46 protein-coding genes and 1 tRNA gene (2 of these 47 cut by a window edge) are annotated in these 57,671 nt (G+C 48.0%); 24 read left to right on the top strand and 23 right to left on the bottom strand.

Going from position 1 to position 57,671, the window contains the following annotated elements:
• A protein-coding gene (locus ACO05Z_RS14595; RefSeq protein WP_421902914.1) for an ATP-binding cassette domain-containing protein crosses the window boundary here: on the bottom strand, positions 1–421 show its 5' end (the start). 1,280 nt of this gene lie to the left of the window's left edge; 421 of the gene's 1,701 nt are visible here — the first part of the coding sequence; its start codon is at positions 419–421; its stop codon lies beyond the left edge, outside the window.
• A gap of 112 nt (positions 422–533) precedes the next feature.
• Positions 534–1,877 (bottom strand): TolC family protein, encoded by a 1,344-nt coding sequence (locus tag ACO05Z_RS14600; RefSeq protein WP_421902915.1) that lies wholly within the window; start codon positions 1,875–1,877, stop codon positions 534–536.
• Positions 1,878–2,054: 177 nt separating this feature from the next.
• On the opposite strand from ACO05Z_RS14600, the gene ACO05Z_RS14605 reads away from it, so the two are divergent.
• The gene (locus tag ACO05Z_RS14605; protein WP_421902916.1) at positions 2,055–4,415 is read left to right on the top strand and encodes a CHASE2 domain-containing protein; all 2,361 of its coding nucleotides are present in this window, start codon (positions 2,055–2,057) and stop codon (positions 4,413–4,415) included.
• Here the strand turns inward: ACO05Z_RS14605 and ACO05Z_RS14610 are convergent.
• On the bottom strand, positions 4,405–7,158 hold the full coding sequence (locus ACO05Z_RS14610; protein WP_421902917.1) for a hypothetical protein: 2,754 nt from the start codon (positions 7,156–7,158) through the stop codon (positions 4,405–4,407). The two genes, ACO05Z_RS14605 and ACO05Z_RS14610, sit on opposite strands and share 11 nt — an antisense overlap.
• A 112-nt stretch (positions 7,159–7,270) precedes the next feature.
• Positions 7,271–9,565: a cysteine synthase gene (locus ACO05Z_RS14615; RefSeq protein ID WP_421902918.1), complete on the bottom strand. Its 2,295-nt coding sequence runs from the start codon at positions 9,563–9,565 to the stop codon at positions 7,271–7,273.
• Between the two features lie 177 nt (positions 9,566–9,742).
• On the opposite strand from ACO05Z_RS14615, the gene ACO05Z_RS14620 reads away from it, so the two are divergent.
• The 6 genes from ACO05Z_RS14620 (at position 9,743) to ACO05Z_RS14645 (ending at position 16,211) form a co-directional block, all read left to right on the top strand.
• Positions 9,743–11,506 (top strand): motility associated factor glycosyltransferase family protein, encoded by a 1,764-nt coding sequence (locus tag ACO05Z_RS14620; RefSeq protein WP_421902919.1) that lies wholly within the window; start codon positions 9,743–9,745, stop codon positions 11,504–11,506.
• Between the two features lie 173 nt (positions 11,507–11,679).
• Positions 11,680–12,195, top strand: a complete 516-nt coding sequence (locus ACO05Z_RS14625; protein WP_421902920.1) for a hypothetical protein — start codon at positions 11,680–11,682, stop codon at positions 12,193–12,195.
• Positions 12,196–12,325: 130 nt separating this feature from the next.
• On the top strand, positions 12,326–12,565 hold the full coding sequence (locus tag ACO05Z_RS14630; protein WP_421902921.1) for a hypothetical protein: 240 nt from the start codon (positions 12,326–12,328) through the stop codon (positions 12,563–12,565).
• 4 nt (positions 12,566–12,569) lie between these two features.
• Positions 12,570–13,196 (top strand): phosphatase PAP2 family protein, encoded by a 627-nt coding sequence (locus tag ACO05Z_RS14635; protein WP_421902922.1) that lies wholly within the window; start codon positions 12,570–12,572, stop codon positions 13,194–13,196.
• A 3-nt stretch (positions 13,197–13,199) separates the two neighbouring features.
• Positions 13,200–14,837: an ArnT family glycosyltransferase gene (locus tag ACO05Z_RS14640; protein ID WP_421902923.1), complete on the top strand. Its 1,638-nt coding sequence runs from the start codon at positions 13,200–13,202 to the stop codon at positions 14,835–14,837.
• A 153-nt stretch (positions 14,838–14,990) separates the two neighbouring features.
• Entirely contained in the window at positions 14,991–16,211 is a 1,221-nt protein-coding gene (locus ACO05Z_RS14645; protein WP_421902924.1) for an HDOD domain-containing protein, read from the top strand.
• A 64-nt stretch (positions 16,212–16,275) separates the two neighbouring features.
• Here ACO05Z_RS14645 and ACO05Z_RS14650 read toward each other — a convergent pair whose 3' ends face one another.
• Positions 16,276–17,925 (bottom strand): NAD+ synthase, encoded by a 1,650-nt coding sequence (locus ACO05Z_RS14650; RefSeq protein WP_421902925.1) that lies wholly within the window; start codon positions 17,923–17,925, stop codon positions 16,276–16,278.
• Positions 17,926–18,127: 202 nt separating this feature from the next.
• On the opposite strand from ACO05Z_RS14650, the gene ACO05Z_RS14655 reads away from it, so the two are divergent.
• From ACO05Z_RS14655 to ACO05Z_RS14665, 3 genes are all read left to right on the top strand, one after another.
• A complete protein-coding gene (locus tag ACO05Z_RS14655) occupies positions 18,128–18,808 on the top strand; it encodes a HAMP domain-containing protein (RefSeq protein ID WP_421902926.1) in 681 nt (226 codons plus the stop codon).
• 159 nt (positions 18,809–18,967) lie between these two features.
• Positions 18,968–20,899 carry a response regulator gene (locus ACO05Z_RS14660; RefSeq protein WP_421902927.1) on the top strand — a complete coding sequence of 644 codons (1,932 nt, stop codon included), beginning with the start codon at positions 18,968–18,970 and terminating at the stop codon, positions 20,897–20,899.
• 101 nt (positions 20,900–21,000) lie between these two features.
• Positions 21,001–21,342 carry a hypothetical protein gene (locus ACO05Z_RS14665; protein ID WP_421902928.1) on the top strand — a complete coding sequence of 114 codons (342 nt, stop codon included), beginning with the start codon at positions 21,001–21,003 and terminating at the stop codon, positions 21,340–21,342.
• Positions 21,343–21,373: 31 nt separating this feature from the next.
• Here the strand turns inward: ACO05Z_RS14665 and ACO05Z_RS14670 are convergent, their stop codons facing one another.
• A complete protein-coding gene (locus ACO05Z_RS14670) occupies positions 21,374–23,839 on the bottom strand; it encodes a glycogen/starch/alpha-glucan phosphorylase (protein ID WP_421902929.1) in 2,466 nt (821 codons plus the stop codon).
• Between the two features lie 210 nt (positions 23,840–24,049).
• Here ACO05Z_RS14670 and ACO05Z_RS14675 point away from each other — a divergent pair, with 210 nt between their 5' ends.
• Positions 24,050–25,633 carry a DUF4301 family protein gene (locus ACO05Z_RS14675; RefSeq protein WP_421902930.1) on the top strand — a complete coding sequence of 528 codons (1,584 nt, stop codon included), beginning with the start codon at positions 24,050–24,052 and terminating at the stop codon, positions 25,631–25,633.
• On the opposite strand, the gene ACO05Z_RS14680 is transcribed toward ACO05Z_RS14675, so the two are convergent.
• The 3 genes from ACO05Z_RS14680 to ACO05Z_RS14690 all read right to left on the bottom strand — a co-directional run bounded on the left by ACO05Z_RS14680 (position 25,618) and on the right by ACO05Z_RS14690 (position 27,922).
• Entirely contained in the window at positions 25,618–26,265 is a 648-nt protein-coding gene (locus ACO05Z_RS14680) for an ABC transporter ATP-binding protein (RefSeq protein WP_421902931.1), read from the bottom strand. The genes ACO05Z_RS14675 and ACO05Z_RS14680 overlap by 16 nt on opposite strands.
• Positions 26,265–26,960 carry an ABC transporter permease gene (locus tag ACO05Z_RS14685; protein ID WP_421902932.1) on the bottom strand — a complete coding sequence of 232 codons (696 nt, stop codon included), beginning with the start codon at positions 26,958–26,960 and terminating at the stop codon, positions 26,265–26,267. The genes ACO05Z_RS14680 and ACO05Z_RS14685 overlap by 1 nt, the downstream gene beginning before the upstream one ends.
• A 137-nt stretch (positions 26,961–27,097) precedes the next feature.
• Positions 27,098–27,922: a substrate-binding domain-containing protein gene (locus tag ACO05Z_RS14690; RefSeq protein WP_421902933.1), complete on the bottom strand. Its 825-nt coding sequence runs from the start codon at positions 27,920–27,922 to the stop codon at positions 27,098–27,100.
• A 255-nt stretch (positions 27,923–28,177) separates the two neighbouring features.
• Here ACO05Z_RS14690 and fdhD point away from each other — a divergent pair, with 255 nt between their 5' ends.
• The 5 genes from fdhD (at position 28,178) to ACO05Z_RS14715 (ending at position 33,356) form a co-directional block, all read left to right on the top strand.
• Positions 28,178–28,963, top strand: coding sequence for a formate dehydrogenase accessory sulfurtransferase FdhD (fdhD, locus tag ACO05Z_RS14695; RefSeq protein ID WP_421902934.1), 786 nt, complete (start codon positions 28,178–28,180; stop codon positions 28,961–28,963).
• A gap of 195 nt (positions 28,964–29,158) precedes the next feature.
• The gene (locus ACO05Z_RS14700) at positions 29,159–30,100 is read left to right on the top strand and encodes a formate dehydrogenase accessory protein FdhE (protein WP_421902935.1); all 942 of its coding nucleotides are present in this window, start codon (positions 29,159–29,161) and stop codon (positions 30,098–30,100) included.
• Between the two features lies 1 nt (position 30,101).
• Positions 30,102–31,094 carry a GTP 3',8-cyclase MoaA gene (gene moaA, locus ACO05Z_RS14705; protein WP_421902936.1) on the top strand — a complete coding sequence of 331 codons (993 nt, stop codon included), beginning with the start codon at positions 30,102–30,104 and terminating at the stop codon, positions 31,092–31,094.
• A gap of 11 nt (positions 31,095–31,105) precedes the next feature.
• Positions 31,106–31,990: a transposase gene (locus tag ACO05Z_RS14710; RefSeq protein WP_421904189.1), complete on the top strand. Its 885-nt coding sequence runs from the start codon at positions 31,106–31,108 to the stop codon at positions 31,988–31,990.
• Positions 31,991–32,141: 151 nt separating this feature from the next.
• Complete coding sequence (locus tag ACO05Z_RS14715; RefSeq protein ID WP_421902937.1) at positions 32,142–33,356, top strand: DUF4145 domain-containing protein; 1,215 nt, start codon at positions 32,142–32,144, stop codon at positions 33,354–33,356.
• A gap of 96 nt (positions 33,357–33,452) precedes the next feature.
• Here ACO05Z_RS14715 and ruvB read toward each other — a convergent pair whose 3' ends face one another.
• The 5 genes from ruvB to ACO05Z_RS14740 form a co-directional block, all read right to left on the bottom strand.
• Positions 33,453–34,439, bottom strand: a complete 987-nt coding sequence (gene ruvB, locus ACO05Z_RS14720) for a Holliday junction branch migration DNA helicase RuvB (RefSeq protein ID WP_421902938.1) — start codon at positions 34,437–34,439, stop codon at positions 33,453–33,455.
• Positions 34,440–34,463: 24 nt separating this feature from the next.
• The gene (gene ruvA / locus ACO05Z_RS14725) at positions 34,464–35,075 is read right to left on the bottom strand and encodes a Holliday junction branch migration protein RuvA (RefSeq protein ID WP_421902939.1); all 612 of its coding nucleotides are present in this window, start codon (positions 35,073–35,075) and stop codon (positions 34,464–34,466) included.
• Entirely contained in the window at positions 35,072–35,578 is a 507-nt protein-coding gene (gene ruvC / locus ACO05Z_RS14730) for a crossover junction endodeoxyribonuclease RuvC (RefSeq protein ID WP_421902940.1), read from the bottom strand. Before ruvC ends, ruvA begins: the two co-directional genes overlap by 4 nt.
• Complete coding sequence (locus ACO05Z_RS14735; RefSeq protein WP_421902941.1) at positions 35,579–36,325, bottom strand: YebC/PmpR family DNA-binding transcriptional regulator; 747 nt, start codon at positions 36,323–36,325, stop codon at positions 35,579–35,581. It abuts the gene before it with no gap.
• A gap of 87 nt (positions 36,326–36,412) precedes the next feature.
• Positions 36,413–37,012, bottom strand: a complete 600-nt coding sequence (locus ACO05Z_RS14740; RefSeq protein WP_421902942.1) for an RlmE family RNA methyltransferase — start codon at positions 37,010–37,012, stop codon at positions 36,413–36,415.
• A 108-nt stretch (positions 37,013–37,120) separates the two neighbouring features.
• Between ACO05Z_RS14740 and ACO05Z_RS14745 the strand changes: the two genes are divergently transcribed.
• Together ACO05Z_RS14745 and ACO05Z_RS14750 are read left to right on the top strand one after the other, a co-directional pair.
• Entirely contained in the window at positions 37,121–38,602 is a 1,482-nt protein-coding gene (locus tag ACO05Z_RS14745) for a glycosyltransferase family protein (RefSeq protein WP_421902943.1), read from the top strand.
• 73 nt (positions 38,603–38,675) lie between these two features.
• Positions 38,676–39,335, top strand: coding sequence for a BON domain-containing protein (locus ACO05Z_RS14750; RefSeq protein ID WP_421902944.1), 660 nt, complete (start codon positions 38,676–38,678; stop codon positions 39,333–39,335).
• Positions 39,336–39,355: 20 nt separating this feature from the next.
• Here ACO05Z_RS14750 and ACO05Z_RS14755 read toward each other — a convergent pair whose 3' ends face one another.
• The 3 genes from ACO05Z_RS14755 to ACO05Z_RS14765 all read right to left on the bottom strand — a co-directional run bounded on the left by ACO05Z_RS14755 (position 39,356) and on the right by ACO05Z_RS14765 (position 45,011).
• Positions 39,356–39,985 (bottom strand): GntR family transcriptional regulator, encoded by a 630-nt coding sequence (locus ACO05Z_RS14755; protein ID WP_421902945.1) that lies wholly within the window; start codon positions 39,983–39,985, stop codon positions 39,356–39,358.
• A 450-nt stretch (positions 39,986–40,435) separates the two neighbouring features.
• On the bottom strand, positions 40,436–42,526 hold the full coding sequence (locus tag ACO05Z_RS14760; RefSeq protein WP_421902946.1) for a methyl-accepting chemotaxis protein: 2,091 nt from the start codon (positions 42,524–42,526) through the stop codon (positions 40,436–40,438).
• A gap of 202 nt (positions 42,527–42,728) precedes the next feature.
• Positions 42,729–45,011 carry an ATP-binding protein gene (locus ACO05Z_RS14765; protein WP_421902947.1) on the bottom strand — a complete coding sequence of 761 codons (2,283 nt, stop codon included), beginning with the start codon at positions 45,009–45,011 and terminating at the stop codon, positions 42,729–42,731.
• Between the two features lie 172 nt (positions 45,012–45,183).
• Here ACO05Z_RS14765 and ACO05Z_RS14770 point away from each other — a divergent pair, with 172 nt between their 5' ends.
• A complete protein-coding gene (locus tag ACO05Z_RS14770) occupies positions 45,184–46,290 on the top strand; it encodes a hypothetical protein (protein WP_421902948.1) in 1,107 nt (368 codons plus the stop codon).
• 17 nt (positions 46,291–46,307) lie between these two features.
• On the opposite strand, the gene ACO05Z_RS14775 is transcribed toward ACO05Z_RS14770, so the two are convergent.
• Positions 46,308–46,769 (bottom strand): Lrp/AsnC family transcriptional regulator, encoded by a 462-nt coding sequence (locus tag ACO05Z_RS14775; RefSeq protein ID WP_421902949.1) that lies wholly within the window; start codon positions 46,767–46,769, stop codon positions 46,308–46,310.
• A gap of 231 nt (positions 46,770–47,000) precedes the next feature.
• Here ACO05Z_RS14775 and ACO05Z_RS14780 point away from each other — a divergent pair, with 231 nt between their 5' ends.
• The gene (locus ACO05Z_RS14780; RefSeq protein ID WP_421902950.1) at positions 47,001–48,191 is read left to right on the top strand and encodes a glycine C-acetyltransferase; all 1,191 of its coding nucleotides are present in this window, start codon (positions 47,001–47,003) and stop codon (positions 48,189–48,191) included.
• A 27-nt stretch (positions 48,192–48,218) separates the two neighbouring features.
• Positions 48,219–49,247 (top strand): L-threonine 3-dehydrogenase, encoded by a 1,029-nt coding sequence (gene tdh, locus ACO05Z_RS14785; RefSeq protein ID WP_421904190.1) that lies wholly within the window; start codon positions 48,219–48,221, stop codon positions 49,245–49,247.
• Between the two features lie 54 nt (positions 49,248–49,301).
• On the opposite strand, the gene ACO05Z_RS14790 is transcribed toward tdh, so the two are convergent.
• Together ACO05Z_RS14790 and ACO05Z_RS14795 are read right to left on the bottom strand one after the other, a co-directional pair.
• Positions 49,302–49,571: a hypothetical protein gene (locus ACO05Z_RS14790; protein WP_421902951.1), complete on the bottom strand. Its 270-nt coding sequence runs from the start codon at positions 49,569–49,571 to the stop codon at positions 49,302–49,304.
• Positions 49,572–49,726: 155 nt separating this feature from the next.
• Positions 49,727–51,895, bottom strand: coding sequence for an AsmA family protein (locus tag ACO05Z_RS14795; protein WP_421902952.1), 2,169 nt, complete (start codon positions 51,893–51,895; stop codon positions 49,727–49,729).
• 196 nt (positions 51,896–52,091) lie between these two features.
• Here ACO05Z_RS14795 and ACO05Z_RS14800 point away from each other — a divergent pair, with 196 nt between their 5' ends.
• Positions 52,092–52,886 (top strand): hypothetical protein, encoded by a 795-nt coding sequence (locus ACO05Z_RS14800; protein ID WP_421902954.1) that lies wholly within the window; start codon positions 52,092–52,094, stop codon positions 52,884–52,886.
• 67 nt (positions 52,887–52,953) lie between these two features.
• Here ACO05Z_RS14800 and ACO05Z_RS14805 read toward each other — a convergent pair whose 3' ends face one another.
• Positions 52,954–53,358 carry a MerR family transcriptional regulator gene (locus ACO05Z_RS14805; protein ID WP_421902956.1) on the bottom strand — a complete coding sequence of 135 codons (405 nt, stop codon included), beginning with the start codon at positions 53,356–53,358 and terminating at the stop codon, positions 52,954–52,956.
• Between the two features lie 248 nt (positions 53,359–53,606).
• Between ACO05Z_RS14805 and ACO05Z_RS14810 the strand changes: the two genes are divergently transcribed.
• Positions 53,607–53,681, top strand: a tRNA-Val gene (locus ACO05Z_RS14810).
• Between the two features lie 58 nt (positions 53,682–53,739).
• Here ACO05Z_RS14810 and ACO05Z_RS14815 read toward each other — a convergent pair.
• Both ACO05Z_RS14815 and ACO05Z_RS14820 read right to left on the bottom strand, forming a co-directional pair.
• Positions 53,740–54,618: an EamA family transporter gene (locus ACO05Z_RS14815; protein ID WP_421902957.1), complete on the bottom strand. Its 879-nt coding sequence runs from the start codon at positions 54,616–54,618 to the stop codon at positions 53,740–53,742.
• A 67-nt stretch (positions 54,619–54,685) separates the two neighbouring features.
• Positions 54,686–56,443, bottom strand: a complete 1,758-nt coding sequence (locus ACO05Z_RS14820; protein WP_421902958.1) for an AMP-binding protein — start codon at positions 56,441–56,443, stop codon at positions 54,686–54,688.
• 225 nt (positions 56,444–56,668) lie between these two features.
• Here ACO05Z_RS14820 and ACO05Z_RS14825 point away from each other — a divergent pair, with 225 nt between their 5' ends.
• On the top strand, positions 56,669–57,671 hold the 5' portion of the coding sequence (locus ACO05Z_RS14825; RefSeq protein WP_421902959.1) for an SLC13 family permease. 833 nt of this gene lie beyond the right edge of the window; 1,003 of the gene's 1,836 nt are visible here — the first part of the coding sequence; the start codon lies at positions 56,669–56,671; its stop codon lies beyond the right edge, outside the window.

Raw genomic sequence — 57,671 nt, forward strand, 5'->3', positions numbered from 1 at the left:
TAAAGAAAGGCATATCCAGAACAGAGCAGATAACAGAGGCGTCATAACCGGCCTGCACAACCTGTATACCGCTCATGAGTTCGTGAATACGGGCCGGGGGAATCCTGCCCAGCGTGCTCATTTTGGCCCGGGCAAGACAGCCCAGCACAGTTTCGGAAAGCACACGATCCGGCCCCACATTGACAGCCGAAGCCAAACGGACCCGGACAACAGTAAAAGCATGGTTCAAAACCCCGGCAATGAGCATACCCACGGTCAGGGTAATCAGGGTTCCGTCAAAACCATAGCCCACGTAACGGTTCAAAACCTGAATAACAAAGATCGGTGAGGCAAGGGAAAGAATATTGATAAAAAAAGACGCGAGGCAGATCTCAAAAGCCAAAAACGGATGTAGCGACAATCTCCTCAACAACTCTCTCATGTGACCGATCCCCTGTCCAAAGTAAGAAAATCAACATCTGTCCGGAAAAAGAAAATTCCATGAGCATGCACACATGGAATTTTCAGTAAACTTCGTAAAATACGCTTAAAGCTTATTTGAAAACATCGATATCCATCATGCCCATTTCATAGAGAAGCTTGTAGGCAAAGATAATATTATCAATGTCAGCTGTAACGCTGGCACTGGTTGCAGTGGAATAGTCCCTTTCACCGACGAGAATATCAAGAAGCTCTACCTGTTCACCTGTGGCTCTCTTTTTCTTGATCAACTCAAGGAATTCCGCAGTAATATTAGCCTGAGTCCTGTAGAGTTCAGCGTTTTTACGCAGAGTCATCAACTCAAGCCATGCGTTGCGGACATTTTCCTCTACAGTACGGCGCACATCAAGGGTCTGCTTGCGGATCTCACGCAGATTGGCTCTGGCTGCCTGAGTGGCCTCGTATTCATAAAGGCCGGAGAAACCGGAGTATCCAACCTGAAAGGTAGCCTTGTTCTCGGTTCTTACACCGCTGGCACCCTGATCCTGTTCCCTTCTCTTGCCCTCAAGAACAAATTCAAACTTGGGGTAAAGGGTAGCTTCCTGCACATCAACATCGTGGGAAAGCCTTTCTTTGGAAAATTTAAGCTGCAGCAGCAACGGGTTCTGGGCCTGGGCCTGAATGATTGCATCATCCAGAGATGCAGGCATGTAGCTGGCAGGCATGGAAACCGGAACCATCTTTTCAATTTCATCCATGGCAATGGGGAAACCGTAAACAGCCTTGAAACGGTTGCGTGCAGTCTGCAGGGAGCGCTCTACTGTAACCCTGTAGGAAGTTGCCCCGGCAAGCTGGGCCTTGATCTGGAGTTCCTTGTAGGAAAGACCTGCCCCGCGCTTAACCAAAGTTTCTTCCATACCGGAAAGACGCTTCATGCTTTCTTCGGACTGGATGGCATACTTCAAGGTTTCTCTGGCCCGTATCAAACCGAGATAGGCTTCAACACCCTGAATCATGAGTTCCTGACGGGTCTGTTCAAGAACGGCCTTGTATTCGTTCAGAAGGGCTTTGCTGCTGTCGATATCGCTATTCACACCGCCGAAATCCCAAAGGAGCTGGGTGGCTTCAATACTTTGTTCGTTGCGGCCTTTGTTGGTTCCGCCACCGGGCTTGTCAATTTCTTCGCGTCCGGCCTCTACATTAACATCAAAGGTCGGAGTCCATCCGGACCAGCTCTGAGAGACAAGGTGTTCAGCTGATTCAACACGAGCTTCAGCAGCCTTGATCCGGTCGTGTGTGGATAGAAGATCATTGAGAATTGCTTTGAGGTAGGGCCTGCCGTCTGCCTGTTCGGGGTTCATGGGAGCCATTTCCTGCTGTGCAAAAGCAAGACTGAACGCACCTGCCATCATGCAGAGCGCCAAACCCAGAATTAAAGTCTTAATCGCTTTCACCACACAATCCTCCCCAAAAAACTAAACATATTAAACAGATAAAACAGAATGCTTTCTTAATTTTAACTTTATTGTATCAGATATATATAAATTTAATTGAAAAATCCAGACGATTCATACATATATAAATAGTATTTACCAATATCTATTAACATAAATTCTAGCCCATATCCAAAAAAAATGCTGAGCATACTAAAAAAAATAACCGGTTCCGATTCATTTTTCCTGCTCCTCACCGGGCTGGCCGTATCCATTCTGGTCGCAGCCCTCTATATTTTTCAGCCCCCCATCCTGCAATTCGTGGATTACAAAATTTACGACCAGTTTATGCGTTCCAGCCCCGTGGGCCAGAAAACCAACGTCCCGGTAGTTGTAGATATTGATGACGAAAGCCTTGCCGAGCTTGGGCAGTGGCCTTGGCCCCGCTATCGTATGGCCCTGCTGCTGGCTAAAATCCAACAGGCCGGTGCACTTTCTACCGGGCTTGATATTCTCATCGGGGAACCGGACCGAACTTCCCCGGCAACCATCAAGAAGAGTCTGAGCGAAGAACTGGGCGTAACTGTTAATTTCAAAGGATTGCCTGAAGGGCTCATGGACAATGACTTGGTATTGGCAGATGTTCTTAAGCACGGCAATTATGTACTCGGTTTCTACTTCGACTTTCTTGAAGACAAAGCTGATCCTTCTTTGAAAGAACAACCCTGCTTTGCCAAACCAGTACCCATAGCCCAAATCAGGGCTAAAGGGGCACCTCCAATCAAAGACCTGACCCTGAGTGCACTGGATGCCATCTGCCCGCTTCCGGTACTGGCGGAAGCCTCGCCCCTGTGCGGCTTTTACAACAGCCTCACCGACTATGACGGTGTTGTGCGCCGGGTTCCGTTGATTATCACCATGAACGGCAAACAATACCCGAGTCTCGCACTTGCCACACTCATGAAAGCAATGGGCCGCAAGAACATTCTCGTTAAGAGCAGTTCCATCGGCATCGAATCCATCAGACTGGGCAAAACCACCATACCTGTTGACGCCAAAGGCCAGATGCTGGTCCGCTACCGTGGTGGAATGGAAGAATTTCCTTATTACAGTGCCAAGGATATCCTCAGCGGCAAGGTCGGAGAAAAAGAACTCAAGGGTAAAATAATTTTCATGGGAACCTCGGCTGCAGGACTGCGCGATTTAAGGGTTACCCCCTTTGCTTCGGACTATCCCGGGGTGGAAGTGCATGCCACAATAGTGGATAACATCCTGACCCGCGACTTCATCCTCAAGCCGGACTGGGTGCCCGGTCTTGAACTGGTGCTGGTAATGGTGGCAGGCCTTATTTCCATGGCCCTACTGACATGGTCCCGCTCCATGTGGATGATCCTACCCATCGCAGTTATGGGTACAGGAATCTTTTATGGATCACTTTATGTTTTCCAGACTTACAATGCATACCTCACCCCCATGTATGCACTAATTGCACTGGGTACCAACTTCACCCTGCTGACCCTGATCAAATTCTGGCGCGAAGAAGGCCAGAAAAAATTCCTGCAGGCCACCTTCTCATCCTATCTGGCCCCGGAACTGATCGACGAAATGTTCTCCAACCGCGAAATGCCGGAACTTGGTGGTGAAGCTAGGCAGGTTACCGCTTTCTTTACCGATATCCAGAGCTTCTCCACTTTCTCGGAAAAGCTCACCGCGCCACAGCTTGTTGAGCTGCTTAACGAATATCTATCGGTCATGACCGACATCCTCATCGAGGAAAAAGGAACCCTCGATAAATACGAAGGTGATGCGATTATCGCCTTCTTCGGTGCCCCCATGGATGTACCGGACCATGCCCTGCGCGCCTGCCGGGTAGCGGTGAAAATGCAACGTGCAGGAATTGAATTACGTGAAAAATGGGCCGAAGAAAAACAACTACCCGATGAACCGGACCGCAACACCAAGAATTTCCCCGAAGAACAATGGGCCAATGGCGAAAAGTGGCCCAAGGTAGTTCATAACATGCGCACCAGAATCGGGGTCAACTCCGGTGAAATAGTGGTTGGTAACATGGGATCATCCATGCGCATGAACTACACCATGATGGGTGACGCGGTTAACCTAGCCGCCCGTCTGGAGGAAGGCGCCAAGCAGTTCGGTATCTTCACTGCAGTGTCCCATTTCACACTGGATCAGGAAGTGGAAGTAGACGGAGAAACCCACAAGATTCTTGATCTCGTGGAAGCACGACTTATCGATAACATTCAGGTTGTCGGTAAGAATGAACCAGTCCGAATCTACGAACTGGTAGCCATGAAAGGCAGCCTTACCGAAAACGAAGAAATCCTCTTCGACCTTTTCGCCAAGGCTAGAGAAGAGTACGTTGCCCAGAACTGGGACAAAGCAATTGAGTTGTATCAGGAAGCCAACAAGTACGAACTCTACAACGACACCAAACACACACCCTGCGAGGTCTTCATCAAGCGCGCCGAAGAGCACAAAATCAATCCCCCGGTCCCCGAAGGTGAGGTTTGGGATGGGGTTTATCGGATGACTAAGAAGTAGATTCAAATTCTTTTAAAATTGAAGCAACCTGCTCGGATAGTTCTATAAATTCAGGATTGTCCGAGTATTTTTTACTGATCCCTCTGAATTCAGTAAGATATTTTTCTGCTTCTTCCGGTTGTTCTGGTTGCAAAAGTAATAACCAAAGATTAACAGCCCCTTTAGCCTGCTGCAAAACAATCTCGGATGTGGAGTGCTCAGAAGAGGAAAGCGACCGCAAGTCAGCATAAAGAGACATGGCCTTATCAAATTCCTTAGCCTCGCCGTAATCATTGATCAAATTATACGCACCCTCAGCCTGCTGCAAAACAATCTCGGATGTGGAGTACTCTGAAAAGGAAAGCGACTGCAAGTCTGCGTAAAAAGACTGGGCCTTATCAAATTCCTTAGCCTCGCCGTAATCATTGATCAGGTTAAACGCACCATTGGCCTGACGCAAAACAATCTCAGATGTGGAGTACTCAGAAGAAGCAAGCGACTGCAAATCAGCGTAGAGAGACTGGGCCTTATCAAACTCTCTAGCCTCGCCGTAATCATTAATCAGATTAACAGCAGCCTTGGCCTGTCGCAAAACAATCTCGGATGTGGATAATTCAGAAGAAGCAAGCGATTGCAAATCAGCATAAAGAGACATGGCCTTATCTAACTGCTTTTCAGCACGGTAATCATTGATCAGATTAAACGCACCTTTGGCCTGTCGCAACACAATCTCGGATGTGGAGTACTCAGAAGAAGCAAGCGACTGCAAATCAGTGTAGAGAGACTGGGTTTTATCAAACTCTCTAGCCTCGCCGTAAGAATTGATCATACTAACAGCAGCCCTAGCCTGTTCTAAAACAATCTCAGATGTGGAGTACTCAGAAGAAGCAAGCAACTTCAAATCAACGTAGAGAGACTGGGCCTTATAAAATTCCTTAGCCACGCAGTAGTCAATGATCAGATTAGCAGCACCCATGGCCTGCTGCAAAGCAAACTTGGATGTAGGATACTCAGAAGAAGACAACGATTGTAAGTCAGCGTAGAGAGACTGAGCCTTATTAAATTCTTTAGCATCGCCGTAATCATTAATCAGATTAACAGCCAAGAGCGACCAAGTATATGCTGACAATTCACTAAATTGCTCCGGCTTACCGGTCAGCAGAGAAAAATTAACATGGCTAAAATAATCCTGTCGAACCCTGTCCATAAATTTCACTGAGCCGAAAGCGGAAGCACTCCAAGCAACCTTTAAAATATCTTTACGATATTTATTCACTCCTGTGTCTTCATCATCTTTTAAAAATTCAAGCACAAAAAGCTCACCGACCAAATCCGGTTCCCAAGGCGGAATCTGATGAATCACCTTATCTTTCCCGTGAGCTTCGCAATTCAAAACCTTAAAACGGTCTTTCTCGTAGACCAACTCCCCTAGCGAAGTAACACACTCTGGTAAGTCAAAATCATATTGAGTAGAAATCCCCCCGATAATGGTTGCCAGAACAAGTAAAGCCAAATCCTTTTCAGTTACCCCACAAGGCTTCAGTATATCCTCAAGCTCACGATTGATCACATCCTGAAGCAATGACTCACGATTAAAATGCCTATCTCCATGACCTTTGGCTACAGCACTGCCCAAGTAAGCGGCAAACAAAGGCCGCATATCTTCATCAATATCCTTCAGCCTTTCCAAAAGACTGTCCCATGACTCGGGAATTTTCTCGCTTTCCTTCTCAAAAAAAAATTCAAAAATTGATTTCGCAATTGACGGATCAGGCTCTTTCAACAGGTATGGCTTTTCGAACTGGGAATCTCTGGTATGCCTGTGCTTGGAAAGATTGCTTAACTGATGATCTGAACTGTCCCGATCCAGAATCAGTATGCGAATCTTGCATTCATGCTTGTTCTCACGATTAGTCAACAGTCTTATAATATCATGCAGTTTATCCCGCTCCTTAGCGGTATAATCTACAACCAAAAGCGTTGGCTGGCAGGGCTGCCAATGTTTGAAACTGAAGTCAAAATCATCAAGAACCCCTGAACGAAAACCAACACCATGCTTGAGGCAAAATTCGAGCCCGAGCCTGCTTTTACCGACCCCGCCGGGTCCAATGATAACCTGCCAACTAAACATACGCTCGCTGTTAAGAAAAGATTCCAGAAAAGCAATCTCCTTTTCCCTTCCGGCAAAAGGGATGTACTGAGAGCGATAAACGAATTTGTTTATCTCAGTGCCTGTAGTGTTGGGATTTACAAACTCCGGCTGTTCACTTAGTTGATCTTTTAATGCACCAAGTTCGACACCGATATCGTACAGCCTGTCCAGTTCCTCTAAATGTGCCTGTATATCAAGCGAAAGCGATTCTCTATGCTCAATATTTCCTGAAGCCCTATCGACATTTCCTTTTAAAAGCTCTTTCAGTCCTTCTTGTGCCGCAATTTGCTGGTTAGTCATTTTGCGCAGATCTTCAAGCTTCTCCAGAACAGCTTTTACCCGTTCAGACTTCTTGAGAAAACCCAGAAGTCTTTTCTGCGCCATGTCAGAAAGAGCTGTACCGCCATACTTTCCTATATTCACAACAAATATGGATATAATCTTGACTGCAAGCTTAACTTTCCAACCGGAAAATCCTTCTTCTTTCAGCCAACCGATCACATATTTGGACAAATCAACATCCGAAAGCCACTTAATCAAATCATCCGACTCAGCAAGTGACTTAAGCTGCTTCTCAACATCAAATATTTCAGAATCATTTTTATCAGGCATAATTATTCAATATTCGAACACAATTATCTTTTCAAGTCCCACTATTAAAAAACAAATCCCCCTGCCGCACCAAACGACAGGGGGATTCCTAATTACTAAATCCAAATAAATCCTACCTAACCCGAAAAACCCGCGCCCCCTCGGAACTGTCCTCTACGTTGAAGCCGAGTTCGAGAAGCTTGTCGCGCAGACCATCGGCAGTGGCGAAGTCTTTGTTTGCTCGGGCAAGCTCGCGTTGCTCCAATAAGTCCTTAGCCTCTTCCGGCAGGGAAGTGAACGGCACGGGCATGGCCTCGTGGTCGAGGATGCCTAAGATGTCGTCGACTTCAAGAAGCTGATCGAGGCAGAACTTTGCTTCCTTGGCGGAGAGCTTTCCGCTGCCCAGCTGGGAATTGATGGTCTTGGTGAAGCTGAACAGGATGGGCCAGAAGCGGTGCAACATGAGGTTATCGTTCAGGGCCTGCGAAAGACCGGACTTGAGGGTGAAGACCTCCTGATCGATATCCTCGGAAAGCTGCCCTGAATCCCCGGCATGTGTGCTCAGACCTGCGGCAAGATCCTGCAATTTCTGCTGGTTCTTGACCCACATGGAAATGGACTGTTCGCTGCAAACCAGCGGCTTCTTATAGGATGACGAGAGCATCCACATACGCACAGCGATGGGCTGACCGGACTGCTCAAGGAGTTCATCTACGCAGGGCAATACCGGACCGCCGGGAAGTACCGGCTGGGCCACCATCCATGCCTGTGGAGAGACTCCGGCCCCGGCCCAGATGGCGCGCAGATTTTCCAGATGTGGAAAGCGGTGAATTTCCCCCGCCAGCACAAGGCTCACACCGGGCAATCCTTCAAGGGCGGTTACACCCTGCTGCATGAACCAGCTGGGGCGCACATTGCCCCACTCTGTCTCGATGATGTCACCGAGCTTGAGGTCCTGCAGAGTGGCCCGCTTGAGCAGGGTGAAATCACGCGGATTTTCCTTTACGTAATCATCCATATCCACGGTCTTGCCGAGACTGACTTTATCGATATCCATGTTGGACATCTGGCCGTAGCCCTTGTCGCGGGAAATGTCGAAATATACGGAACGCAACTTCTCATAAGCCAGCCCGTGAGCCAGCAATGCGCGGCAGAGTTCCACGGTACGATCTACGGATTCCGAAGCACGCTCAAATCGCATGGATTTCCGCACGCCCAGCAGAGAAGCAGCCTTGCGTACGGCAGTGGCGATCTCAGTGGAAAATGTCTCCCGATCCACACCACGCTCACGGGAAGCTGCAAGGGTCTGGTCTTCAAGGTCAGCCAAGCCTACCAAAGCGGAAACCTTGGCTCCCTCGCGCTCCAGATGGCGGGCCAGAACATCAAGCAATACTATACGCCTGAACACCTCAGGATCGTAAGGATTATCAAAAGACGGTCCCATGGTAAAAAGACCTGTTTCAGCTTCGGAAATGGAAAGGACCCGGTCCTCTCCGCTACTCTGGTCAAAAAGTTTCGGTCCCTTGAGGGCCTGCGGACGGAACAAAGGAGTGGAAAGATAGCGTTCACCGCCATCAGGGAAAATGGTTACCACCAGCCCGTCTTCAAGCTCAGAGGCGATGGCGGCAGCCCCGGCCATGGCAGCCCCGGAACTCATACCCACAAATACGCCCTCTTCCTTGGCAAGACGGCGACAGGATTCAAAAGCGTCATTGTCCTGCACCCGGATGATACGGTCCAGCTTCTGCTTGTCGTAGATACCGGGAGGATAGGACTCCTGCATATTCTTGAGGCCCTGAATCTTGTGTCCCGGCTCAGGCTCCACAGCGATCATCTGGATATCCTTGTTCAGCTCCTTAAGCCGCTTGGTGATACCCATGACCGTTCCGGTAGTGCCTAGACAGGCTACAACGTGGGTTACTTTACCTTCGGTCTGATCCCAGATTTCCTGTCCGGTTCCTTCATAATGAGCCTCGATGGAGGCTTCATTATTGTACTGATCCATGAGCAGGTATTTCTCCGGTTCCTCACGGTAGAAACGGTAAGCCTGTTCAATGGCCCCGTCCGTGGCAAGGTGTCCGGGTGTAAGCATGATCTCGGCCCCGTAAGCACGCATGATCATCTTACGCTCTTCGGAAGCAGTCTCGGGCATGATCAGCATCAGCTTGTAACCACGCACCGCACAGGCCATGGCCAGCCCGATCCCGGTGTTCCCGGAAGTGGCTTCAATGATGATTTTATCCGGGGTCAGCTCCCCGCTCTTCTCGGCCTTGCGGATCATGGCCCCGGCCGCACGGTCCTTGATGGAACCGCCGGGGTTCATGGCTTCCAGCTTAGCCAGAATCTTGACATTTTTATTGGGATTGAGGCCCCGCATCTCAACAAGGGGGGTTCCGCCGACCAGCTCAAGAATATCACGAGCAAACATTTTATCTAATCCTTTCAGCTAATTATCTTTAAGAAAATGAATTTAAGGCCGCGTCCTTTTTACTTCTGGCAGTCATTTTGCAAACAAGGGGCAGAGGATCATCAGTGTTTGAAATCCGGGGCAAGGAATGAACCCGGCTAAGTACAGCTAATAAACAGTCTGCCAAGGACGGAACAAATGTCAGCCTATCCTTTTCTTAAAGACAACATCGAAGCTCTTGCAACATACAACCCGCCCTTTTATTCCTGGCTGAGCAGTCAGGATATTGACGAAGAGAAACTGCAGGAATCTCTCTTCAAGAATAAGTGGAACATTCTCGACTGGAAAATGGAAAACGGCAGCGGAATGTTCGAATCCGTCCCGCCCAATATGATTTATAAGAGCTGGGAGGCCAAAGACAAGCCCGAAACCAGTGCCACATTCATAGTAGGCTGCAACGTGGGCTACGGTCTCAATCAAGTACTGATGAACACTCCCGACACCCACAAGGTCATTGTCAGCGAACCGAATCCGGAAATGCTGCTCGCCTGTCTGGGCCAGACCGACTACCGCCCTTTCATGAAAGCTGGAAAGCTCCATTTTTGCCCAGTCGATGAAAACAGCCTGATGAGTATCATTAAAGAACTCGACCTTCAATTCGTATACGGCAAAATTTATTTGCGGCTGGATATGCCCAGTCAGCAGTTGGGACCGGAATACGCCCGCTGGTCCTCCACCATCCACAATAAGCTGGAATCCTTTACCGTGGAAATGACCACCCTGCGATTGAAGCAGGATGTCATGGTCGGCAACGAACTGGATAACTTTTCACGCATCCTCGGCGACGGCAGTATTGCCCCGCTCAAGGGAGCAGGACGCGGCATGGGCGCGGTAATTCTCGGCGCTGGCCCTTCTCTGGCTCAGTTCGGCCCTGAACTGGCAAAAAATCCCGGACAAGCCATATTCACAACCTCGCTTCAGGGTCTTCCCGCTGTACAGAAAACCGGAATCAAACCCCACTTCTGCATTGGTATTGACTATAACGCCTCTATGGGCCGGGTATACGACCAGCTGGATCATGAATGGGCAAAAGACATCCCGCTCATCTACTCCACCAAGCTGGACCACAAAGTACTTGCCGCCTACCCCGGACCGACCATCCCCATGTGGACCGTAGGTGGACTGGGAACTTTTGCCCTGACCAACCACGAAGAAATTTTTGACGCAGGTAGTAACGTCAGTATCACCCTGGCAAGATTTCTCGACTGGTGCGGCTTCAGCCAGATTTTAATGGTCGGACAGGACTTCGCATGGAAAGGCAAAGTCTCTCACGCTTCCGGTCACCAGAACTCCGGCGCAAATTACAACCCGGCTATGCTGGTGGAGCTGGAAAACGCGGACGGTGAAAAGCTGACCTCCACCATCCAGTACATAACTTCGAAACGTGAAATGGAAGCCGACATCAAAAAATTGAACACACCGTTTTTCAACCTTTACGGCGGCTGCGCAGTCATCGACGGTGTCCGCAATGTAGATATGAACGAAGTCAACATGGAAGGGTTGCTCTCGGCTGTTCCGGGCAGCATGGACCGTTTCAGGACAGCCATGAACATGACCGCCACCCCGCGCAATATACCTGTATTCGAACCGCGCAGCCCCAAGTGGACCTCATCGCTGAATCACGTAACCAAGAGGCTGGAAAAACTTTTCCGCAAGCATGGCAAGAATCAGGAAGAAATCCACAAGGCGCTCCACGAAGTCTATTTCTTCATCAGGCAGGACATGCTTTACTTGCCCTACCTGTATAATGAGATCCTAGATATGGCAGGGCTGGCCAGAGCCAAGTCACACTACGTGCCCAAGGACCTGCCCCACTACAAAAAGATCATCAAAAAAATCCTGACCAAAGTCCGCCACATGGACCGGGCCATGAATGTGTCCGGCAACCGCAAAGCGGCCTGAAAGGATCAATCTGAGAATAACGTCCAGTAAGTTAATCCATCATAAGAAAGTCCCTTGCAGCACCTGCCCGCTGCAAGGGACTTTCGCATTTTGGATAATATCAAAAAACAGCGTTGACATTTATATCACATAGAACACATTAGTTCAAGAATCATCAGCTTAAGGAGATATTTATGATTCGGTTAATGAAGATTATGGTCATGGTGACTGCTATGGTAATATTTGCTTGCGGAAGTGCGCTGGCGCAATGCAACGATTGCAACTTTAACGCTCAAGGAGGAACAACCGTTCCCGGTTTTCTATATTACTACACAAACTCAAACACATTTAGTCTAGCATATATAACTTTAACAAATACTTCATCGAATACTATTTGCTGCCGCGTCAATACATATGGATCTGATGGTGAAGATTTAACATCGTGGTCCGTAGTAAAAAAGGGTGGAGTTGAATGGACAACAGTACTTACTGGAGCTGGCTCATTTGAAATTCCTCCACATGAAACAAGGTGCTATATTGCCCATCTTCCTTCTTCTCGTTACCACACTTATGCTCATGCAACAGTGCAATGGAAATCATCTGATCCATTGCAAAAAAATGCACTTATTGGAAGCTGTACCCTGCGCAACAGTAACAATGGAGTAATGACCACTTCATACATCCCGGTAAACAACGGTAATCCTTTTTAAAATCTCAAAAAAAACGAAAGTCCCCCCCAGCATCTGCTTGTTGCGGGGGACTTTCGTACTAATCATCACAATCTATTTTCTTACGAAAACATTCCTTGAATCCTCTCCCGTCAGCGTGTAAACCGTGCCCATGAGTGATAATAAGCAAGACATGCCCTATCTCATGGAAGACGGCACACTGGTTGTCCCGTTCTCCTGCCCGGATCACGAATACAAGTACTGGAAAAAAGAAGGAAAAAAACTTTCCGAGGTGCTTGCGGACCTGAATACGGACAAGGAGACATGGTATAAATTCACCACGGACAAGCACCCGGATGATATTCCTGCCAAGGAAGAATCCGCTGAAGAGTCCACGGATGGCGGGGAGTAGGGAATTGAATTCGTTCATTAACAGAAACCTGACCCTCTGCCATTACTTTCTGGGCTCCCTGCCCCTGCTGCTGATCTTCGCTGCTCTCTGTTTCAACTTCGGCAGCGAAGCGGAAGTACTGGCCTTTTTCGAGGCCCATGCGCAGGCCCATCCGGACTTGAAATCTTTTGCCAAAATCGTAACCAACTGGGGAAATACCTGCTTTTACCCCATTTACCTCTGGTTTCTGATCACGGGTATCAAGCAACGCAAAACCGATAAGTCACGATTACGTTTTGCCCTTGTTTTTCTTGGGGTGCAGCTGGCAGTGAGCCTAATCGCCGTGCGCTTTCTAAAAATCGCCATCGGCAAGCCCCGTCCAGGCGAAGGCCCGTTCTTCGAGCCGATGTCAACCAAGGGTGTCTACCATTCCATGCCTTCGGGCCATACATGTGAAGTTTACGGGGCAAGCCTGCCCTTAATTCTACGCTACCGGAACCTGCTGCTGACTCTGGGACTGGGGACTTTCGCCGCAGCCGTTGCCTTCAGCCGCATCTACCTGACATGGCACCACCCCAGTGATGTTTTCTGCGGCTGGATGCTTGGATCAGTAGCCGGATTCGCCATTCACCTTTTTTCCAAAGAGGACTAGCCTATGCGCTATGAAAAAAGACCGTTCATCTGGGACATAATGGAAGCCAATCCATGGCTCAGTGTCCTGTTCATCATCTTCCTGCAGTCCATATTCACCATGGACTACCGTTCCCTCTGGTTTTCCGATGAGGTCCGCTACGCCGACGTCTACACTCAGATGAAGGACGCCGGACACTGGCTGGTCATGTATTTAAACGGAGTTGCCTACCCGGATAAGCCTCCAATATATTTCTGGTTCCTGTCCCTGATCGACACCCTGACCCCGGCGGACGGCATCAGTGTGTTTTTCCTTGGTTCAGCACTTTCCGCAGCATTTTTCCTGCTTTCCACAGTGGCCCTTGCCCGTACCCTTGGTTGCGGACGCAAAACCGCCCTTGCCACCGGACTGGTGCTGCTAAGCAATATTTTCTTCATCGGTATCGCCCACTATTCGCGTATGGACCTGCTCTTCGGCAGTTTCATCCTCTGGGCCAATATCTGTCTGTACAAAGGATTCCAGAATGAAAATTCCGCAAAATACTTCCTCTGGGCTTTCGGATTCATGGGCATTGCAACCCTGACCAAAGGTCCCTTGGGACTGATCTTCCCCCTACTCACCGCAGTCTGTTTCCTGATCTGGAAAGGTAGAATCAAGCTGCTGCGTAACAAGAATCTGCTCAAGGGGCTTGGCATCCTGCTGGCTATACTGCTGGCATGGGTTGTGGGTGCGCTTATCGTGGACGGCTCATCTTTCATCCACAATATCTTTTACAAACAGATTTACCAGCGCGCGGTCAGCTCCTTCCACCATGAAGAGCCTTTCCAGTACTACCTGATCGCCTTCCCTCTGGCTTGGCTGCCGTGGACACTGGCTATTTTCGCAGTACCGCTGAAAAAAATATTCTCCATCGACCATTGGGTGAAGGTAACTTCCCAGCGCAAAGAGTCAAAAAACGAAGGCCGGGACTGGGCATGGATCATGTTCATCAGCGGCTTTGTCATGCTGACCTGCTTGAGCATTAAGGTACTGATTTACATCCTGCCCCTTTTCGCTCCCCTTGCCATGCTCACCGCACGGGGACTTTTCGGCGAAAACGGACAGGAACCGGTCATCAACTCCAAAAGATTGTGGATCGCCATCGCCGGTTTCTACCTGCTGCTCGCTGTTGCTGCACCTTTTGCCGAAGTACTGATTCCCTTTGATATCACTCTGCACGGGTTGTCCTTTACTGTCCTTATCATGGGCCTTGCCGGACTAGCACTGCTTAGACTTAAAGAATCGGGCGCATACAAAGGTTTACTGGTTATGACCGCTGCCATGGTCATCTGGCTGCAACCGCTGGCCCTGATTACCCTGCCCTCACTTGATCCGCTCATGAGCCCCCGCCAGACCGGTGAAATGATGAAGGAATACGTTGCAGAAGGCAGCTATCCCATGGCCCACAAAATCTATTCCGGCATTTTCTCTTACTATGCCGGGACCAATATCCACGAAACCAGCGACCTTGAAGAAATCGAAAAGGTCATCGCGGAAAAAGATAACGTGATTCTGATCATGCAGAAAAAATACTATGAGCGCTGGGAAAACAAGCCCGAAGGAATCACAGTAGTAAACGAGCAGTTCATCTCCGACAGACCTTATTTGCTGCTCAAAAAATAACAGCTACCCCAAAACAGCAAACCACCCCGCCTTGGTATCACCGAAGCGGGGTTTTTTATTTTTCAAAACAAACAGTCCGTGCTATCGTCAAACCATTAGCAACAGGTACAACCGACTATACATCCGATACATTTCATATTTCCGGAGATGATTATGGGCCGCTCAAAAAACATACTTTTCATCGACAACGATAAAGCTCAGCTGGAAATGCTCGATAAACAGCTAAGTGCCTTGAAAAAACGCTGGCAGGTTGATTACGCTTCAAACAAAGATGAGACCATGGCCCTGCTCAGGACGAGACCCTATGATATCATTGCCATGGAACTTCAAGTCGACGGTTTCGAAGGAGATGAACTCCTTGATGAAATCAAGTACCGCCAGCCCGGAAGTATTCGTTTCATTATTTCCGAATCAGTAAATTCAGAGAACTGCCTGAAATTTGTTAAATACGCCCATCAATTCATAACCAAACCATATCCACAGTCGGAATTAATCGGAAAAATCAAAAAAAGCCTGCGTCTAAAGAACGTATTCCTTAATGAGAGAGCGGCAAAGGGAATTGCTTCAATTGAAGAACTCCCCACCATGCCGGAACTCTTTATGAAGCTTGAAAGAGAGCTGAGCAAAGAAGATGTGCTGATAAGCAATATCGGCAAAATGATCGGTGAAGACATGAGTATGACCGCAGGACTGCTCAAGCTGGTAAATTCACCGTTTTTCGGCCTCTACTCCAAAGTGACCAACCCGGAGCAGGCTGTTACCCTGTTGGGTTTGGACAACCTCAAAGGGCTAGTGCTCGGAATCCACCTCTTCAACTCAACTAAAGAAGTCAATATTGATTTTTCCATAGAGGAACTGGGAAAACACTGCCAATACACAGCCTTGATGGCTCGATCCATCATTAAAGCTGAAGGCGGAAGCAATGAACAGGCCGAACACACCTTTCTTTCCGGATTTCTGCATGACATCGGCAAGCTGGTCCTCGCCACATCCTATCCGGAAGAATACTCGACCATCCTGAGCATTGTTCGTGATTCCAATATACCAATACAGGAAGCGGAAAAAGATATCCTGAGCTTCACCCATGCGGAAGTGGGAGCCTACCTACTGGCTATCTGGGGATTCGAAGAGGACATAATTGAAGCCATATACTGCCACCATGATCCGCAGCGACTGGGCAGTGTGGACTTAAGCCCCGCCGTAGCCATCCATGTAGCTAATTCATTTGATCATGAATTGAGGGTTAAAAACAGTGATTATGCCCCGCATCTTCTCTCGGCTGAATGGCTGGAACAAAATAAATTCAGTGCCAAACTTCCGGAATGGCTGCAAATATGCGCTGAAATCATGGAAGAAGAAACAGACGAAACATAAAAGAACAGCCCATCAAATCCACACGGGCTGATGGGCTGTTCATGTAAATTCAAAACAGAAAAGACTATCCGGTAAACCTGCATGCAATGGGCATACGCCATCCGGTACCGAAGGCCCTTGAAGTAATTTTAAGCCCCGGTGCGGCCTGCTTGCGTTTGAATTCTGAAATCCTGATCAAACGCAACACATGCTGCACTGTTTCAACATCAAATCCGGTTTCAGCAATAATCTCACTCTCCGCCTTGTGGCCTTCCACCCGCAATTCAATAATTCGGTCCAACACATCATAAGGCGGCAATGAATCTTCATCCTTCTGCCCCGGACGAAGCTCTGCGGACGGCGGCTTCTCAATAATCGCAACCGGGATTACTTCGCCTTTGCCCTGCTCATTAAGCCAGCGGCAAACCCGAAAAACAAGAGTCTTATAAAGGTCGGAAATAACTGCCAGTCCTCCGGCCATATCACCATATATGGTGCAGTATCCAACAGCCAGTTCACTCTTGTTTCCGGTGGTGACCAGCAAGGCGCCCATCTTGTTTGAAATAGCCATGACAAGATTACCGCGAATACGGGACTGGATATTCTCTTCAGTCACGTTGGCAGGCTGCCCCTCAAAAGTAGGCGCAAGGGACTCCTCAAATTGATCCATAAGCTTGTCGATGGGGATGGTGGTGCAGTTAATGCCTATATTTTTAACCAGATCAAGGGAGTCATCTACACTGCCCTTGCTGGAGTACGGTGAAGGCATAAGCACCCCGGTTACATTCTCAGCACCGAGGGCCTCAGCAGCCACCGCAGCGGTCAGAGCAGAATCAATACCGCCGGAAAGCCCGAGTACAACCTTACTGAATCCGGTCTTGCCGAGGTAATCACGCAGCCCTAGGACCATGGCCTGCCATGCCTCGGCTTCCTCACAAAAATCATCTTCCTCAATACGGCCTGCCGAACAGTCGGATTCAATAATGACCACATCTTCTTCGAAGCCGTGCCCGCGGGCGGCAAGGCTACCGTCGGTGTTGAAGGCGCAACTGCGTCCGTCAAAGACCAGATCATCATTACCGCCCACCTGATTGGCGTAAAAAACCGGCACCTTGTACTTGGAAGCTATATCGCCGAGAAGCTTTTCACGGGTCCGCTGCTTGCCGATGCTGAATGGAGAGGCGGAAAGGTTGACCAGCACATCAGGATTCATGTCCATAATCTGCGGAATGGGGTTGCTTCCGTAACGCCTTCCATTATGGTTTTCGCGGTCATTCCAGACATCCTCACAGATGGTCACCCCGATTTTCAGCCCGTCAAATTCAAAGAAATTTACATTTTCAGCAGGTTCGAAATAGCGCTGCTCATCAAAGACATCATAAGTGGGCAGCAACCATTTGTAGAATACTTTAGGAACTGCTCCATGCTCAATCAACCATGCGGCGTTGCGCAATGGATTGCCGGCTCTCTCATGATTGAGGTCTACTCCCCCGGCCAGAAGAGCCACGCCCTCGGGCATACGCCGGGAAATCTCGGATACTGCCTCACGGCAACGGCAGACAAAATCCGCATTAAGCAACAGGTCTCTCGGAGGATATCCGGTCAGGGCAAGTTCGGAGGTAAGGCAAAGCCTTGCACCGCGTTCAGCGGCCCTTTTAACTCCATCAAGGATGAGTTCCACGTTTCCTTCAAGATCGCCAACTGTCAGGTTGAGCTGTAACAGGGCTATTTTCATTTATTCAAATCCGTCCTTAATCTTTTTGGGATGGGGAGTATCTAACGCCTGAAAGACAGCTTGTCCATTGTCAGGAAGCAAATAATTATCCCCCCGTTCAGACTCTTTGCCTTGCACTGAATATGCTGGAATGCTAAACAGTTGTCTATATCTATAGCAGGATTATGGAAATAAGCCCAACTAATCAAACAACGGATTGAAATTGTTAAAAATAGATAAGGTACAAACCAGAATCGGAGTTCTGATCGTTGTCATATCCCTGATTTCATTCGTTGTTTCAGGGGCATACGACTACAGTTCCATGCGCAGCAACATGCTGGACGAACTCAATCAGAAAGCAGACGGACTTGTTGAAAGACTTTCCGAATCCCTGATTACGCCGCTCTGGAACGTTGACCAGGCAGCCATCAACCGTATCCTGCTTTCCGAAATGAATGACAAACGCATCAAGGCTATTCTGGTAACAGAAGACAACGGCAACAATGTTTTTGCCGGAAAAATACGCAACGAAACATGGAACATAATCAATTTTAAGAACTGGCCCATTGGTAAATTCGTAAAGCGCAAAGCTGAAATTTCAATCATGAATCAACCCATCGGGGCTGTTGAAATTTTCCTTTCCCCCAAATTCATTGATGATGAGCTATATCAGTCGCTGCTCAACTCACTACTGCGCACCATGCTGCTGGTTATCCTGATCAACCTCGCGCTGTTTGTGACCATGCGCAGGATTCTCATTTCTCCCATTACCAAGTTAAGCCAGACCGCCAGACAGATTTCATTGGATAAAAACTACAGTTCCCGGGTGAAAATAGAATGTAAAGGTGAGATGAAAAGCCTCATCAACAACTTTAATAACATGCTGCAACAGATTGAGGAGTAGGACCTGAAGCTCAAACAATACAGTGGACAGCTGCAGGAAAAAATCCACCAGAGTAATAAAAACCTTGAAAAAAGTTACCGTGAACTCAAAATAATCAACCGCGAACTGGAAATAGCCAAGGATGAAGCTGAAGCCGCTTCAAGGTCAAAAAGTGAATTCATGGCCAACGTAAGTCACGAAATACGCACTCCCATGAACGCCATCATCGGTATGGCTGACCTGACCATGGAAACCGACCTTTCCTCCAAGCAACGTGAATTCATAAAGATCATCATCAGTTCGGGTAAAGTCCTGCTGCGGCTGATAAACGACATTCTCGACTTCTCAAAAATCGAAGCCGGGAAACTCAGCCTTGAAGAAGTTAACTTCAACCTGCACCAGCTCATCCACGATATCAGCGATCTTTTTGTTGAGCAGATGGTAGCTTCACAGACAGAGCTGGTAATCGACATCCGGCCCGGTGTACCGCAACGTATAATCGGTGACCCCCTGCGACTGCGCCAGGTTCTGGTCAACATCACAGCCAACGCATTTAAATTTACCAGCAAAGGCGAAATCATCGTCACTGTTTCCGCCGACCAGATAAACGCCAAAAAAACAGAGATTGTATTTGCCATTAAGGATACGGGGATTGGAATCCCTGAAGAAGTGCAACCACATCTTTTTGAAGCTTTTAAGCAGGCAGACGGCTCCACTACGCGCAAATACGGCGGCACAGGACTGGGGCTTTCCATCTCCAAACGCATTGTAAATCTCATGGGTGGAAATATCTGGTTCCGCAGCAGACCGGAGGACGGCAGCACATTTTTCTTCACCATCACTCCTACCGTCGCGGTGGAAACGTCCCTGATGGATTTTGAAATTCCGCAGGAGCTGAAGAATCAGCCGGTTCTGGTGGCCGACGACAACTTTGCGGTCCGCAGCGTGCTGGTACGTTATCTCAAACAGTTCGGTTTCCAGCCCACCAGCGTTGCCAGTGCCGAAGAAGCTATCAAGCTTATTGAAGAAAAGAAGGACAACCAGTTCAAACTGCTTATCATCGACCTCAAACTGCCCGGCATCAACGGGGACGAAGCCAGTATTGAGATCCGCAAAACATACAGCAAAGAAGAGCTCCCCATATTAATGATCACCGCCACAGAGCTTAACACCGCACTGTCCAAGGCCCAAAACGCTCAAATCAACAGGATGATCAGTAAACCGCTCAAACAGTCCACCCTGTTCAATTCCATCATGGAAACCTTCGGTTATGATATTCCCAAAGAATACTCATATGAACCTTCAAAGCCGATCGAAAATGAATTCAAATCCTTCAGAATGCTTCTTGTAGAAGACAACCCCATCAACCAACAGGTGGCTGAACAGATACTGGAGCCCACCGGAATAGAAATAGCTTCAGCCCCCAACGGCGCGGTAGCAGTCAGGATGGTGCAGGAAGCAGGCTATGACATCGTTCTTATGGATATTCAAATGCCGGAAATGGATGGTTACGAGGCTACAACCATAATCCGCAATGACCTGAAAATGAAAGACCTGCCGATCATCGCCATGACAGCCCACGCCATGCGCGGGGACAAGGAAAAATGCATTGCTTCCGGCATGGACGACTATATTCCCAAACCCATTGATAAAGAGCTGATGATCAGCATCATTCGCAATCACCTGAAGCAGGATCAAAAGAATGAACAACCTGCCTTGGCAAATCCGCAGAGACCTGCCCCCACTCCACGGTTGGACGATGAACAATACCGTGAGATAAATATTCCTGAGGTACTCGAACGCATTGGTGGAGACATGGGGATTCTGATCAGTATCCTGCGCAATTTCAGAGATTACAACATCGACTTCAGCACAGATATACAAAAGCTGCTGCAAGCAGATCAACTAAAGGAAGCCGGAGATAAAGCACACACCCTGAAAGGTTCAGCAGCAAATATATCTGCAGGCGAGTTGGCTATGGCCGCCCTTGAGTTAGAGAAAGCCTGTAAATCAGATACGAAGGTTGATGCAGAACTTGCTCTTGAGAAAACCACTGAAAACCTGAACTTACTTTACAAGGAGATTTCTCTCCTTGAAAAAGATTTTGACTAAAACCTCAAGACCAAAGCACGGCACATTCATTCAGTTGAAATAAATTCATATTTGAGGCAGAAATCATCAATCAATATTGACTGCAAAAAAGGATTTTAAATATGGCGTTAATGTTCGGAAGCCCCAACCGCAAAACGAGCAGGACCATTGAAGATGCGAAAAAAGACCAGCGTCTTGATATGGCTCGCAACCTTTATCTGGGCGGAAATGTAAAAATTGTGACCACCGAAGAAGTTCCCAACCGGGAAGTTCTGGGAACATTCGGCCTGATAGTCTGCCGAAGCTATAACTTTGACAATGCATTCTACGGCCTCATTGCCCAGGCAATTGATGCCAATGCCGATGCTATCGTAGGCTACAGGGAATCAGTCTCATTCCACCCTGAAGGAGACAAATTCTATTCCTGCTACGGCACAGCCGTTCGCCTTAAAAAAGTTAAATAAAAAAAGGACCGGAAATCCGGTCCTTTTTTTATTATGACTTCACGGCCTTAATATTCCAGATATCTTTTGCATATTCCTGCATGGTCCGGTCTGTTGAGAATTTACCCATGCGCGCGGTATTCAAAATAGCCTTAGCAGACCAGATTTCCCTTTCAGCGTAATCCTTATCGATCCGCTTCTGGGCTTCGCTGTATGATTTGAAATCAGCCAGATGCATGTACTGTTCGTTATCGGTAAGCAGCTTATCGACCAACCAACGGAACAGGTCCGGCTCATTCGGTGAGAACCTGTTTTCCAGTAAGGCAGTAAAAACCTGCCGGATCTCAGGACTGTGGTTGTAGATTTCTCGGGGATGGTAACTCCCTTCCCGTAAAGCTTTTTCCACTTCTTCCTGCTTCAGTCCGAAAAGATAGAAATTATCTTCTCCCACCTCTTCCAGCATCTCAATATTGGCCCCATCGTAAGTACCGACAGTCAAAGCCCCGTTCATGGCAAATTTCATATTTCCGGTTCCCGAAGCCTCGGTTCCTGCTGTTGAAATCTGCTCGCTTACATCACAGGCGGGAATAATCTTCTCCGCAAGAGAAACTCGGTAGTCTGGCAGGAAGGCCACCTTTATCAAACCTTGAGTTCGCGGATCATTGTTGACCACATCGGCTACGGAATGAATAAGCTTGATTATCTGCTTGGCCTCCCAGTAACCGGGAGCAGCTTTACCAGCAAAAATAAAAGCCCGTGCGCAGGAGGGTTCCACCTCATTGTCGACCAACTCAAGATAGAGATGCATTACGTGCAGGATATTCAGCAATTGCCGCTTGTATTCATGGATACGCTTGGCCTGAATATCAAAAATAGCCTCCGGCGGAATATTTACGTCCAAGGTGGCATTTATGAAATTAGCCAGCTTGATCTTATTATTTCGCTTGGCTTCCATAAACCGGGACCTGAACTCACTGTCATTAACGTGAGCTTCCAGATTACGCAATTCATTCAGATCAGTAATCCAACTGCTTCCTAAAGTATCGGTAAGCAATGCAGAAAGATCTGGATTGGCCTTGAGTATCCAGCGACGCGGAGTCACCCCGTTGGTCTTATTGTTGAACTTGTCCGGGGTAAGCTCATAAAAATCAGGGAACAAACGAGTCTTGACCAGGTCGGAATGAAGTTCAGAGACCCCGTTGACCGAATGGGAACCGACCACCGCGAGATTGGCCATGCGCACCTTCTTGGTCCCATCCTCACAGATCAGGGACATACGCCGCAGTTTTTCATTATCACCGGGATATTTGTCTTCCACCTTTTTCAGGAAACGGCTGTTGATTTCATAGATGATCTGCAAATGACGCGGCAGAACCTTTTCAATCAATGAAACCGACCACAATTCCAAAGCTTCGGGTAACAAAGTATGGTTGGTGTAAGCGCAGGTCGCACGGGTGATCTCCCAAGCTTTCTCCCATTCAATCCGCCTTTCATCCACAAGGTAACGCATCAACTCAACGACAGTCAGGGCCGGGTGGGTGTCATTAAGCTGAATGGCTACGTATTCCGCAAACTCTTCAAAATTCTTGTTCTGGGCAAGGAACCTGCGGGTAATATCCCGCAATCCGCAGGCAACGAGGAAATATTCCTGAACCAACCGTAATTCTTTACCGAACGAGACAGATTCCGTTGGGTAGAGGACCTTAGAAACCATTTCGGATTCAATCTTGCGTTGCACGGCCCTGATGTAATCGCCATGGTTGAAGATAGCCATGTCAAAATTTTCTGAGGCTCTGGCAGCAAACAAACGCAAATAATTTACGGTCTTTCCACCGTAGCCAACAACAGGAATGTCGTAGGGAACCCCGATAATATCATCCCAGTCCACCCACATGGGCAGATACTCACCGCTGGGAGTAACCGCACTTTCCACCCTTCCGTAAAGAGGGACAATAACCGACTGGTCCGGGCGGGCAATCTGCAAGGGCATGCCTTCCTTCATCCAGTAATCAGCAAGCTCCTTTTGATAACCGTTGTGGATGGACTGCCGGAACAAGCCATATTCGTAATGGATTCCATACCCGCAACCGGGAAGATCGAGAGTCGCCAGAGAATCTAGGAAACAGGCCGCCAGCCTGCCTAGTCCACCGTTACCGAGGGCGGGATCACGCTCACTGGCCCGGACTTCGTCCAGATCGTAACCGAGATCCTTGAAAATATCCTCGCAGAGGTCCAGAAGCTCCATATTACACAAGGAATTACCAAGACAGCGCCCCAACAGATACTCGATGGAGAAATAGTACATGCGCTTGGCTTTCACCTTCCGATAGCGGTCACGGGTCTCGATCATCCGTTCCACCAGCCTGTCACGCAAAGCTAAAGCAAGGGCCTTACCAGCATCCCATTCGCTGGCATCCTTAACTTCCTTACTCAGAGAGTAAATTACATGATCCCTAATGTCCGAAGTCAAACTCTTGCGATCATTCTTCTTTTGGACCTTGAAGCTGCTTTTTTTCATGGCTCCTCCTACGGCTACGGGGATTAGGCCTAGGATAACAGCTTGAAGAAGCTAAATCCACTTGAAATCAATACATGTTAGGAATGGATAAATATTTTTCTGGCAATTATGGCGCGCGCTCCCACAAGATGCTATAAGCACATTAATCAAACTAAAACCTGATATATGACATCTATATTTGAACTGATTCCAGTGCAGGAGAAAATAAAAATGAAATCTTCAAACAGGAAAAACAGCAGGGAAGGCTTAGAAATATTACTCAAAGAAGCTGAAAAGGTAATTCAGCAGATTATTGACAGCGGAGTTGCGGAGGAGACCATCGTTGAACAGATCCAAAGATTCCGTTCAGGCTTTCCAAGCACCCCACTGCTCAGGCCCTGCACTCCCGGAGACGGCATAACTATCATTGATGGTACTGAACGCTCGCAACTGCTTGCAAAATATAAACTGGCCGCTCAAAAGGGTCGGATAACAAAATTCGTACCCGCGTCAGGGGCAGCAACACGCATGTTCAAGTCCCTGCTGGCAATCTACAACTCTGCTGAAGACGAAATATCAAATCTTGAAGGTAACGATGAAAATGTCGCATTCTGCCGTACTTTTATCGGGGCACTGCAGAAATTCGCTTTCTATGACGAGTTGAAAATAATTATGACCAAGAATGGAATTGATCTTGATGACGCCTGCCGGGACATGGATTTCAGGACCATCCTGCACTATGTACTCAGCCCGGAAGGCCTGGGGTATGGTAATCTTCCAAAGGGATTGATCCCGTTCCACAGCTACCCTGAACATTCCCGCACTCCCTTTGCAGAACATATTGTTGAATCCATTGAATATGCCAGAGACGCAAACAACAAAGTCCGCGCCCACTTCACAGTATCTCCTGAGCACCGGGAAAGGATCATGGAACACGTTTCCCAGACACTGGAGCGGTACCCGGAAACAGAATTTCATATTTCATACTCAGAACAACGCAAGCAGACCAATACCATTGCAGTGGATCTCAGCGGCGAAGGATTCCGCACGAATGATGACAGATTACTCTTCAGGCCAGCCGGACATGGCGCCCTGCTGGTAAATCTGAATGACCTTGAAGGCGACATTGTCTTCCTGAAAAATATCGACAACGTAGCACCTGACCATTTGAAAAAAGATACCATCGAAAACAAGCAGATTCTCGGCGGACTACTGGTGCAATTACAGGAAGAGATATTTACGCATATCCGTAAGGTCAAACAGGACGCAAGCGAGCTGGGACAAACCGAAAACTTCATGATTGACCGTCTTTCCATCTCACTGCCTGACGATTACGGCACACTGGAAGACAACGAGAAATCCCAATGGCTGCTCTCAAAACTGAACCGCCCGATCAGGGTTTGTGGAATGGTTGAAAACACGGGAGAACCCGGAGGTGGCCCTTTCTGGGTAAACGGACCGGACGGTATCCCGGCACCTCAAATCGTGGAAAAAAGCCAAGTCGACCTGAGCAAACCGGATCAGGCTGCATGCATGGCCAAAGCCACACACTTCAACCCGGTAGATATCATCTGCGGGCTGCGGGATTACGAAGGCAAACCTTTCAATCTGCTTGACAGAATAGACAAGGATTCCGGCTTCATTTCAGTGAAATCAAAAGACGGGAAAGAGCTTAAAGCAATGGAACTGCCCGGACTCTGGAACGGAGCCATGGCCGACTGGACGACAATATTTGTAGAGGTGCCCCTAAGCACCTTTTCTCCGGTAAAAACCGTAAACGATCTGCTGAAGCCGGAGCATCAACCGGCCAGTTGACCGCTGTCGAGCCGATAAATGGTATCGGAGACCTCTTGCAGCCAAAAATGATCGTGACTGACGATAACAAGGGTGGTGCCTTGCTCTTCACGGGCAGAGACCGAAGCCTCATGGATGAGTTTTGTAGATTCCAGGTCTAAGCTGGCTGTGGGTTCATCAAGAAGCAGCACCCGTGGATTCAGAACCAGACGAGCTGCAAGGGCAACCCTCTGCGCTTCCCCGCCGGAAAGCTCAAACCAGTTGCGGTGCATAAATTTATCCGGGTCCAACCCAACTTGAATCAGGGAATCGCAAACCCTGTCGTGAATATTCTTTTCACCGCGCAGTTCAAGGCCGTAGGCAACGTTTGCCTCCACCGATCTCTTAAGCAGATATGGCTCCTGCGTAAGCATGGTAACTTCACGGCGCAGGCGCAATTCCGGTTCCTCGACTTCCCTGCCGTCATAAAAAATTTTACCTGAATCCGGGCTTTCCAAAAATGCAAGCATACGCATAAGTGTACTCTTGCCGCTGCCGTTATGTCCGGCTAAACCGACAATCGCCCCTTCGCCAACTGAAAAATCCTTAAGAGAAAGGACCTGCCGGCCATTATAACGCTGACAGACATTTTCGAGCCTGAATAAATCCTGCATTACTGGCCCGCCCTTTTTCTGATCCCTGACATGGAATAGTTGACCGCAAAAGCAATCATCATGAGCACCAGGCCAAGTGCGATGCCCATGGCAAACTCGCCTTTACCCGTTTCGAGGGCAATGGCTGTGGTAATGGTCCGGGTATGCCACTTGATATTTCCGCCAACCATCATCGAGATACCTATCTCGGAAACAATGCGCCCGTAAGCTGCGGCTGCGGCAAGGATAAGACTGTAACGGGCCTCCCAAAGAGTTGTGCGCAATATCTGCCCATGTGAAGCACCAAGGGTAAGCAGGGTCTGCTTGAGGCGCAAATCAAGATTCTCCACCGCAGTAGCCATCATGGCAATGACGATAGGCAGTCCGAGCAGAGTCTGCCCCACGGCGATACCGGGGATACTGAAAAGGAGCTCCATATCACCCATGGGGCCTCTGCGGGAAAGCATGGCATAAACCAGCAACCCGATAACAACAGTGGGAAAAGAAAGAAGGGTATCGGCAATAAGGCGCAAACACCTCTTACCGGGAAATTCGTGATAGCCGAGCAGAAAGCCCAGCGGCGCACCTATGATCAGGGTCGCGCTGATGGAAATGGTCGTCACGCAGATGGTGGTGTAGATGGCGGAATAGGTTTCCGGGTCAGCGGAAAAGAGCAGTACGAATGCCTGCCAGAAACCGTTTAAAATAAAATCCATGAAGTATTAAGCCCTCCCTTTCGCGGCAATTCTATTAATACCAAACGGGCTTACAGAGAACAAGAACGAAACTTATTATAAAAGGGGGGAATACAAATGAGTGGAACCCCAGAGGAGTTCCACTCATAAATTACAATTTATTTTGCGTTAGGGATGAAGAGCTTTTTACCGAGCAGTTTGAAGTCTGCAATAGCTTTCTGGGTTTTGGGAGAAGCCATCCACTCGGAGAACTTGGTAGCCAGTTCGTACTTGGCATTCTTGCAGTTCACGGGGTTAACTGCCAGAACACTGTACTGGTTGAAGAGAGTCTTGTCGCCTTCCACCAGAACTTTCAGTTCGGGGGACCCGTTCTTGTTGGCAGTGTATTTGATGTAGGTGCCGCGGTCGGTCATGATGTATGCATCGCGCTCTTCAGCAACGGTGATACTTTTGATCATGCCCTGACCGGTCTGGATGTACCATTTTGCTTTATCGGGAACAGCCATGCCAGCTACTTTCCAGAGGGAGATTTCTTTTTTGTTGGTACCGGAGTTGTCGCCACGGCTGACAAAAGGAGCCTTTGCGTCAGCAACGGCTTTCATAGCCTGCACAACCGGAAGACCTTTGATGCCTGCGGGATCGGAAGCGGGGCCAATGATTACGAAGTCGTTGTACATTACTTCGCGGCGGTCTTTGAGTGCGCCCATATCAACATATTTTTTCTCAGCTGCGGGAGCGTGAACCATGAGAACATCTACGTCGCAGTTCTGGCCCATCTTGAGAGCTTTACCGGTACCTACAGCGGTCCATTTCAGCTCAATGCCGGTATCCTTTTCAAACATGGGAGCAAGTTCATCAAGCAGACCGGTGTTATCTGTACTGGTGGTGGTAGCCATCATCAGTGTTTCAGCTTTTACCAGTCCCGGAGCAACGAGCAGGGAAACGAGAGCGAGAGTAAGCAGTAATACTTTAAGTTTTTTCATTTTTCCTCCAAAAAGAACTCTGTTTAAAAAATAGTAAATTCCAGATCATCCGCAAATTAAGACCACGCCAGATAGTAGGCGGGGCTAGTGTAGGGTAGACCAGAAACATGACTCTATGTCAATATGAGCACAATTATACTCTTAGTCTTAACCCATTTTTGCACCAAAAATGTGCAGAAATAGACGCAAAAAAGAAGCACTTGCCCGCAATGCCTGTTCCCCCTATGCTGAATTAAATATATCAGGCGGAGCATGATGAAAGAAAGTTTCAGTTATACAATAAAAGAGTATTCCGGTGGAGAGTTCAAGGAAAAAGAGATCAGCAGCATCCTTGAAGTCCCTTTAACCATCAACCTTAACGGCCGCGAAGTAGTGACCCTGCTAACCACAGCCCGTTACCCGGATTATCTGGCCGTGGGTTTCCTGAAATCAGACGCCTATATTTCCTCACGCGATCAGATCACAGACCTTAAAATCACCGAACATGATGACCGCATCATCGCGGACATCAGTGCCAGCCACGATCCTTGGGAAGGACGGGTTCTCGAATATTCCATCACTTCCGGCTGCGGTAAAGGCACCAACTTCGGGCGCAATGTCTCCACCATTTCAAAGCGGACCATCACCTCGGAACTGACCGTGACCCCGGAACAGATCCTGACCCACGCCAATGAACTGCACTCGCGCTCCTCTCTTTATAACAAAACCCGCGGCTGCCATAACTCCTCCCTGTGTACCCCGAATGAAATGCTCTACTTCCGTGAAGATATCGGCAGGCACAACGCCATCGACATGATTGTCGGCCAGTGCTTTCTTGAAGATGTTCCCACCGACGGCAAAATGATCGTCTCCACCGGACGCGTGGCCTCGGAAATCCTGCTCAAAGCAGTGCGCATCGGTGTTCCCATACTGGCCTCCACTGCCGTGGCAACCAGTTTTTCCGTGGAACTGGCCCGCAAGATCGGCATCACCCTAATCGGCAACATCAGCAAAACCGGATTCTGGGTCTACAACGATCAGGACCGTATCTGCGGGTTGTAATTTTTCCAGCCACTTACAATTATATCATTTCAACCATAATATTTTATTGAAATAATCGATTAGACTTTGTGTCAAAACGGAAGTAATTAACACTCCTATGCAGCTGCTGCCGATACGGCATATGCTTTTTTTAACAGGAATGAAACAAACCCGGCCCACCCTACAGCCTGGTTCTCTTAAGGAGTGTTTTTTATAATGAATTTCGATTACAGCAGTGCCAAAGAACAGCTGGATAAAAAAGTATCCGAGCTGCGTGAAAAGCCTTTCCTTCCGGAAGAGCTTGTAAATTTAATTTCTAATGTTGCCGCAATCCAGCTGGAAGCCCAGCAGCACTCCTCCCCGACCATACCGACGGATCTCGCTCCCGACGATGCAAATCTGCAAGGACGTCCGCTGCTTGCCCGTGAAGATTTCACATACGATTACGAGCAGGCCTGCAAGCTGTTTGATAAACTGGCAGAACTGGTAGGCAAGGAAGAAGGTCCCATTGCCGAGGCTACCGCAATGATCAGCGTAGCCATCAAATCCGGTGATCTGGACCTGAAACAGGCATTCAAGGCTTATCTTGAAACCGATGACGACTTTTTCATGGGCTGGGCGGAAAAGATGCCCGAAGCACCGCGCACCCTGAGCTTTCTGGTTCAGTCCGCACTGACTCCTTCCATTAAGGCTGTTGCAGCCGCACTGGAAGAAAAGCTTCCCCACCAGCAGGCAGACACCTCCGAACGGGCTGACAACGAAGAACTTGATTTCGAACTGGAGCAGCCCGCACCGCGCAACCACGGACACTGTCCCATTTGCGGTTCTGTGCCTTTCATGCACAGCCTGCATCACAAACAGGGTTTCCGTTACGCCAACTGTTCCTTCTGCCACACCGAATACCGTGTACGCCGCATGGCCTGTGCCTACTGCGACAACACCAACGCGGACAGCCTCAAATTTTTCACCGTGGAAGAAGCACCGGGCTACCGTGTGGATGTCTGTGATTCATGCAAGACCTACATGAAAACCACTGACTTCCGGGAAGTGGACAAAGTTTCCGTGCCCGCCCTCAATGACCTCGAATCCCTGCCGCTTGATTTCGTAGCAGTGGAAGAAGGTTACAACCGGGGCACCTTATCCGTCTGGGGGTTCTAGAATGGTACTCACCGACAAGATAGGCCGCACAGTCAGCTATCTACGGCTGAGTGTTACTGACCGCTGCAACCTGCGTTGCATGTATTGCGTAACCAAGGATTTCAAGTACATCCCCCACCCGGACATCCTGCGCTACGAGGAAATGCTCCGCCTGGTGGACCTTGCTGCGTCCATGAATATTTCCAAGCTGCGCTTAACCGGGGGCGAACCCTTTGCCCGCAAAGGATTTATGGATTTCATTTCGCAAGTAATGAACAGCCACCCGGAAATGGACCTGCGCATCACCACCAACGGGACTCTCATAGAACCGCTGGTGCCCGAGCTCAAAAAGATCGGGGTCAACAGGCTGAACATTTCCCTTGATACTCTTGATCGACAGAGCTTCGAAGAGGTTACCGGACGCGACCATCTCAATGATGTGCTGGCAACCATTTCCGCCTGCCTCTCCGCCGGAATCAAGATCAAGGTCAACGCCGTGGCCATGAAAGGCATTAACGATAAGGAGCTTGGTTCTTTCATCGACTTTGCAAAAGAAAATCCCATCGACATGCGTTTTATCGAATTCATGCCCATGGGCGATGACACCAAGTCCGACAGCAGATTCTGGTCCGCTGACGATATCCTTGAGCAGGCCCAGCAATTTGCTGTACTCAAAAAAGAAAAGATAAGGCCCGAAAACCACGGCCCCGCGCGCATGTACTCCATCGAAGGAGGTAAAGGAAGGCTGGGTCTGATTTCCCCGGTCAGCTCCCATTTCTGCGCCACCTGCAACAGGCTGCGCATCACCTCCGACGGTCAGCTGCGCACCTGTCTTTTCTCCGACAAAACCTACGGCCTGCGGGAAATTTTAAGGAACCCCGACATGAACGATGATGATCTGCGCAAGTTAATTGCAGAGGCCACCGTCGACAAACCACTGGGGTACCATCTCTTAGAAAAAAGATCAGGATGTGAAGGTGTATGCGAAACACAGATGTCGGCAATAGGCGGGTAGAAGAATCAGTTATGAGTACTGTTTCTGAAAGCAGAGATGAATTACTGGAACGTCTGACCTCCTCAGAAGAGGAAGCCAGAAAATACCTGCTGCACAAAGCCTTGGGAGACCGCAAGCCCTTCTGCCCCCGCTGCCGGGAGCACAAGCTCTACAATCTCAACGGTGACCGCTACCGCTGTTCTTCCTGCAAGTACACCTTTCAGGATTTCAGCGGCCGCTGGATCAACAACGGCGGCCTCTCCGCCCGAGAATGGGTGCGCCTGATCCAGATGTTCGCCGAAGATCACACCGCGCATGCAATCTCGCTCGATCTGGAACTTTCCTATAACGCAACCTACAAGGCCATCACCGCCCTGCGTTTCGCCATTCTCGCGCAGGCAATCGATGCCCAGCAGTTGCTCAGTCCTGAAACCGGGCTGCATACCCATCTCAAGAACAAGAAGCTGACCGGGGTACCTTCCAAGAAGGTCACCGGAACCATCCCCGTATTCGGAATAATGGAAAAGAACGGTTGGGTGTTCATCGACTTAATGCAGAACATCACTGCGGAATCGGTATTCCACTTCAACCACAACTTCCACCTCAAGCTGGTCCGGCATGGAAGCATTATCCACACCGACCGCTACCAGAAGTACGATTCCCTGATCCTCTGCGGAGATGATTCCCTGCCGCTGGATTACATCCGCAAATACCCGGATATAACCCCGCACATCGAAATCTCCGGCGGTGAGTTCTGGCAATTCGCCCGTCAGCGTTTCAAGCGCTACAAGGGAATTTCCCCGCATCGCTTTCCCTTATATCTGAAGGAACTGGAATTTCGGTTCAATAATCGTTCGAAGGATTTATTTGATTTATTGACTACTTATATTTGCAAGATTGTTCCTGACGTGGATTAGGTTAGGGATTTTTTTGGGTTAGAAATGGAAAACCTCCCCTGCTTTGGTAAGCGGGGGAGGTTTTTATGATTTGCACATATTGTAAAAAGTCAACTAACAGACTACCATTTCAAGATAATTTATTGGAACTAAACAAACATGAAGGACCCACATGCTAGAAGAGAGTTTCAAAACCAAAGTTGGATTTATAATTAGCTTGCTGGCAGTAGTTTTTACAATCAAGCCTTTTGTTGACGCATACTCCAATGTCGGGTTTATTTTTTTAAATTTTGAAATAACTTTAGCATATGCTTATTATTTTTTTGCAGCTTGCCTAGCGTTATCTGTCTATTGCATTTCATTACATTTTCTACTCGAACGATATGAAATCATACGTACTTTAGCCAACAAATTTTATGCCCTAGCACTTAGTACTCCTCCAATTTTTTGTTTTCTCTGGATCATAACGATTACAATCAACTGGATTAGTGGCTTTATAAGCCATGTCCCCACGGAATGGCTACATCTTATCTCTGGATTTATTTCAGGATTGACCGCAGCGATAGCAGGTTTAAAGCTAACGTACAATTTCAACAATAGACTAACAAAAATAGACAGAACTCAAGACAGAAAAGAACGTTTAGAGAAACTGGCTGAAGCACACAAATTATTTAAATCTGAGATGTACGATTTCGCAGTGATAGAAGCATTTAAAGTTGTAGAATTAACAGTACAGCGACTTGCTGAAGCATATGGCATTCCTCCTAGTCGAAACCTTAATCTCCTTTTAAACGAATTTGTTGCAAGAAATATAATCGATTCAAATGATCTTAACTTGCTCAACCAAATTCGTATTAACAGAAACCAATCAGTACACACTGCAAACCCAACAGACAAATCAACGGCTGAACATATCTTAAATATTTCTAAGACACTGATTACAAAACTTGATTCAACACCAAATGCCAAAGCATTCTCATGGCTCATGTACAATAGAGATAAAACAATATCCTTATTTAAAGAAGGTAATTTGGGAAAATGTAAAGAATCACTAGATAAACTAAGTACAGCATGGGAAGAAAAGGACGGTACTGTTGCTAGTGAAATTGCGATTTTCTTTGAAACTGCACTTATAAATTCTCCACACCTTGTAATCAATATTTTTGAAGCAAAAGGACAAGAATTTGATTTCTGGTTAGACAATATTGAATATATGTTTTTTACTGATTTCATAGGAGGTCAAACGACCACCTTACGAAAAAACAAAAATGAAATGATTCAAAGTATTGAAAATTATATTACTCACTGCAACAATGAACACCATATATCCATGGCTCAACGCATTCTAAGCAGTATAAAACAAGCAAACATAAAAGAAATTGTTTAATACAAAGCTCTTCCTCATTCCATCAAAAAGCCCCGCACAACCAAAGTTGTGCGGGGCTTTCCCATAAAATATCAATTCAAAAAACCTAACCAATCCCTAAAACAAACTCCCCTGCCCCCCAGAAGCAACCTTCTGGAGATGCTGGTAAGCCCGCGCAGTAGCAACACGCCCACGGGGTGTACGCTTCATGAAACCGCACTGAATCAGGTAAGGCTCATAAATCTCCTCAATGGTGCGCACTTCTTCGGAACAGGCCACGGCAATGGTCTTTACCCCTACGGGGCCACCACCGAACTGATCTATCAGGATAGAAAGAATCTTGCGGTCCATGTAATCCAAACCTAACGGATCAACATCGAGCTTGTTCAGTGCCATGTCAGCCAGCTCTTCAGTCACTACCCCATCCCCATGCACGGTGGCAAAGTCTCGCACCCTGCGCAGCAGACGGTTAGCGATACGCGGTGTTCCACGGGAACGCTTGCCGATAATGAGCGCGCCTTCTTCAGTAACCTTGAGGTCGAAAATACGGGCGGCACGGATAACAATACGTGCTAATTCCTCGGGAGAGTAAAATTCTAAGCGGAAGATACAGCCGAAACGGTCACGCAGGGGTGAGGTCAGCAGACCTAAGCGGGTTGTGGCCCCAACCAATGTGAACGGCTCAAGATCGATCTTCACGGTGCGGGCGGCAGGTCCCTGACCGATAATCAGGTCCAGGTTGAAATCTTCCATGGCCGGATAGAGAACTTCCTCTACTGCGGCGGGAACACGGTGGATTTCGTCGATGAAAAGGATGTCGTTGCGGGAGAGGTTGGTCAGGATGGCGGCGAGGTCCCCGCTGCGTTCCAAGACCGGACCGGAGGTGGAAATGAGGTTTACCCCCAACTCGGAAGCGATAATCCGCGCAAGGGTTGTCTTGCCCAGACCGGGGTTGCCGTAGAAAAGAGCATGATCCATGGCATTGCCGCGCCCGCGTGCAGCCTGAATGAAGACATCAAGGTTGTCGCGCAGATCGTCCTGGCCGATAAAATCGGCCAGCCGTTGCGGTCTGATGTGATCGTCGGAGCCGTTGTTTTCCATCATATTCCGGTACTGCCTGCTGAAATATTACTTTTTCTGGGAAATCTTTTTCAAAGCTACGCGGATAGCTCCACCAGCGTCAAGATCGGGCTCTTCTTCGAAAATATCTTTGAGGATTTCTCGTACTTCCTCATCCCCGTAGCCGAGGTTGCGCAAGCCGGAAAGAGCATCGAGAAATTCACTGCGTTCGCCTTCCGCGGGGCAGGCACCGCTGCGCACAGTTGCGGACTTGAGATTCTCCATCTTGTCCTTGAGGGACCAAAGAATCTGACGCGCGGACTTGGGTCCGATGCCGGGAACAATGGACAGGGTCTTGGTGTCCTCACGGAAAACAAGATCCTGCAATTCCTTGGGACCGAACTGGGAAAGAATAGCCAGCGCTTTTTTGGGGCCGAGACGGTCAACAGAAATAAGGGTACGGAAGACCTCACGGTCATCAAAGCAGGGGAATCCGTAAAGATCAAAGGCATCTTCACGGATCACGGAATGAACGTAGAAAGTCACATCCGAGCCGGATTCAGGCAGGGTGGAGATAGCGGTGAGGGTCAGAAAAAGTTCATAGCCCACTCCGCCGGGAGTGAGGATGATGCAGGACTTGTCTGTGGCCTCTAAGAGCTTACCGTGGATATAGGCGATCATCTTCCAGCTACCTTTGCGAATCTTCGTTCATTGAGGTGGCAGATCGCAATGCCCAGCGCATCGGTGGTATCGTTGGCCCACTTGGTGTTTTTCACCCCAAGGATGCGCTCCACCATGAAAGCGACCTGCGATTTATCAGCCCGTCCGCTGCCCACTAGGTTACTTTTAACCTTGGTGGGTTCATACCCGGAAACCACAAGTCCGGACACAGCACAGGCAGCCATGGCAGCACCACGGGCCTGTCCCAGTTTAAGGGCCGAAGCCGGATTAGAGGCGACAAACGCATTTTCGATTGCCGCCTCATCCGGTGAATGTTCTTTTATAAGCTCAGCGATGCGGGAGTAGATTTCCCCAAGCCGCGAGCACATGGGCTTTTTGGTATTGGTCCGGATTGTCCCGGCATCCACAAGGGATACCTGCCCGGAAAGTTCTCTGACGATACCGTATCCGGTAACGCGGGTTCCGGGGTCAATGCCGATGATTACAATACCTGATCCGCCCATCTAGTCTTCCATTTCAGCCATGAGCTCATCGGGGAAGTCAGCGTTGACGTGTACATTCTGTACGTCATCGTTGTCTTCCAGCTTTTCCATGAGGTTCATGAGCTTTTTGGCGGTGGGAACGTCTACTTCTACGAGGTTCTTGGGCACGAAAGCGAGGTCGGAGCTTTTTGCGGTGCACTCAGCTTCTTCGAAAGCCTTCTGAACTTCGGTGAAATCTTCGGGCATGCAGTGTACTTCGAGGGATTCATCTTCAGCGATTACGTCCTCGGCACCTGCATCAAGGCCGATTTCCAGCAGCTGGTCTTCGGTGTACTTTTCAGCATCAAAAACCATGACGCCTTTTTTATCGAACATCCAGGCAACGCAGCCTGCTTCACCCATGGAGCCGCCGCCTTTACCCAGAGCGTGACGAACTTCAGCAACAGTACGGTTCTTGTTATCGGTAGCTGCTTCGATGAGAACAGCAACACCGCCGGGACCGTAACCTTCGTACATGACTTCGGAAATGTCACCACCAGCCAGTTCGCCGGTACCTTTTTTGATCGCGGTATCGATCTTATCGTTAGGCATGTTCACGCCCTTGGCCTTGGAGATGGCAAGGCGCAGGGAGGGGTTCATTGCCGGATCGCCTCCGCCCTTGGCTGCAAGGATGATGTCCTTAGCCATTTTGGTGAAAATCTTACCGCGTTTGGCGTCCTGCCTACCTTTTCTGTGCTGGATGTTAGCCCATTTACTATGTCCGGCCATTTTTTCCTCCTGAGAATATCAAAGTCCCGCCTTATATTTTTTTGATGGGACAGTATTTATATATGTATGTATGAAGAACCAGTCTTCTTACTCTTCATTGCCACGAAAGCCAAGTCCGACAATGAAAAATTCCTTGCTTTCCTCTCTGCAACTCTTCGGCTTAAATCTTTTCACCTTGGAAAACATCTTGCGCAGGGAGTCGATGTACTCTTTAACATCAGGTCCATCAAAAATTTTAACGATAAAATGCCCGCCCTTTTTAAGCCTGCTGGGCACGATGTCCCGCGCGCGTTCACAAAGCTCAAGGGAGTTGGCCTGATCGGCAAACTTCACCCCGGTTGTCTTGGGCGCCATGTCACTGATGATCAGGTCGTAGGGCAACTGCTTGTCCATTGCAGCCAGCAGTTCCGGGGAATCCTCGAATACGTCGGCTTGCAGGAAAGTTGCGTTTTCCGGAAAGACGGTATCAGTGGACTGGATATCTACTGCCAGCACACGTCCGTTGTCTCCGACCTTCTTGGCGGCAAAAAGAGTCCATGAACCGGGAGCAGCCCCGAGATCCATAACATTCTGGCCTTTTGCGAAAACCTTGAAACGCTTGTCCAGTTCCTGAAGCTTGTATACGGAACGGGCGGGATAGTTTTCCTTCTTGGCCCTTTTAAAATAATGATCGCGATATTGTTTCATAATCTGAATTAAGTTTCGCAGTGATCCGCAAAAGACTTTTGCAACCGACTGCGTTATAAGGTGACTGGAAATTAACTTATTACGGCCCGCAAGCCAAGTATCCCGAGAATGCAACGCCCCGAAAGAATCCGCATAAAAAACGAATCCGGTTTAGAGCAATCCCTGCCCGAAGGTGAAAGATATTTTCAGGACCTCGGCGGCAAGGGCAAAATCCTGTTCCTCGGCCTAGGTCCGACGCCCGCTCAGGCAGCCGCCCTCTTTCCCGGAGAAGAGAACATACATTATATAGAATGCCCGGCCATGCTAAAACAGATGCGGCCCGGCTACGTAATCCCGGAAAATTTCGTACAGCTGAAAATTGATCAAGCCGGGGACTTATCTGACTTCCGGATAATGCTCTATACGCCCAACAAACGTTTATTCCCATCTTTCTGGGAACCTCTGCTTTCCAAACTGAACATAGGGCGTGCCGGAATCATGCGCAAAACCCGCAGCAAAACCGTCTGGATTCCCGGTGACAAGAATTCCTTACTAGTGCCGGAACTCTGCCGTGCCTTTGCAGCCGAGGGATTCTCTTACAGGGTTATCGAGCCGGACGCAATGCGCAAGAACCTGCTCTCCCTGCTGCACAGCGAACTACCGGAACTTTTTTTAAGCGTAAATTTCAGCGGGCTGGACAATGCAGGCGAAACATTTTTCATGCTCCGTGAAGCCGGGATAAAAGTAGCGGTCTGGATGGTGGACAATCCTTTCCACATCCTGTCCGGCATCAAATCTACATACTGGCGGGAAGTACCGACCATGGTCACCGACCATTGGTTCATCCCCGTCCTTGAAAAACACGGAGCCAAACAGGTCGGACACTTGCCTCTGGCCACTGACCCGCAAATATTCAACCCCGCAGTAAAGCCCTACCCGAATTTGGAAGAGCGGACTGTATTCGTAGGCCGCTCCAGCTTTCCCGCCAAAAACAACTTTTTTGCCGGATGTTCTTTCAGCGTCAGCGACGAACAAAAAACCCTCCAGACCATCAATTGCGCAGAAAAACCGGACTTTGAATGGTGGGCAACTATGGACGGGCTGAAAAGATTCTGGCCCGGACAGCAGGTCCGCAACACCGGATTCAAGACCGAGCAATCAGGACTGCTTTGGCGCATATTATCATTACAGAACGCGGGGAGTGAACTTACGATTTTCGGAGACGAGGGCTGGGAGCAATACCTGCCGGATGCAGACCTGCGCCCCCCGGTTGATTACTTTAGCGAACTGCCGGAAATCTACGCCGGGGGCGGGATCAGCCTGAACATGACCAGCCCGCTCCTGCCCTGCGGCCTGACCCAACGCAATTTTGACGTCTGGGCTGCCGGAGGATTTCTGCTCAGCGACTACACACCGGGATTATCCATTTTCCCGGGAGAACTTCTGGACCATTGTACATTCAAAACGCCAGCTGAATTACCTGCTAAAATTGATTTCATAAAAAGCAATCCAAAACTAAAAATAGAGCTTTCAAAAAATTGGCAGGAGCTTATAATAAAAAAACACACGTACAAAGAAATAATTCATAAGCTATTAAGTTTCATTAACTAAATTCGTTTAAAACAAATCGGCATAGCTTTTGCTTTATCTGCACTCAGAAACTCTAATCAAGGAAGATGAAGAGATGCGGAAACTAATTATTTGCCTTGCCTTATTTGCCCTGACCTGCATGAGCGGTTGTTCCGCTTCAGTGCTCATACCACCGTTACCCGGACCGATGATGATCCCTTCATCTGTCGGGTCCTTCTATAATGCCTACGCGATCAGCACGGACGAACGCGGCTTCCAGACCATCGTTGAAGACGAAATGCTGGAAACCAGCATCCAGTCTGAAATTCTCAACGAGAAGAAGCTCAACATTATGGACCTAAGCACTTATTCCTATAACGGACACGTTTATGTGGTCGGCGAATATGATAACAAGGAAGATTTTCAGCTTATCCGCAAGATTGTCAGAAAAAACAAGAAAGTTAACTCCCTCACCACCTATCTTTTCGCGGAAGATGAGAATGCATGCGCCAAAACAGATGACTACATGATCCAGATGGCGGTAAAAAGCGCACTTCTCAATGACGACTCCGTTTGGGGAGCCAACGTTGCTGTAAAATCAGTACAATGTAATGTGGTACTTATGGGCAGAGTCGCCAGCATAAATGAAGCGGTCAAAGCCAAGCAGATAGCCGCAGGAATTGACGGGGTGAAGGGAGTAAAATCATTTATCCGCTCCACCCGACAGAACAAATATCTAGGGCAACAGCAGAGAATAGCTGCTGCCATGCGTTAAGTTTAAGTTCACTACAGAAATTAAAGTGAGTAATGATTCCTTAAAAGCTCTTTCATGAGCTCAAGATCCCTGGCTTTAACAGCATCAACAATTTCTTTGTGTTCTTGAGCATGTTCACTCATGTCTACACCATCTTCCAAATGCTGCTTAACCAGAGTAAACATCCAATAATCATTAGCTAAAGCCTCCCATGAACGCACAAGGGAACCGTTTCCGGAACACTCAACAATCGTTCTGTGAAAATCAAGATCGGCCTGCCCCAAGGCGGCCATATCCTTGCGCTCTACCCCATCAAACATACTCTCGACAGAGGTCATGAGGCTTTCGACGTCGATTCTGTCCAGCTCATACCCCCAGCTCAAGGCCAAAGGCTCAAGCTCACTCCGCACAGCGAAGTAATCATACAATTCATCGGAAGACAGGACTTTTACACGGGAACCTTTATAGGGCTCAGTTTCAACAAAACCTCTGGCGGTCAAATCCCTGATCGCCTCCCGTACAGCCCCCTGGCTGACCTGAAGCTCCCGTGAAATTCTGGTCTCAATAATTTTATCACCGGGCTTCAGGTGTCCTTTCAAAATGCTGCTTACGATGTGCTCAACAACATCATCACGCAAAACCCGTCTTTTCAGTCCAACACTGGATACCATAGAATTTTTCCCCCTGAAGTAAAGGCCGGATTTATGCATTCCCCCTCAAAACGCACATATCTTTGAGAGCGGAACCTAACTACTTTTTTAAACAATATCAAGAGCTGAAGTACACAGCAAAACAATATATTATATAAAATCTACACCAGCAAAACATGCTAATATCAGCATAAACTAAACCTCTAATTACAAAATAAACAAAGTACAAGCAAACACTACGTATATTTATACAGCATATAATTTAATACAACAGTTCAATCAAACTGATTATCATAAAGCAGAATGCAGCACCTTTTATCAGTTTAGCATGTTACAAACCTGTTCCGTTGTATTTTTTCTACAATCCATAAATCAAAATACATCCAACTAATATCCCACTGCTGTAGTGGACAATAAAAAAGCCGCTCCCCATGCGGAGAGCGGCCCTTGAATCTGATTTGGTCTCTGGTTTTATACTTTTTTCAATTCATCAATGACACTCTTGAGGTCTTCCGAGAGTCGCGACAACTCATGAACAGCTTGCGAAGACTGCTCCATGGCCTGTGAGGTTTCAGACGCAATGCGGTTAACCTCATCAGTATTACGGTTAATCTCTTCAGAGGCGGCAGACTGTTCCTCAGATGCAGTTGCAATAGCCCTGACCTGATCTGCTGTAGACTCTACAATATTCACAATTGATGACAAAGATTCACCAGCCTCTGAAGCATAAGCTGTACTTCTTTCAACCATGCCTGAAGCTCTTTCCATATCACTGATACTGTTGCGGGTTCCGGACTGAATAGCTGAAACAGCGTCCCCGACTTCTTTAGTGGCATCCATGGTTTTTTCGGCCAGCTTGCGAACCTCATCCGCAACAACAGCAAAGCCACGCCCAGCCTCACCGGCACGGGCAGCTTCAATTGCAGCATTAAGAGCCAGCAGGTTGGTCTGGTCTGCAATATCGGTGATCACATTCATAACCTGACCGATCCCTTCTGCTCGCTTGCCTAGGTTTTCAAGTCCGGTAGCCATCTGTCCTGCGGCAGCATCAACTTCACCAATACTGGAAATTACGTTGTCTACAATCCCACCACCGGTATCGGCCTGCTTGCGAGCATCATCAGCACTTTCAGCTGCCTGAGAAGCATTCTGGGCAACTTCAAAAACAGAAGCATTCATCTGCTCCATGGCAGTTGCTGCCTCCGCAGAGCGCTCACGCTGAGTCTCTGCACCGGATCTGGACTGTTCTATCTGGGCGGACAGCTCCTGAGAAGCACTAGTAACCTGATCTACAATCTGTTCCAGCTGTCCGGCGGCCTGCAGCATACCTTCACGCTTGGCATTTTCAGCGGCATTTCGCGCTTCCTCCGCTTCAGCCAAAGCTTCTTTGGCCAGCTTGGTCTGCTCTTCGGCTTCGAGACCTTTCTCTTCAGTTGTCTTGAGCAACTTACCAAGATCGACAACCATATATTTCAAGGCTTGCTGCAAGGTAAGCAATTCACCTGAAAAACGTGACTCATCAGGAATGGCCTCAAAATCACCTTTTGAAACAGCCTGCGCCGCACCGACAAGCATCTGAATAGGATTGGCAATAGACCGGGCAACAAACCAGCCGAAAAGGCAAAGCATTACAGCAATACCAAGCCCCATGAGCAGAGTATCTTTAACGGTATCATAAGCGCCTTCCATGATCTCAGACTTGTCGATCAGCAGAGCCAGCTTCCAGCCAAGAGCAGGAGAGGTAAATACCCGGACAAACTTTTCTTCTCCTCCGAGGTTGACCATTGCAAAGTCGTCTTTCATTGCGGCCAGCTCTTTCATGCCCTGATCATCAAGTTTATCCGCCTGCTTAAAAGCATATTCCTTATTTACAGGGTCGGAAAGGATGGTGTTATCCCCTTCCATTAATATGATATATCCGGTCTTACCGATCTTGATTGCCGAGACAACATCGGTAAGGGTAGACAAATTGATATCAAACCCGACAACACCGATAACCCGGCCATTAGCTCTTATTTTGGAGGTGACGGAGCTTACGGCTACACCTGTTGTAGACTTGTACGCCTTACTTACGGAAGTATCTTTGGGAGCGGCGAGAGCTTCTGTATACCAGGGTCTTGCCCGTGGATCATAGCCGGAAGGCATACTATCCTCCGGATACATGTTGAATCCACCATCTTCCATACCGTAAAAAGCGAAGTCGTAGGCATCATGGCTTTTAACCATCCTCGACATCAGGTCAAAAGCATCCTGTGCTTTTTCAGTCATCAATTCTCTTTTTACAGCATCAAGACTCTTATCCTGAGCCAGATTCAGGTTGCTGCCGAGAGTTCCCGTAACCGCAGGTTCCCCGGCAATAAATTTGGCATTCAGCTCTGCCTCATGCATGAACTCGGATATGAAATTGTCCACCTGCTGCAATTCACTGAGCGAAGACTCTTCAAAAGCAGTCTCAGCCATGTCGGTCATTTTTAAAAACGAAATAGAAGCCATACCGCCTGCACATAGCAATACAGCTGTTAGAATAAGCAGTATCAGCTTATTTTTAATATCCAATCTCATTCAAGCAACCTCCTGACAGGTTCTTTCCAAAATAAATGTAAGCACCATCCATTATATATTAACATATCGTTCCAAACGGGCAATACTTAAGTGAACCGCACACAATTATGAATTATAATTTTAATAAGTAAATATTAAGCTTACGCAAAAAAAGGGCCTTCCGTAAAACAGAAAGCCCTTTTCCAATCATTGCTAATTAATATTATGCGTTTTCAGCGCGCCCCCCGGCTGGCAACCTAATAATGAATTTTGACCCTTTACCCTCTTCAGACTCTACAAGGAATTCACCCTCATGGTTACGGGTGATGATAAAATAAGAGACTGAAAGCCCAAGCCCGGTTCCAAGCCCCACGCGCTTGGTGGTATAAAATGGCTCAAAAACCCTTTTGCGCACATCTTCATCCATTCCCGGACCATTATCTTCTACTTCAACTCGAACAAACTCACCGTCCTTGCGGGTTCTTAGGGTCAAGGTAGGCCGCTCGTCTGCAAAATCTTTATCGGCCATGGCCTGAGCAGCATTTTTGAATATGTTCAAAAAGACCTGTTCAATTTCTGTTTCAGTAATATTTACTGCGGGCAGGTTTTGCTCGTAATCCCTGCGGATTTCAATGACTTTAAAATCATACTTTTTCTTAAGGTCATAATCGTTTTCCGCAAGACTCAAAGCTTTTTCAAGGATGCCTTTCACCTGAATCTGCGTACGGGAAGATTCACTTTTGCGACTGAATTCAAGCATATTGCGAACAATGGAAGCTGCCCTGCGACCGGCATCACTGATGCCACGCAAATAACCGAGAATTCCGCGCCTATCCATATATTGATGGACTTTATTCAAATCCAAGCCCAACTCAGAGGCAACTTCCACATTCTTCTTCAGGGAAGGCGACAGACGTCTTTCAGTTCCCTGCACCCCTGAAAGCACAGCTCCCAGCGGGTTATTAATTTCATGAGCCATTCCAGCTGCAAGACCACCGACGGACATCATCTTCTCAGTCTGAATCATCATGTCCTCAAGACGGGACTTCATGGTCACATCGTCGATAAGCACAACCGCACCACGCCCATCTTCATTTTCGAGCAGCGGGTAGATCTTAATATTTTTATACTGGATGTGGCCTTCTGAATTAAACGGAATCTTATTCTTCTCACGAACCTCAAGTTTCTCAACCGAGTCCATAATCAAATCCCGTTCGTCTTTAAGCTGGGGGAAAACATCCATCAATTGCGTGCCCCAGACCTGTTCATAAGTCAGTCCGGTATCTTCTTCAGCAGACCTGTTCCACTGATTGATACGCAGCGACTCATCAACACCGACCAGCATCGTAGGCATGGAATCAATGGTATTTTTAAGCAGGTTACGTAACCGGGCCAACTCGTTTTCAGCAGCCTTCTTTTCGGTAAAGTCAAAAGCAATGCCCAGATATGAAGTAACATCGCCGGATTCGTCCCTGACAACCACGGTACTGTCGGCAATCCAGTAAACACGGCCTGTGGGATCTATGATCCGGTACTCGTGCCGGTAGTGGTCAACACCGGAATCAATGTATCCTTGTACTTCTTCTTCCACCTTAACCTTATCATCAGGATGAATGACCTCACCATACTTCACCCTGCCGGACATGAAATCATCTGCATTGAAACCCAACTGGCTGACATTCTGCGAAACAAGCTCCACAGGCCAGTCATATTCATTTCTCCATTTAAAGAGAACCATAGGACTTTTTTCAACAATCATATTGGATTGTCGCAATGCCTCTTCGGCTTTCTTACGTTCGGCAATATCCCTGATCAGGTTGAGACGCATCTCATTAAAAGCTTCAGCAACCCGGTCGATCTCATCCTGCTTGGTATGTTTTTTACGCCGCTTAAGCACCAATTCCCGGTCAAGGGTACTGATATCCATTTCCTGGGCGTATTCAGCCATGGTCTGCAAATGTCGGGTGACCATGTAGTGGATAATCATAAGAATAAAAAGAGCGACTAAAAAAGTCTTAACTGCCTGCGTAAGCAGGACCACAAAGACCCTTAGCCGCAACCGCTTGAAAACATTATCAAGGTCAGCCACAGCACGCAGCTGTCCTACTTCAACACTTTTTCCGTCTATGACATGGACCAGTGGAAAATTTTTCTCAATTATATTGCCCCCGTCAGGGACTTTACCAATAAACGCCACCGGATCGACCGACCCAAACGACATTTCAACCACCTCGAGATAACGCATCCCCGGCAGCTTCAAGGCTCCTTCAAGCTGGATTTTAACATGGTCAATATTGATATCCCAAAGGCTTGCGGCGATAGTATTGACGTAGCTGTGCTCAATCTGTCCGAACCCTTTTTGAATCTCACTGACATCGCTACGGTACTCCATATACAGCTGGACGCTAGTACCGAGAATTGTAAAAAAGGAACTGCAAATTAAAATATATACAAGAAGCTTGTATGGAAGGACCTGTCCCTTTCGTATTCTGAAAAACTTGGCCATATTCTCCACCGGAGCAATTGTCGCTAAGGTAATAAATGAAAATTATTTCTAGGTACGAACTCTTTAGAGTATATTGACATAAATCGCTAAAGGATAAAAGATTCTTTTGTAATAAAACAGTTAATTAAAACTAAGGTTCAGCCTGATCAGCAACATATCCCAAGGATGAAGCATGGCCATACGGCACCCCGCACCTAAAACCACAACACTTTGCCAAAAAGCAATCATGGCATCGACATTGGTCTTTGCAATACTGTTTTTGCTGATATCTGCTGTGGAAGCGTCAACATCTTCTGAACACCACAGGGAAAACACTTCCCCGAATGAAAACGGGAGCTTCAACCTGAAATTCAATATTGATGAGAGAAATGAAACCATGGATGCAGACCTTCTGCAGCCGAGACTGACACCTATCCCAAGCAAAGAGGAGGTTTCTCCGCAAAAGGCCGACGAAATAAAACCATCAAAAGAACTACAGGAAATCATCGCAAGGGTTAAAAACGGAACACTGCCAACCTATGCCAATAAAACCGACGCAAAAACTGACTACTCGGTAAGCAAGGAAGATCTTGCCATCATAAAATCTGGCGGAAAAGCAGTAAAAGCAGAAGATGTTCAGCCGTCACCGGCGCTAAAGGCAGTACTTGAAGCATACCGCAGCGGAAATCTTGACTACACCCAACGCGATATCAAAGAAGTTGAAGATGAATTGTTCTACCATCAACCCTATGCGGAAATGAACATGACATCCATCTATGATCTGGTGGTACTGCAAACTGGTCGAGATGTATTCCTATCGCTCGACTACCAGCAGCTTTCAAGAAACGACAAAACAGCAGAGCAATTGAAATCCCGCAGGATAAAAGACCTGCAGCAAACCATTACCGCTATCAAAATCAAGGAAAAGCAAAAAGAAGGCGAAGAAACAGACTCCCCCGGAGAAAAGCTCAAGAAAGCCAATGTAAAAATCAAAATTAAACCTAAAGAAACTTTTGCCCAGAGAATGCTAAACATGCTCGGAATCAGACGTCGGCATGAATCAGTTGATTACGAAAGTCTCAGCAAGACATACAGAGCATACAAACGTTGGGACGAACACGTTAAGAACGTCGAGGACATGCTCCGCCGCAAGCGTAAGATTCAGCTAATCCGGCAACGGGTCTACAGACCATCACAAAGGATAGACTGCAGTGATCCTGCATTTCGTGGAGTCTGCCCGGACGGGCAATTGAAAATTGATCCTTACAAAAACGGCAATATAAGATTTCTTAAACCATAAAAAAGGAGCAGCCTGTGCTACTCCTTATGTTCCGCCCATTTGTTGACGGCTTCAAGAAACATGAAAGTTTCAGTAGACTTTACGCCGCCGACACTGGAAAGGTCATCAACCAGAAACTGGCGAAAAGCATTTCGTGAGGAAACAAAAACTTCAACAAGGAGGTCGAATCTTCCGGAAACGTTCATTACAGACTGAACTCCGGGGACATTGGACATCTTTTCCATGATTTCGGGATTAGCCCTTTCTTCAAGGTTAATACCAACCATGGCAATAAGGCTGTTTTCGAAATAAAGAGGGTTTACGGAAGCAGTAATTCTCAAATAGTCATTTTTGATCATCCGTTCTGTACGCAAGCGCACTGTTCCGTCGGAAACTCCAAGCTTACGGGCGATATTTTTGTACGACTCGCGCCCATTACGCTGCAATTCTTCAATAATCTTACGGTCTACATCATCAAGTACCAAAGGACGCTCTTTCACGCGAAATCTCCTTTACTTAAAATAAATTCACTTTTTATCATTTAATGAAACATACATAGGGGGAAAATAACAATTCCGTCAATATCTGATTTCATTAATGCGATTTCATCAAAACAGACTTATTTTTAGCTTTCGCACAATATTTATTCTGAAAATTTTGCTTGACACAATTTAATATGTTGTTTTTTAAATAACGCGTAGCAACACTATTACTGGACGGGAGAAACGTATATGAAAAATAATTTACTTCAGGCACTTTCAGCCCAGACCGAAGAGCTGAAAGCAAACGGCCTTTACAAAGATGAAAGAATCATAACATCCCAGCAACAAGCCCTTATTTCGGTGAAGGGCGGGCAGGAAGTACTCAATTTCTGCGCCAACAACTATCTGGGACTGGCTAATAACCCCGATCTAATTGAAACGGGTAAAAAGGCTCTGGATAAATACGGATTCGGACTCTCTTCAGTACGTTTCATTTGCGGAACGCAGGATGTCCACAAAGCGCTGGAGCAAAAAATCAGCGAATTTCTCAAAACCGAAGATACAATTCTTTACAGCTCCTGCTTTGACGCAAACGGCGGTCTGTTCGAGACCATTCTCACCAACGAAGATGCGGTTATCAGCGATGCCCTGAACCATGCATCCATCATTGACGGCGTACGCCTCTGCAAAGCCCAGCGTTTTCGTTACAAGAACAATGACATGGCCGACCTTGAGGAACAGCTCAAGGCTGCTGAAGGCTGCCGCTACAAACTGATCGTTACCGACGGCGTCTTCTCCATGGACGGCATCATTGCCGACCTCAAATCTATCTGTGATCTGGCCGACAAGTACGGCGCACTGGTCATGGTTGATGATTCCCACGCAGTCGGCTTCATCGGTGAAAACGGTCGCGGTACCCCTGAATACTGTGGTGTGCTGGATCGCGTAGACATCATCACCGGAACCCTCGGTAAGGCTCTCGGCGGAGCATCCGGCGGCTACACTTCCGGCCGTAAGGAAATCATTGAATGGCTGCGCCAGAGATCCCGCCCCTATCTCTTTTCCAACACCCTTGCTCCGGTCATTGCCTCCACTTCCATCGCTGTTCTGGACATGATTGCAGAGAAACCGGAACTGCGTGAAAGACTTAACGAAAACAGCAAAATATTCCGCACCCGCATGGAAGAAGCCGGATTTGACCTCGTTCCCGGCAACCACCCGATTATTCCGGTAATGCTCGGCGATGCTGTACTGGCCCAGAAAATGGCCGCAGGCTTGCTCAAGGAAGGCATTTATGTAATCGGCTTCAGCTTCCCGGTAGTCCCCCGCGGTCAGGCCCGCATCAGGACTCAGATGTCCGCCGCTCACACACCTGAACAGGTTAACAGAGCGGTTGATGCATTTATCAAAGTCGGCCGTGAACTCGAGATCATCAAATAAGGTATAAGGCAAAATATAATGAGCACCATGAAAGCCCTCGTTAAGAGCAAGGCCGAAGAAGGCATCTGGATGGAAGAAGTTCCGGTACCGGAATGCGGCCACAACGATGTTCTTATCAAAGTAAAGAAAACCGCCATCTGCGGAACAGATATACACATATACAACTGGGACAGCTGGGCACAGCAGACCATCCCCGTGCCCATGGTCGTAGGCCACGAATTTGTCGGTACCATTGAAAAGATGGGCGGCGAAGTTCAGGGACTGGCCCTCGGTGACCGCGTTTCCGCTGAAGGACACGTTACCTGCGGGCACTGCCGTAACTGTCGCGCAGGCAAACGCCACCTCTGCCGCAACACCATCGGTGTAGGCGTTAACCGCCCCGGTTGCTTTGCCGAATACGTATGCGTTCCCGCTGTCAACGTTTTCAAGCTGAATGAAAACATCAGCGATGATGAAGCTTCCATCTTCGACCCCCTTGGAAACGCGGTCCACACTGCCCTTTCCTTTGATCTCGTTGGTGAAGACGTGCTCATCACCGGAGCAGGCCCCATCGGTATGATGGCCGTAGCCGTTGCCCGCCATGCCGGTGCAAGACACATCGTCATCACCGACATCAACGACTACCGCCTTGATCTGGCCGGTAAAATGGGCGCAACCCGCACCGTCAACGTTACCAAGGAAAAACTTGAGGACGTCATGAACGAACTGGGCATGACCGAAGGCTTTGACGTAGGTCTTGAAATGTCAGGTAGCCCCGCAGCATTCGGCGAAATGCTGGATAAAATGAACCACGGCGGCAACATCGCCCTGCTGGGAATTCTTCCGGACAACACTGCCATTGACTGGAACCAGGTTGTGTTCAAGGGTCTGAAACTCAAAGGCATCTATGGGCGCGAAATGTTCGAGACATGGTACAAAATGGCTTCCATGCTCCAGTCCAGCCTTGATGTAACTCCCGCAATTACCCACCACTTCAAAATCGATGATTTCCAGAAAGGTTTTGACGTGATGCGCAGCGGACAGTCCGGGAAAGTAATCCTCGACTGGACCAAATAAATCATAAAGGGGCAGGTGGTTATTAACCACCTGCCCCTTCTCTTTCTCCTCCCATCAATTCTTCATCGAAGCATAGAGCCTGCGCACATGCCGCTTGCTGATTCCCAGCCGCTCGGCAATATCAGCCGTTTCCACACCATAATCCTTAAGTTGAGCCACCTTCGCAGCCAGCCCGGCATGCTTCAAAAATCGAGTTGAAACATAGACGCTTTCATGAGCAAATTCGTTCATTACACTTAAAGCGGCCTTTTCCGGGCATTTCATTCCTGATTTTACATGGTTCATTTCGCGAACCAATACATCATAGAGTACGTTCTCCCTCATTTATCTAACTCCGTACAATTATACTTAATTAGATATAGATTACACCCCAGAAAAGACATTCTCTGCCAGACCTTGTCAGTTTACAAAAAACAAACGGGTCGACCTGTTAAAAGCCGACCCGTAATAGGTTTAACTATCTATATGACATTAAGGAATTAGAATAACTTCTTAATTGCTCCACCAATTTCCTGAACAGGATTCTTTTTAGTGTCTTCTCCGGAACCGGTCTTTTTCTTACCGCTGAAAGTCTCACCGATGCCCTCAATTACATCCCCCACACCTTCGATTACGCTACCCACAACCTTAAATCCGGACTTGGCCAGAATGGCTGCAAAGCGAGGAAGGTCGACCATAACGGAAGGATCGGCAACATCTCCTGTGATGGTCATAGGTACAGTCAGGCCTACGAGATCCTTCATACCCTTTCCGCCCTGTCCTTCAAGAGTACCTACAACCTTTGCATCCAGACCGTAATCTATCTTCATAGTATTCAGGTCAACTTTTCCGGCCCCTGCAGCACGCAGTAACGGCGACTTAAGCAACAGATCACGGTTATCGGCAACACCGTTTTTGATGTTCGCAGTGGCAGAAACCTCACCAAACTCAGTACGCTTACTGTCCCGCTTACCGAAAGCTCCCCCGGTCAGGACGGCGAAAGCATCACCAGCAAGGTAGAGAAGGTCAAAACCGGAAACATAACCGTCCAAGACCTTAAACCCAAGATTACCGTTAAGATTGGCATATACGGTTTTCATCTCATTACCGCGTGTTTTCAGTCCGGTATTGAAGCTCATCATACCGGAGAACTTATCCTCGCCGGTCATCTGCCGAGACAAGTCAGAACCATCCAGTCCGGTCATTCCAGCCGTTACGGACATAAGCGGTGTCTTGCCGCGCACATCAACCACTGCAGAGGAAGTAAAGGCACCCTTGGCTACATTGAACGAAGCGGGCTTCACAGTCAGCACTCCGTCCTTGGCACGGGCACGAACCACGATATCGTTTACCTGAGCCTTCTTGGCTATAAGCTGTTTTATGTTCAGGTCCGCCTTAAGGGTCAGCTTGCGCAGCATGTCCACGGGAATAAGGTCCTCGGACTTGGCTGTTTTCTTCCCGGCAGGCTTTTCTTCTTTTTTCTCGGGCTTCTTTTCAGAGGCTGGAGGCAGGTAATTATCCACATTAATCTTATCAATACCGAGTTGAGCCACTATATTGGGACGCTTCGGATTGGCAAATGAAAACAATCCCTTGATTGTGGTCTCATCAAGATTGACCTGCAGGTCTTTTATTTCAACAGATTTATCTGAACCTGCGTAATTAAAGTTCATTCCCACTGAAGTCAGGGCCTTGCTGTCTGCGGTTTGCAAACCCATGCCCATTTTATTCAGCGTATCCTTCAAGTTGAAACCGGGAATATTCATATCGCCGGAAAAACTAATGGCTTTAGAATTCAGCCCTGAGGCATCAACTGAACCTTCGGCCTTCATGCCGTATGCTTCCAGTACTAATTCTTTCACACCGGCAGCACCCTTAAGCATATCAATGGCTGCATCACCGGAAAGCTTAACCTGCCCCTTACCGCCGGGAACAGCCTTGCCACTGGCATCCACCACAACGTTCAACCCTTTTACGCTGAGCTGCTTAAAGTCGGCGGAAATGGAAGCCTCACCGCTGGTTGTAATATCCGCTTCGACTTCGGGCTTAGTGGAGCTGAGAAGCACATGGACATTGAAGTTGAAAGGACTTCCCGGAGCAAATCCTTCAACAACGATATCGCAGTCATCCACTGCCTGACGCACATTTTCTTTACGGTCATCCCAGACTACACGGGCATTCTGGATATTCACCCCGCCCACAGAAAGATTCAGTTCAGTCTTGCCGGAAGAAGACGGCTTCTCCTCCGTAGGCTTACTCTGCTTCTCACCGGTCAGATCAGCCCAGTTGGTGACCCCGTCCTTGTTGCGCATCAGGAACAGCTGCAAATCAGTAACATCGACATTCCTAAGTTCTACGTTGCCGGAAATCAGTGGCAGGAGCTTGATGCTCACATCAGCTGATTTAAGGCTGAACATATTTTTTTCCGAAAATCCGGCAGCATTGGAAAGTGAAACCCCTCCGGTCTTGACCCCGATCCACGGGAAAACCGAAAGCTCCAGATCACCGTCAAAAACAAGTTCACGTCCGGTCTTATCCCGAACGGCGTCTGAGATTTCACCTTTGTAATCATTGGGATTAATCAGGATTACGGCTAGAACCATCGCCACGCCCACGATCAGGACCAGTCCCGCCACTGCTGCAATAATAATTTTAACTGCTTTACTCATTATCAAACTCTCCGTTTAGCGTCGGCTATGGACAGTGTTTATAAAAAACAACTCTTTTCTCATTAAATGCATAGCAAATTATATCTTCTCAAGAGATAAAATCAAACTATTTAATATAAAAAGCTGTTTACCCGGCTTATTTCCGCGAAAGAAATTCCAAGAAGGATTTGCCAAGAGCCTTAGAATGAGGCAAACAATGCTCATGGAAAATAAGAGGTCTCTACTTCTGGCGAGCATCGTCGCCTATGCATTATACTTAGTGACAATGGTTAAACTACCGGGCCTTCTGGACCACCTGATTGATTCCGACTGGCCCAGAATGATCGGGCATAGATTCGCCCGCAAGATGAGCGATACGCCCCTGCTCTACTTCTGCCTTGGACACATGGCTGTGTTCGGAGCAATAATACCGCTCATCATTGCTAAGAAATTCGGATTAAAACCACACAGAAAGGTTCCCGGAACCATTCTCTGGCCAAGTATTGCCGTTCTCATCGGGGCTTTCCTGTTTTACGCCCACTATCAAGGTTTTCTGCCTAATATGCTCAACCCCGATCCCGATCCGGCCTACATGACCGAGGCGCTTTTCTACATATTCCCACTATCGCTGGGCCTGTGTATATATTCCTGCTTCCTGCTGCCCCGCTCAATCATGCACCTTATGAATCAAAACAGATATTCACCGATTCTTGAAGCTCTCATTGCCGGCGGCACCATGCTTATCTCATGGAAGGTCTACACGCTAAACCCGCACATTGTGCCGGAAAAAATATTCTGGACCGGAATCGCCATTGCAGCGGCCGGGGCACTCTCGCGATCTTTCTATCTTGCTTTTATATCCTGCTTCGCCACCCTCTATGGGGCATCGATGGTTATTCCGGTTTTTCATAGAACCCCTTGGGAACCAATGCTACCCGGATTTTTGGCCGCATTTGTGGCCTTCTGCCTATACCTGCATTCAAGGGATACCCGTAAATTTCCCATGCAATAGAAAACATAAAAGGGGAAGAATCGATAACTTCGATTCTTCCCCTTTTTCAGTAAATCCAGAAAGATGACTAATTCAGTAAATCCTTAATTTCCAGCAACTCGTCTCTTATTTCACGCAAAATTTCCTTATCCTGCGCTTCCTGCGACTCTTCGTGGCTGAACAAGGGCATCTGGGATACGGCATCTGAAGCAAGGGAAGCAGTGTCCTGTATAACCTCGCCAGACGCATCATCCGGGGAATCAAGTCTCTTGCGAGCCCCTTCAATAGTTAAGCCCTCATCATGCAACAAAGTCTTGATCCGGCTGATCAACGCAATATGTTCTTCATTATATAAACGCTGACCGGATTCCGTTCGAATCGGTTCCAGCTGCTCAAACTCACCCTCCCAAAACCGCAATACATACGATTTAAGGCCCACAAGCTTGGCCGCCTGCCCGATCTTATAAATTTTTTCTTCACTCTGCCCACTCATAGAAAAAACTAGTATCAGAGAGCTATCCCTTAGAAAAGCCTAAATAGGCAAATATCTTCCTGATAATCATAATTTTTAATTGAGATATCCACCAAAACTGCACCCCCGACAGCACATCCAACACCCTCAAACATTTAATTATTTAGAAAAAGAAATAGAATCATGCAAAAAATTAAAAAACCTGCTTGACAGCAGAGGCCCTCTTACGTAGAACCTTCTTCGTCGACAGCGAGTCGGCACCCAAAAATAGGCGCGTAGCTCAGGGGGAGAGCGCTTGCTTGACACGCAAGAGGTCAGCAGTTCAAAGCTGCTCGTGCCTACCAGAAGATTCAAGGACTTAAGAAGAAATTCTTAAGTCCTTTTTTCGTTTTGGGGTAAAGCCTATTTAGCAAGATAGGTTAGACACCCCCCGGCGATAACCAACCCCACCCCGACAATCCGTGGAACAGTTACAACCTCACGCAACACCAACCATCCAAGCCCTACCCCGACCACGAGGCTGGATTGGCGCAAGGCTCCAACATAAGTAACCTTGCCCAAAGCCAGAGCGAAGAGAATAAGCACGAAGGACATGGTATTCAACACTGACACTCCAATGATGCGCCACTTATTCATTTCCCACTCCCGGCGGATGATACTCCGATCCAGCCGCCTCAACAGGGGCAAGAAATAGACATTCGCGGCCAAAGTGTAGCAGTACATGTAGATGAAAGGATGCATATGTTGAATCGCGAGTTTGCCCCACAGAGTGTACAGAGCCACGGTAAAAGCCGCCAATACGGCAAAGAACATGCCCAAGCCCATCCCCTTTTGCGACACCCAAGTTCTGTCCGATAAGTCGGGCAATTTAAACTCGTTGAGAGGGATGACCACCACCCCGAGTGAAACCAAGATTACCGAAACCCACCCCACGACATCGATATGTTCGCCGAGAAAGATGAAGGCCAGAAAGGGGAGAAAAACCGTACTGGATCGCGAAACCGGATAGGCAATGGTCAAATCAAGCAACTTATAACTACCAGATAGACACATGTAATTGGCCACAGCTAGCAGCATCCCGACGACTACGTACCATAACGAAGACAGTTCAAATCCCCAGACATTCACGGTAACCACAAAAGGAACAAGATATATCAGCGGCTCAAGCATTTTGCTCAAACACAAAAAGGCATCTTTGTTCTCAGCCTGTTTAAACAGAAAATTCCAATAACCGTGGGCCACGGCTGAAAGAAGAACCAGAAGAAAGGGTAGTCCCTGCATATTTGATAACCCTCATTTGTAAGAAAAAAGGGCTTAAGAATAAATTCTTAAGCCCTTTAAATATTTCTTACCGCTTTTGGTTCTCTTCCACATCTATGTAGAGATAGCGCTTAATCTTTTTAGTGGGCGTTTTTTCAAACGGTTCGACCTGTTCGATTACCTTGGTGATCTTTGCGAAACTGGAAACCTTGCCGTTGACGGTCTTCTTGATGGAATCGAGATGCTTCTGCACGGCTTCGCGGGCCTTTGATTCAATCATTTTGCCGGTACCGCGTTCCTCATCGAATTTAACGTAGTCAAGATGAACGCGGGCAACGAGCTTGCCCTCAGCACGATAGACGATTGATTCCAATACATAGTCGCATTCGCCGATAATAGACTCGACTTCTTCGGGATAAATATTTTCGCCACTGGGGCCGATGATTACATTCTTCAGGCGACCGCGCAGAAAAATATATCCATCTTCATCAATGTAACCAAGATCGCCTGTGCGCAAAAAGCCGCCTTCCATGAGCACTTCTTCCGTGACTTTAGGCGCCTTGTAGTAGCCCTGCATGACGTTGGGCCCTTTAACCAGCAGCTCACCTTCTCCGGTCTCGGGATCAGGTTTGTCGATCTTAACCTCCATGCCCTTTAGAATACGTCCGGCTGAACGAAAGCGGGCAGCACTGGGTGCTTCGCCAGAACAAAGCGGACTGGTCTCGGTCATACCGTAGCCAACAGTATATGGCAGACCGGAATGCATGAGAAAGTCCTCGACTTCTGGGGCCAGAAACGCACCGCCGATGGGCATGCAGCGAAGCTGTCCGCCAAAGGCTTCCATGAGTTTTTTACCGGCGACAGCATAAAGCTTTTTACGAGCGGCACCGAGCTTCATGACGTTACGCATGAGGCCGGACCCTTTGAGTTTGGGCTGGACGCGGTTCTTAAATATTTTTTCAATAATCAGCGGCACTATGAGCAGCATGGTCGGTTTGACCTTGGCCATGGCTGGAAGCAAGGTTTTGGGCGTAGGCGGCTTGGGGAGGTAATGAATGGAAGCACCATGGATGAGCGGCAGGACCATGCCCAGCGTACATTCGAAGGTGTGTGCCAGCGGCAGGACCGAAACAAGACGGTCCTCAGTGTTAACGTCAACGATACTGGCACTTGCTATGGCGTTGAACACAATGTTGCGATGCGTGAGGATGACGCCTTTGGAGCTTCCCGTGGTGCCGGAGGTGTATAAGATCGCGGCAACGTCATCAACGTCGATTTCTGTTGATGGACGAACGTATTCCTTGCCCATGTCCGTATACTTTTCAAGTTCCTTGCTGATTCGTTCCTTGAACTGCTCTTTAACCTGTTCAAAGGATTTACGAGCTTGAGCCATGCCTTCCTTGAAAGTTTGGCGCAGCCCATCATCAGTGGAAAGTGAAAAGTCATTGAGAGTGATGATGGTGTGGAGGTTATCGGATTCGTATTCGTCCACTTTTGGCTTCAACCGTTCAGAAACAAAGATGGCATTTGCTTCTGAATGGCGCAGAATATGATGCACTGCGCCTTCGTGAAATTCGGTGAGAATCGGAATGGCGATGGCCCCCATGCTGGTGATGGCAAGATAGGCGGCACCCCAATTGGGCATGTTCTCGCTCAAGATGGCAACTTTGTCGCCCTTGGTGATGTTGCGACTGTGGAGCAGCAGGGAAACATCATCCACCAGCCTTTTGAACTCGCGGTAGGTCATGGGCTTTTCGCCCACAAAACAGACAGCAGGACGATCAGCATACTTCTCGGCGCTCAGTGCCAGCGCGTTTTTCAGGGTCGGGGTGTCTTGCAGGCTCACGGACCAGCCTCCTTATATCCTTATATTTAAATGGGTCGCCAGTGTGACTGCTAAATTACATTGGGTCAAGCGGAACGCGCATTGTCTCCCTGTTTGGGAAAAATGCTGCAGCATCAGGCGAATGCATGGTTTCATGCCACTATATCAAGTTTACGCACCTTTTTTATCTGCTCCATTTTGTCCAAATAGATTGACTTTTTGTGTGACAGGGAGTTTTAACAGGCTATGCTTAATACAATTGGAACAGATGCCCTCCTAGCCATTGCCATTTTTTTATGTGCAGCAATTTTCTTTCTCAGTAATAAAGTTCGCGGTGATATTATCGGTGTTTTCGTAGTTACCTCTTTGCAACTCACTGGTATTCTATCACTTGAGGAAGCTTTGTCAGGCTTTTCAAATCCGGTTTTGATAGTCCTGGTTGTAATGTTCATTGTGAGCGAAGCACTTACCAATACGGGAATTGCACAGCGCGTTGGAGTTCTGATTTTACGGATTGGTGGCAAAAGCGATGCGATATTAACTGCGTTGCTTATGCTGGCAGCCGGGTGTGTGGGCTCATTCATGAACTCCACAGCAACCATGGGCATATTTATTCCCATAGCCTTGGCTGTGGCGAAAAAGGCCCATCTCAATAAGAAAAGGCTTTTGATGCCACTCGGATTTGCCGCTCTCATAAGCGGAATGATGACTCTGGTGGCCTCATCACAAAACCTGATAGCTAATGAGACTCTAATTCAGGCCGGATACGCCAACTTGGATTTTTTCAGCTTTACCCCCATAGGAATCATCGTTTTGGCTGTCGCAGTTATTTATATACAGCTCTTTGGAAAAACGATGCTTGGAAGCCGAAAAGCAGTCAGTTCCACCAATGACAGCCGGACAATCCCTGACCTGATAAAGAACTACGGGTTGCAGAATAAAGGCGGGCGATATCGAATCCGCAAAGAGTCCCCGCTAATCGGCCTTACACCGCTCCAAACTCGTTTTCGAAGGATGCATGACATCATGTTGGTAGTAGTGGAAAGACCGACGCTAAGAGGGCGGAGCTTCAATAAAATCACCCCTGAGACCACATTCAAACAAGACGACATTATTATCGTTTTCGGAGAGCCCCAAAAACTCGAGGCTTTTGCTTTATCGCAATGTCTGGACAAAGTACCTCCTATTTCCAAACGCGGACAGGTGGAGATGCTTCAGGAACTGGGGATGGCCGAAATACTGATTGCAC

The sequence above is a fragment of the Maridesulfovibrio sp. genome (assembly GCF_965230075.1).
In the GTDB taxonomy this organism is placed as follows: domain Bacteria; phylum Desulfobacterota; class Desulfovibrionia; order Desulfovibrionales; family Desulfovibrionaceae; genus Maridesulfovibrio.

What these genes read in the sequence shown, in the direction of transcription:
- ACO05Z_RS14640 (WP_421902923.1), top strand. Translation starts at nt 13,200, where the DNA reads ATGCGCTATGAAAAAAGACCGTTCATCTGGGACATAATGGAAGCCAAT.
- ACO05Z_RS14660 (WP_421902927.1), top strand. Translation starts at nt 18,968, where the DNA reads ATGGCCAACGTAAGTCACGAAATACGCACTCCCATGAACGCCATCATC.
- ACO05Z_RS14645 (WP_421902924.1), top strand. Translation starts at nt 14,991, where the DNA reads ATGGGCCGCTCAAAAAACATACTTTTCATCGACAACGATAAAGCTCAG.
- ACO05Z_RS14615 (WP_421902918.1), bottom strand. Translation starts at nt 9,565, where the DNA reads ATGTTTGCTCGTGATATTCTTGAGCTGGTCGGCGGAACCCCCCTTGTT.
- ACO05Z_RS14665 (WP_421902928.1), top strand. Translation starts at nt 21,001, where the DNA reads ATGGCGTTAATGTTCGGAAGCCCCAACCGCAAAACGAGCAGGACCATT.
- ACO05Z_RS14710 (WP_421904189.1), top strand. Translation starts at nt 31,106, where the DNA reads ATGAGTACTGTTTCTGAAAGCAGAGATGAATTACTGGAACGTCTGACC.
- ruvB (WP_421902938.1), bottom strand. Translation starts at nt 34,439, where the DNA reads ATGATGGAAAACAACGGCTCCGACGATCACATCAGACCGCAACGGCTG.
- ACO05Z_RS14685 (WP_421902932.1), bottom strand. Translation starts at nt 26,960, where the DNA reads ATGGATTTTATTTTAAACGGTTTCTGGCAGGCATTCGTACTGCTCTTT.
- ACO05Z_RS14745 (WP_421902943.1), top strand. Translation starts at nt 37,121, where the DNA reads ATGCAACGCCCCGAAAGAATCCGCATAAAAAACGAATCCGGTTTAGAG.
- tdh (WP_421904190.1), top strand. Translation starts at nt 48,219, where the DNA reads ATGAAAGCCCTCGTTAAGAGCAAGGCCGAAGAAGGCATCTGGATGGAA.
- ACO05Z_RS14715 (WP_421902937.1), top strand. Translation starts at nt 32,142, where the DNA reads ATGCTAGAAGAGAGTTTCAAAACCAAAGTTGGATTTATAATTAGCTTG.
- ACO05Z_RS14690 (WP_421902933.1), bottom strand. Translation starts at nt 27,922, where the DNA reads ATGAAAAAACTTAAAGTATTACTGCTTACTCTCGCTCTCGTTTCCCTG.
- fdhD (WP_421902934.1), top strand. Translation starts at nt 28,178, where the DNA reads ATGAAAGAAAGTTTCAGTTATACAATAAAAGAGTATTCCGGTGGAGAG.
- ACO05Z_RS14605 (WP_421902916.1), top strand. Translation starts at nt 2,055, where the DNA reads ATGCTGAGCATACTAAAAAAAATAACCGGTTCCGATTCATTTTTCCTG.
- ACO05Z_RS14610 (WP_421902917.1), bottom strand. Translation starts at nt 7,158, where the DNA reads ATGCCTGATAAAAATGATTCTGAAATATTTGATGTTGAGAAGCAGCTT.
- ACO05Z_RS14750 (WP_421902944.1), top strand. Translation starts at nt 38,676, where the DNA reads ATGCGGAAACTAATTATTTGCCTTGCCTTATTTGCCCTGACCTGCATG.
- ACO05Z_RS14670 (WP_421902929.1), bottom strand. Translation starts at nt 23,839, where the DNA reads ATGAAAAAAAGCAGCTTCAAGGTCCAAAAGAAGAATGATCGCAAGAGT.
- ACO05Z_RS14800 (WP_421902954.1), top strand. Translation starts at nt 52,092, where the DNA reads ATGCTCATGGAAAATAAGAGGTCTCTACTTCTGGCGAGCATCGTCGCC.
- ACO05Z_RS14765 (WP_421902947.1), bottom strand. Translation starts at nt 45,011, where the DNA reads ATGGCCAAGTTTTTCAGAATACGAAAGGGACAGGTCCTTCCATACAAG.
- ACO05Z_RS14805 (WP_421902956.1), bottom strand. Translation starts at nt 53,358, where the DNA reads ATGAGTGGGCAGAGTGAAGAAAAAATTTATAAGATCGGGCAGGCGGCC.
- ACO05Z_RS14620 (WP_421902919.1), top strand. Translation starts at nt 9,743, where the DNA reads ATGTCAGCCTATCCTTTTCTTAAAGACAACATCGAAGCTCTTGCAACA.
- ACO05Z_RS14760 (WP_421902946.1), bottom strand. Translation starts at nt 42,526, where the DNA reads ATGAGATTGGATATTAAAAATAAGCTGATACTGCTTATTCTAACAGCT.
- ruvC (WP_421902940.1), bottom strand. Translation starts at nt 35,578, where the DNA reads ATGGGCGGATCAGGTATTGTAATCATCGGCATTGACCCCGGAACCCGC.
- ACO05Z_RS14675 (WP_421902930.1), top strand. Translation starts at nt 24,050, where the DNA reads ATGAAATCTTCAAACAGGAAAAACAGCAGGGAAGGCTTAGAAATATTA.
- moaA (WP_421902936.1), top strand. Translation starts at nt 30,102, where the DNA reads ATGGTACTCACCGACAAGATAGGCCGCACAGTCAGCTATCTACGGCTG.
- ACO05Z_RS14650 (WP_421902925.1), bottom strand. Translation starts at nt 17,925, where the DNA reads ATGAAAATAGCCCTGTTACAGCTCAACCTGACAGTTGGCGATCTTGAA.
- ACO05Z_RS14735 (WP_421902941.1), bottom strand. Translation starts at nt 36,325, where the DNA reads ATGGCCGGACATAGTAAATGGGCTAACATCCAGCACAGAAAAGGTAGG.
- ACO05Z_RS14700 (WP_421902935.1), top strand. Translation starts at nt 29,159, where the DNA reads ATGAATTTCGATTACAGCAGTGCCAAAGAACAGCTGGATAAAAAAGTA.
- ACO05Z_RS14625 (WP_421902920.1), top strand. Translation starts at nt 11,680, where the DNA reads ATGATTCGGTTAATGAAGATTATGGTCATGGTGACTGCTATGGTAATA.
- ACO05Z_RS14795 (WP_421902952.1), bottom strand. Translation starts at nt 51,895, where the DNA reads ATGAGTAAAGCAGTTAAAATTATTATTGCAGCAGTGGCGGGACTGGTC.
- ACO05Z_RS14790 (WP_421902951.1), bottom strand. Translation starts at nt 49,571, where the DNA reads ATGAGGGAGAACGTACTCTATGATGTATTGGTTCGCGAAATGAACCAT.
- ACO05Z_RS14770 (WP_421902948.1), top strand. Translation starts at nt 45,184, where the DNA reads ATGGCCATACGGCACCCCGCACCTAAAACCACAACACTTTGCCAAAAA.
- ACO05Z_RS14780 (WP_421902950.1), top strand. Translation starts at nt 47,001, where the DNA reads ATGAAAAATAATTTACTTCAGGCACTTTCAGCCCAGACCGAAGAGCTG.
- ACO05Z_RS14740 (WP_421902942.1), bottom strand. Translation starts at nt 37,012, where the DNA reads ATGAAACAATATCGCGATCATTATTTTAAAAGGGCCAAGAAGGAAAAC.
- ACO05Z_RS14815 (WP_421902957.1), bottom strand. Translation starts at nt 54,618, where the DNA reads ATGCAGGGACTACCCTTTCTTCTGGTTCTTCTTTCAGCCGTGGCCCAC.
- ACO05Z_RS14630 (WP_421902921.1), top strand. Translation starts at nt 12,326, where the DNA reads ATGAGTGATAATAAGCAAGACATGCCCTATCTCATGGAAGACGGCACA.
- ACO05Z_RS14680 (WP_421902931.1), bottom strand. Translation starts at nt 26,265, where the DNA reads ATGCAGGATTTATTCAGGCTCGAAAATGTCTGTCAGCGTTATAATGGC.
- ACO05Z_RS14755 (WP_421902945.1), bottom strand. Translation starts at nt 39,985, where the DNA reads ATGGTATCCAGTGTTGGACTGAAAAGACGGGTTTTGCGTGATGATGTT.
- ruvA (WP_421902939.1), bottom strand. Translation starts at nt 35,075, where the DNA reads ATGATCGCCTATATCCACGGTAAGCTCTTAGAGGCCACAGACAAGTCC.